This is a genomic window from Chachezhania antarctica (assembly GCF_003646465.1).
GTDB classification, from domain to species: Bacteria; Pseudomonadota; Alphaproteobacteria; order Rhodobacterales; family Rhodobacteraceae; genus Chachezhania; species Chachezhania antarctica.
In genome coordinates this window covers 56,043-113,713 of sequence record NZ_QZEX01000002.1, presented here as the reverse complement: position 1 = coordinate 113,713, position 57,671 = coordinate 56,043, and the positions used below count along the sequence as shown (strand labels likewise).

Annotated in this window: 50 protein-coding genes and 1 tRNA gene (2 of these 51 cut by a window edge); 23 read left to right on the top strand and 28 right to left on the bottom strand. The window is 64.8% G+C overall.

Going from position 1 to position 57,671, the window contains the following annotated elements:
- Positions 1-34 carry the final stretch of a cell division protein ZapA gene (locus tag D4754_RS04350; protein WP_121061709.1) on the top strand. It extends 371 nt beyond the left edge of the window, so 34 of the gene's 405 nt are visible here — the last part of the coding sequence; the start codon falls outside the window, past its left edge; its stop codon occupies positions 32-34.
- A gap of 48 nt (positions 35-82) precedes the next feature.
- On the opposite strand, the gene grxD is transcribed toward D4754_RS04350, so the two are convergent.
- From grxD to D4754_RS04320, 7 genes are all read right to left on the bottom strand, one after another.
- The gene (gene grxD, locus D4754_RS04345) at positions 83-445 is read right to left on the bottom strand and encodes a Grx4 family monothiol glutaredoxin (RefSeq protein WP_121061708.1); all 363 of its coding nucleotides are present in this window, start codon (positions 443-445) and stop codon (positions 83-85) included.
- 96 nt (positions 446-541) lie between these two features.
- A complete protein-coding gene (locus tag D4754_RS04340) occupies positions 542-775 on the bottom strand; it encodes a hypothetical protein (RefSeq protein ID WP_121061707.1) in 234 nt (77 codons plus the stop codon).
- A 144-nt stretch (positions 776-919) separates the two neighbouring features.
- Complete coding sequence (locus tag D4754_RS23835) at positions 920-1,093, bottom strand: hypothetical protein (protein WP_163025773.1); 174 nt, start codon at positions 1,091-1,093, stop codon at positions 920-922.
- The gene (locus D4754_RS04335) at positions 1,090-1,332 is read right to left on the bottom strand and encodes a BolA/IbaG family iron-sulfur metabolism protein (protein ID WP_121061706.1); all 243 of its coding nucleotides are present in this window, start codon (positions 1,330-1,332) and stop codon (positions 1,090-1,092) included. Before D4754_RS04335 ends, D4754_RS23835 begins: the two co-directional genes overlap by 4 nt.
- A 196-nt stretch (positions 1,333-1,528) precedes the next feature.
- Positions 1,529-3,700, bottom strand: a complete 2,172-nt coding sequence (gene purL, locus D4754_RS04330; RefSeq protein WP_121061705.1) for a phosphoribosylformylglycinamidine synthase subunit PurL — start codon at positions 3,698-3,700, stop codon at positions 1,529-1,531.
- Positions 3,701-4,050: 350 nt separating this feature from the next.
- Complete coding sequence (locus D4754_RS04325; RefSeq protein WP_240453750.1) at positions 4,051-6,270, bottom strand: mechanosensitive ion channel family protein; 2,220 nt, start codon at positions 6,268-6,270, stop codon at positions 4,051-4,053.
- 604 nt (positions 6,271-6,874) lie between these two features.
- On the bottom strand, positions 6,875-7,780 hold the full coding sequence (locus D4754_RS04320; RefSeq protein WP_121062216.1) for a LysR family transcriptional regulator: 906 nt from the start codon (positions 7,778-7,780) through the stop codon (positions 6,875-6,877).
- 193 nt (positions 7,781-7,973) lie between these two features.
- Here D4754_RS04320 and D4754_RS04315 point away from each other — a divergent pair, with 193 nt between their 5' ends.
- The 12 genes from D4754_RS04315 (at position 7,974) to D4754_RS04260 (ending at position 21,754) form a co-directional block, all read left to right on the top strand.
- Positions 7,974-11,393 (top strand): indolepyruvate ferredoxin oxidoreductase family protein, encoded by a 3,420-nt coding sequence (locus D4754_RS04315; RefSeq protein WP_121061703.1) that lies wholly within the window; start codon positions 7,974-7,976, stop codon positions 11,391-11,393.
- A gap of 179 nt (positions 11,394-11,572) precedes the next feature.
- Entirely contained in the window at positions 11,573-11,779 is a 207-nt protein-coding gene (locus D4754_RS04310) for a cold-shock protein (protein WP_121061702.1), read from the top strand.
- 234 nt (positions 11,780-12,013) lie between these two features.
- Entirely contained in the window at positions 12,014-12,913 is a 900-nt protein-coding gene (locus tag D4754_RS04305) for a lysophospholipid acyltransferase family protein (RefSeq protein ID WP_121061701.1), read from the top strand.
- A 434-nt stretch (positions 12,914-13,347) separates the two neighbouring features.
- Complete coding sequence (locus D4754_RS04300; RefSeq protein ID WP_121062215.1) at positions 13,348-14,157, top strand: glutamate racemase; 810 nt, start codon at positions 13,348-13,350, stop codon at positions 14,155-14,157.
- A 67-nt stretch (positions 14,158-14,224) separates the two neighbouring features.
- Entirely contained in the window at positions 14,225-15,253 is a 1,029-nt protein-coding gene (gene argC / locus D4754_RS04295; protein ID WP_121061700.1) for an N-acetyl-gamma-glutamyl-phosphate reductase, read from the top strand.
- A gap of 15 nt (positions 15,254-15,268) precedes the next feature.
- Positions 15,269-15,712: a cytochrome c maturation protein CcmE gene (ccmE, locus tag D4754_RS04290; RefSeq protein ID WP_121061699.1), complete on the top strand. Its 444-nt coding sequence runs from the start codon at positions 15,269-15,271 to the stop codon at positions 15,710-15,712.
- A gap of 137 nt (positions 15,713-15,849) precedes the next feature.
- On the top strand, positions 15,850-17,166 hold the full coding sequence (locus D4754_RS04285; RefSeq protein ID WP_121061698.1) for a calcium-binding protein: 1,317 nt from the start codon (positions 15,850-15,852) through the stop codon (positions 17,164-17,166).
- Positions 17,167-17,256: 90 nt separating this feature from the next.
- The gene (locus tag D4754_RS04280) at positions 17,257-17,868 is read left to right on the top strand and encodes a holin-associated N-acetylmuramidase (protein ID WP_121061697.1); all 612 of its coding nucleotides are present in this window, start codon (positions 17,257-17,259) and stop codon (positions 17,866-17,868) included.
- Positions 17,859-18,449, top strand: coding sequence for a holin family protein (locus D4754_RS04275; RefSeq protein ID WP_121061696.1), 591 nt, complete (start codon positions 17,859-17,861; stop codon positions 18,447-18,449). Before D4754_RS04280 ends, D4754_RS04275 begins: the two co-directional genes overlap by 10 nt.
- A 57-nt stretch (positions 18,450-18,506) precedes the next feature.
- The gene (locus tag D4754_RS04270; protein WP_121061695.1) at positions 18,507-20,483 is read left to right on the top strand and encodes a heme lyase CcmF/NrfE family subunit; all 1,977 of its coding nucleotides are present in this window, start codon (positions 18,507-18,509) and stop codon (positions 20,481-20,483) included.
- A complete protein-coding gene (locus D4754_RS04265; RefSeq protein ID WP_121061694.1) occupies positions 20,480-20,932 on the top strand; it encodes a cytochrome c-type biogenesis protein in 453 nt (150 codons plus the stop codon). Before D4754_RS04270 ends, D4754_RS04265 begins: the two co-directional genes overlap by 4 nt.
- A gap of 45 nt (positions 20,933-20,977) precedes the next feature.
- Positions 20,978-21,754 carry an enoyl-CoA hydratase-related protein gene (locus D4754_RS04260; protein WP_121062214.1) on the top strand — a complete coding sequence of 259 codons (777 nt, stop codon included), beginning with the start codon at positions 20,978-20,980 and terminating at the stop codon, positions 21,752-21,754.
- A 9-nt stretch (positions 21,755-21,763) separates the two neighbouring features.
- Here the strand turns inward: D4754_RS04260 and D4754_RS04255 are convergent, their stop codons facing one another.
- The 4 genes from D4754_RS04255 to gltX all read right to left on the bottom strand — a co-directional run bounded on the left by D4754_RS04255 (position 21,764) and on the right by gltX (position 27,633).
- A complete protein-coding gene (locus D4754_RS04255; RefSeq protein WP_121061693.1) occupies positions 21,764-22,957 on the bottom strand; it encodes a calcium-binding protein in 1,194 nt (397 codons plus the stop codon).
- 194 nt (positions 22,958-23,151) lie between these two features.
- Positions 23,152-24,339 (bottom strand): calcium-binding protein, encoded by a 1,188-nt coding sequence (locus tag D4754_RS04250; protein ID WP_163025772.1) that lies wholly within the window; start codon positions 24,337-24,339, stop codon positions 23,152-23,154.
- A 327-nt stretch (positions 24,340-24,666) separates the two neighbouring features.
- A complete protein-coding gene (gene gltA / locus D4754_RS04245) occupies positions 24,667-25,974 on the bottom strand; it encodes a citrate synthase (RefSeq protein WP_121061691.1) in 1,308 nt (435 codons plus the stop codon).
- Positions 25,975-26,178: 204 nt separating this feature from the next.
- On the bottom strand, positions 26,179-27,633 hold the full coding sequence (gltX, locus tag D4754_RS04240) for a glutamate--tRNA ligase (RefSeq protein WP_121061690.1): 1,455 nt from the start codon (positions 27,631-27,633) through the stop codon (positions 26,179-26,181).
- 110 nt (positions 27,634-27,743) lie between these two features.
- Between gltX and D4754_RS04235 the strand changes: the two genes are divergently transcribed.
- Positions 27,744-29,813 carry a ComEC/Rec2 family competence protein gene (locus D4754_RS04235; protein ID WP_121061689.1) on the top strand — a complete coding sequence of 690 codons (2,070 nt, stop codon included), beginning with the start codon at positions 27,744-27,746 and terminating at the stop codon, positions 29,811-29,813.
- A gap of 5 nt (positions 29,814-29,818) precedes the next feature.
- On the opposite strand, the gene lexA is transcribed toward D4754_RS04235, so the two are convergent.
- The 6 genes from lexA to trpD all read right to left on the bottom strand — a co-directional run bounded on the left by lexA (position 29,819) and on the right by trpD (position 34,967).
- A complete protein-coding gene (gene lexA / locus D4754_RS04230; RefSeq protein WP_121062213.1) occupies positions 29,819-30,556 on the bottom strand; it encodes a transcriptional repressor LexA in 738 nt (245 codons plus the stop codon).
- Positions 30,557-30,819: 263 nt separating this feature from the next.
- Positions 30,820-31,995 carry a molybdopterin molybdotransferase MoeA gene (locus D4754_RS04225; RefSeq protein WP_121061688.1) on the bottom strand — a complete coding sequence of 392 codons (1,176 nt, stop codon included), beginning with the start codon at positions 31,993-31,995 and terminating at the stop codon, positions 30,820-30,822.
- The gene (gene moaC, locus D4754_RS04220; RefSeq protein ID WP_121061687.1) at positions 31,992-32,471 is read right to left on the bottom strand and encodes a cyclic pyranopterin monophosphate synthase MoaC; all 480 of its coding nucleotides are present in this window, start codon (positions 32,469-32,471) and stop codon (positions 31,992-31,994) included. The genes D4754_RS04225 and moaC overlap by 4 nt, the downstream gene beginning before the upstream one ends.
- Positions 32,471-33,283 (bottom strand): indole-3-glycerol phosphate synthase TrpC, encoded by an 813-nt coding sequence (gene trpC, locus D4754_RS04215; protein ID WP_121061686.1) that lies wholly within the window; start codon positions 33,281-33,283, stop codon positions 32,471-32,473. The genes moaC and trpC overlap by 1 nt, the downstream gene beginning before the upstream one ends.
- The gene (locus D4754_RS04210; protein ID WP_121061685.1) at positions 33,280-33,945 is read right to left on the bottom strand and encodes a uracil-DNA glycosylase; all 666 of its coding nucleotides are present in this window, start codon (positions 33,943-33,945) and stop codon (positions 33,280-33,282) included. The genes trpC and D4754_RS04210 overlap by 4 nt, the downstream gene beginning before the upstream one ends.
- Entirely contained in the window at positions 33,945-34,967 is a 1,023-nt protein-coding gene (gene trpD / locus D4754_RS04205; protein WP_121061684.1) for an anthranilate phosphoribosyltransferase, read from the bottom strand. Before trpD ends, D4754_RS04210 begins: the two co-directional genes overlap by 1 nt.
- A gap of 298 nt (positions 34,968-35,265) precedes the next feature.
- On the opposite strand from trpD, the gene D4754_RS04200 reads away from it, so the two are divergent.
- Both D4754_RS04200 and D4754_RS04195 read left to right on the top strand, forming a co-directional pair.
- Positions 35,266-36,501: a divergent polysaccharide deacetylase family protein gene (locus D4754_RS04200; protein ID WP_163025771.1), complete on the top strand. Its 1,236-nt coding sequence runs from the start codon at positions 35,266-35,268 to the stop codon at positions 36,499-36,501.
- A 5-nt stretch (positions 36,502-36,506) separates the two neighbouring features.
- The gene (locus D4754_RS04195) at positions 36,507-37,115 is read left to right on the top strand and encodes a DJ-1/PfpI family protein (RefSeq protein WP_121061682.1); all 609 of its coding nucleotides are present in this window, start codon (positions 36,507-36,509) and stop codon (positions 37,113-37,115) included.
- A 119-nt stretch (positions 37,116-37,234) separates the two neighbouring features.
- Here D4754_RS04195 and D4754_RS04190 read toward each other — a convergent pair whose 3' ends face one another.
- The 5 genes from D4754_RS04190 to gpt all read right to left on the bottom strand — a co-directional run bounded on the left by D4754_RS04190 (position 37,235) and on the right by gpt (position 42,443).
- Positions 37,235-39,079 carry a peptidyl-prolyl cis-trans isomerase gene (locus D4754_RS04190; RefSeq protein ID WP_121061681.1) on the bottom strand — a complete coding sequence of 615 codons (1,845 nt, stop codon included), beginning with the start codon at positions 39,077-39,079 and terminating at the stop codon, positions 37,235-37,237.
- Between the two features lie 69 nt (positions 39,080-39,148).
- Complete coding sequence (locus D4754_RS04185) at positions 39,149-40,321, bottom strand: aminotransferase (RefSeq protein WP_121061680.1); 1,173 nt, start codon at positions 40,319-40,321, stop codon at positions 39,149-39,151.
- Positions 40,318-40,929 (bottom strand): Pr6Pr family membrane protein, encoded by a 612-nt coding sequence (locus D4754_RS04180; RefSeq protein ID WP_121061679.1) that lies wholly within the window; start codon positions 40,927-40,929, stop codon positions 40,318-40,320. Before D4754_RS04180 ends, D4754_RS04185 begins: the two co-directional genes overlap by 4 nt.
- Before the next feature lie 72 nt (positions 40,930-41,001).
- A complete protein-coding gene (locus D4754_RS04175) occupies positions 41,002-41,610 on the bottom strand; it encodes a Pr6Pr family membrane protein (RefSeq protein WP_121061678.1) in 609 nt (202 codons plus the stop codon).
- Between the two features lie 329 nt (positions 41,611-41,939).
- Positions 41,940-42,443, bottom strand: a complete 504-nt coding sequence (gpt, locus tag D4754_RS04170; protein WP_121061677.1) for a xanthine phosphoribosyltransferase — start codon at positions 42,441-42,443, stop codon at positions 41,940-41,942.
- 179 nt (positions 42,444-42,622) lie between these two features.
- On the opposite strand from gpt, the gene D4754_RS04165 reads away from it, so the two are divergent.
- Positions 42,623-43,237 carry a TetR/AcrR family transcriptional regulator gene (locus tag D4754_RS04165; RefSeq protein ID WP_121062212.1) on the top strand — a complete coding sequence of 205 codons (615 nt, stop codon included), beginning with the start codon at positions 42,623-42,625 and terminating at the stop codon, positions 43,235-43,237.
- The gene (locus D4754_RS04160; RefSeq protein ID WP_121061676.1) at positions 43,234-44,214 is read left to right on the top strand and encodes a zinc-binding dehydrogenase; all 981 of its coding nucleotides are present in this window, start codon (positions 43,234-43,236) and stop codon (positions 44,212-44,214) included. The genes D4754_RS04165 and D4754_RS04160 overlap by 4 nt, the downstream gene beginning before the upstream one ends.
- A 45-nt stretch (positions 44,215-44,259) precedes the next feature.
- Here D4754_RS04160 and fabI read toward each other — a convergent pair whose 3' ends face one another.
- Positions 44,260-45,066: an enoyl-ACP reductase FabI gene (fabI, locus tag D4754_RS04155; RefSeq protein WP_121061675.1), complete on the bottom strand. Its 807-nt coding sequence runs from the start codon at positions 45,064-45,066 to the stop codon at positions 44,260-44,262.
- A gap of 212 nt (positions 45,067-45,278) precedes the next feature.
- On the opposite strand from fabI, the gene pdxH reads away from it, so the two are divergent.
- The 5 genes from pdxH to D4754_RS04130 all read left to right on the top strand — a co-directional run bounded on the left by pdxH (position 45,279) and on the right by D4754_RS04130 (position 51,609).
- Positions 45,279-45,884 (top strand): pyridoxamine 5'-phosphate oxidase, encoded by a 606-nt coding sequence (gene pdxH / locus D4754_RS04150; protein ID WP_121061674.1) that lies wholly within the window; start codon positions 45,279-45,281, stop codon positions 45,882-45,884.
- Between the two features lie 122 nt (positions 45,885-46,006).
- Complete coding sequence (locus tag D4754_RS04145; protein WP_121061673.1) at positions 46,007-46,546, top strand: cold-shock protein; 540 nt, start codon at positions 46,007-46,009, stop codon at positions 46,544-46,546.
- A 94-nt stretch (positions 46,547-46,640) separates the two neighbouring features.
- Entirely contained in the window at positions 46,641-47,105 is a 465-nt protein-coding gene (locus D4754_RS04140; RefSeq protein ID WP_121061672.1) for a DUF192 domain-containing protein, read from the top strand.
- Between the two features lie 138 nt (positions 47,106-47,243).
- A tRNA-Pro gene (locus tag D4754_RS04135) sits at positions 47,244-47,320 on the top strand.
- A 620-nt stretch (positions 47,321-47,940) separates the two neighbouring features.
- The gene (locus tag D4754_RS04130) at positions 47,941-51,609 is read left to right on the top strand and encodes a vitamin B12-dependent ribonucleotide reductase (RefSeq protein WP_121061671.1); all 3,669 of its coding nucleotides are present in this window, start codon (positions 47,941-47,943) and stop codon (positions 51,607-51,609) included.
- Positions 51,610-52,172: 563 nt separating this feature from the next.
- On the opposite strand, the gene typA is transcribed toward D4754_RS04130, so the two are convergent.
- From typA to D4754_RS04105, 5 genes are all read right to left on the bottom strand, one after another.
- Positions 52,173-53,993, bottom strand: coding sequence for a translational GTPase TypA (typA, locus tag D4754_RS04125; protein ID WP_121061670.1), 1,821 nt, complete (start codon positions 53,991-53,993; stop codon positions 52,173-52,175).
- Between the two features lie 78 nt (positions 53,994-54,071).
- Entirely contained in the window at positions 54,072-54,401 is a 330-nt protein-coding gene (locus tag D4754_RS04120) for an SMR family transporter (RefSeq protein WP_121061669.1), read from the bottom strand.
- Between the two features lie 72 nt (positions 54,402-54,473).
- Positions 54,474-55,979: an endo alpha-1,4 polygalactosaminidase gene (locus D4754_RS04115; RefSeq protein WP_121061668.1), complete on the bottom strand. Its 1,506-nt coding sequence runs from the start codon at positions 55,977-55,979 to the stop codon at positions 54,474-54,476.
- 46 nt (positions 55,980-56,025) lie between these two features.
- The gene (locus D4754_RS04110) at positions 56,026-57,240 is read right to left on the bottom strand and encodes an NADP-dependent isocitrate dehydrogenase (protein WP_121061667.1); all 1,215 of its coding nucleotides are present in this window, start codon (positions 57,238-57,240) and stop codon (positions 56,026-56,028) included.
- 216 nt (positions 57,241-57,456) lie between these two features.
- Positions 57,457-57,671: the final stretch of an alpha/beta hydrolase gene (locus D4754_RS04105; protein ID WP_121061666.1), read on the bottom strand. It continues 439 nt past the right edge of the window; the window shows 215 of its 654 coding nt (coding positions 440-654); its start codon lies beyond the right edge, outside the window — the gene reads right to left on this strand; it ends in the stop codon at positions 57,457-57,459.

The following is a 57,671-nucleotide window of genomic DNA, read 5'->3' as shown; positions in this document are numbered from 1 at the left end:
CCTGGAAGCGCGGATCGAAGCCGAAAAGTCCTGATCCGGACAGCAATGTCGGAAGGCGCCGGTCAGCGCCTTCCCGCAAGCATCACGCGTTGGCTTCGCGGATCTTTTCGGCGGCGTCCTTGTCGTAGGACACGCCGCTTTCCTCAAACAATGTGTCGAGCTCGCCCGACAGCGTCATCTCGGTGATGATGTCGCAGCCGCCCACGAATTCACCCTTAACGTAAAGCTGGGGGATCGTCGGCCAGTCGGAGAAGTCCTTGATGCCCTGACGGATCTCTTCGTCGGCGAGCACGTTCACGTCGGCGAATTCGACGCCCATGTAGTTCAGAACACCTGCAACGCGTGAAGAAAAGCCGCACTGGGGCATGGATTTGGTGCCCTTCATGAAAAGCACCACGTCGTTGGATTTGACGGTCTCGTCGATCCGGGTCTTGGTGTCGGTCATTTTTGTTGCATCCTCGGTACTGGGTTGCGCTTGCGGCGTGTCGGGAATTTCACCCGAACACATAAGACGCCTTCAGCCCCGGGGCAACCATGCGGCCTATTCGGATCGTGCCGCAACAGCCACGGGCGGAAGATCATAGCCGGGCGCGGAGGCATCGATCGGAAACCGGGCGCGGTTGTTCCCGGCCGGGCCGAAAAGATACCAGCGGCGCAGTTCCAGCCACGCGGCGCGCAGGAAGATCGCGGCGAAGGGCAGGAGAAGCAGGATCACGATGTAATGCGATTCCCCTCCGGTCATCGACTGGAAGGCGAGGGCGGGGCCATCTGTCATGGCGGCAAACCTTTTTTCTGGGGGTGTACCGATAACTTAGGTGGCGCCGACGTTGTCACAAGACCCTTCTGGTTGTGACGCAGCGTTCTGAAAATTGTTTTCCGGATCCCGGTCCCGGTCAGGGCGCGGCCCGGGCATCCGCCGTCATGCGCGTTCGGAGACGTCTTCCGGACGGATCGGCGCGGAGGGATCGTTCCGGTCGTATTCCGGCCCGAAGGGGGCGCGGGACGACCGGGCGCGACGGAAGTAGCCTTCGGCAACCGCGCCGAACACGGCCAGCAGCAGGACGACACCGATGATATGGATCGCCTGGGTCATTCAGGGACCCGCGTGGTCAGCGCCAGCGCGTGAAGCTCGCCATGGGATCCGTCCATCTTGCCCTGCAGGGCCTTCATCACCGCGCGCTGCTGCTGCACGCGGTTCTGGCCGCGAAAGCTTTCGTCGACGACTTCGGCGGCGTAATGATTCCCGTCGCCTGCCATATCGGTGATGGTGATTTTCGCCTGCGGAAAGCTGGCGCGGATCAGGTTTTCTATTTCATGGGCTTGCATGGCCATGATGTCTGCTCCGTTTTGTTCCACCGAGAGATATGATGCCAGCCCGGCCCGTGCAAGCCAAGGGCGGTCTGCCATTTTCGGGGAGTGCCCGTGAGGCACCGCCGGCGCGCCGCGGTCGGCCCGCCCGCCCAGCCCCCGTCGGATCCCGCTGGCGCGGGATCCTCCTTGCCGATCGCGGCGCGCCGGCTGGGTCGGATCAGCGGTGCGCCAGGCTGACGGCCTCGGCAAAGGCGGTGCGATAGGTCGCGGACAGCTCGGCCAGCGGCGCCTCGCTGCTGCCGAAACGCACGGTGTCGCCGCCGAACCGGCCCACCGAGTGGATCGGCACGCCGGCCCGCGAAGCGTTGATCATCAGCGCCTCGGCCGCGTCGAAATCGGTTGTGACGAGGTAGCGCGCCTGGTCTTCGCCGAAAAGGAACGCGGTGTCGGCGCTGTCGAGCTGCACGCCGATGCCGGCCGCCTGCGCCATTTCGAACGCGGCCAGCGCCAGCCCGCCATCGGACAGGTCGGTACACGCCACGATGAAGGCCGCGTTGTCGCGGATGAAATCGCCGTTGCGCTTCTCGGCCTCCAGATCGACATGGGGCGCGTCGCCGTCTTCGCGGTTGAAGACCTCGGCCAGAAGGGCCGACTGGCCCAGATGGCCTTCGGTGTCGCCGATCAGGAGCGCCATGTTGCCTTCGCGGGGCGTGAAGCCGATGACCTCGTCCGCGTTGGGGATCAGGCCCACCGCGCCGATGGTCGGCGTGGGCAGGATCGGCACCCCGTCGGTTTCGTTGTAAAGCGACACGTTGCCCGACACGATCGGCATGTTCAGCGCCGTGCAGGCGGCCGTGATGCCCTTGATGGCGCCCACGAACTGGCCCATGATCTCGGGCTTTTCCGGATTGCCGAAGTTCATGTTGTCGGTCGTGGCGAGCGGCAGGGCGCCGACGGAGCAAAGGTTCCGCCATGCTTCGGCCACCGCCTGTGCGCCGCCCATTTCCGGGTTGGCGCGGACATAGCGGGGGGTCACGTCCGACGTGAAGGCCAGCGCCTTGGTCGTGCCGTGCACTCGCACGACGCCCGAGCCCTGGCCGGGCGTGCGGACCGAATCCGCCATCACCGTGCTGTCGTATTGTTCGTAGACCCAGGCCTTCGACGCATAGTTCGGCGTCGCGATCAGCGCCTTCAGCCCGTCGATCCCGTCGATGCCCGGCACGTCGGCCAGCGGCTCGGCCTGGGGTGTTTCGACCCACGGACGGTCGTATTCGGGCGCCGTGCCCGACAGCGCCTTGAGCGGCAGATCGGCCTTCACGTCGCCGCCATGCATGACAAGGAACCGGTCCTCGGCAATGGTTTCGCCCACGATCGCGAAGTCCAGGTCCCACTTGTCGAAGACGGCCTTGGCCTCGGCCTCCTTCTCGGGCCTCAGCACCATCAGCATACGCTCCTGGCTTTCCGAGAGCATCATTTCGTAGGCCGTCATCGCCTCTTCGCGGACGGGCACCAGATCAAGATCCAGCCGGATGCCCAGATCGCCCTTGTCGCCCATCTCGACCGCGGAACAGGTCAGGCCCGCGGCCCCCATGTCCTGGATCGAGATCACGGCGCCAGTGCGCATCAGCTCCTGGCAGGCCTCCATCAGGCGTTTTTCAGTGAAGGGGTCGCCGACCTGAACGGTGGGGCGCTTTTCCTCGATCGTCTCGTCGAATTCGGCCGATGCCATCGTCGCACCGCCGACACCGTCGCGGCCCGTCTTGGCGCCAAGGTAGACGACCGGCATGCCCACTCCGGACGCGGCGGAATAGAAGATCTTGTCGGCATCCGCCAACCCGGCAGCGAAGGCGTTCACAAGGCAGTTGCCGTCATAGGCCGCGTGGAACCGGACCTCGCCCCCGATGGTGGGCACGCCGAAGGAGTTGCCGTAGCCGCCCACGCCCGCCACGACGCCCGCCACCAGAGACGGCGTTTTCGGATGATCCGGCCGCCCGAAGGAAAGAGAGTTCATCGCCGCAATGGGCCTCGCGCCCATGGTGAACACGTCGCGCAGGATGCCGCCCACGCCCGTCGCCGCACCCTGGTAGGGCTCGATATACGAAGGGTGGTTGTGGCTTTCCATCTTGAAGACGACGGCCTGACCGTCGCCGATATCGACCACGCCCGCATTTTCACCGGGTCCGCAAATCACCTGCTTGCCCGTGGTGGGCAGGGTGCGCAGCCATTTCTTGGACGACTTGTAGGAACAATGTTCGTTCCACATCGCCGAGAAGATACCCAGTTCGGTGAACGAGGGCGGACGGCCGATGATGTCGAGGATCCGTTGATATTCGTCGGGCTTCAGCCCATGGCTTGCGATCAGATCGTCGGTGATGGCCGGTTCCTGCATGAATGTCCCCCAAGACAAGTGCGGCTCTCTTTACGACAGGGCCGCAACCGGGGGAAGGGGGCGGGGACGTGTTCCCGGGCGGCCGTGCCGAGAAGTCCGCAGTTCTGCGCCGGTTAGGATGGTGCGTGGGGACCACGCACCCTACGGATACAGCAAGCGGTGCATTTTCAATAAACAGGGACGGCCGCAAACCGCATCGGGTCGGACCGGGCGTAGGGTGCGTGGTTTCCACGCACCGTTCCAGGTGGCCGCCCAAATACAAACACGCCCCGACGGGAAAACCGGTCGGGGCGTGCGTGTGTCTTGCAGCTGGCCCGGCCCCCGCGCGGGGCGCCGGCCACAGCCAAGCGTTACTTGTCCTCGGACGCCTGGCGCGCGGATTCGGCGGCTGCGGCCTGGATGATCGTTTCCTTGTCGGTGTCGGCCTCGTAGCCTTCCGGCAGGGCGACATGGACCTGACGGCGGGCGAACTCGATCCCGTTCTCCTCGAACGCCTTGATGACCTTGTTGTACACTTCCTTGCGGATCGTGAACTGGGTCCCCGGTTTCGCGGTGAACTTGCCGCGGATGATCATGCCGACATCGTCGAAGTCGAAGACGCCCTGGCTCTTGAACGTGTCGATAAGCCCTTCGGACGCGACGGGATCTTCCTGAAGCTCCTTGCCGATCTGCTTGAAGAGCTTCTTGATCTTGTTGGGATCGGTGCCGAAGGGAACGGTGAACTTCAGCTTCATGATCACCCAGTCGCGGCTCATGTTGGACACTTCGGAAATGTCGCCGAAGGGCAGCGTCTGGAGGATACCCCGGTGGTGGCGCAGCTGCATGGACCGGATAGAGATCTTTTCGACCGTGCCCATGGTGGAGCCCACGACGATGTATTCGCCGATCCGGAACGCGTCGTCGATCAGGAAGAAGATGCCGCCGACGATGTCGGAGACCAGTTTCTGCGCCCCGAAACCGATGGCCAGACCAAGGATACCGGCACCGGCCAGAAGCGGCGTGATGTCGATGCCCAGGTTGCCGATGGCCAGAAGCGCGAACAGCACGATGATGCCGGCCTGCGCGATAACGCGCATCAGCGGCAGCACCGTGGCCAGACGCGAGGTGCCCTGACCGCCGCCTTCGCCGCCCGCGCCAGCGTGTGCATCCGGGTTCTCGCCGCCTTCTTCCAGCGTCACGGAATCGGTCTGCTCACGTGCCAGCAGACGGTTGATGTAAAGCGACACCGCCTCGTACACGATGAAGCCCACGGCCGCCGTCAGCAGGAAGTTGACGAAATGCGCGACAGGCCCGACACCGCCCGAGAACGAGATCAGCTGCATATCCCACGTGCCGGTGATGATCATCAGCACGAGGATGACCATGATCGTGCGACCGATGCGGATATAGGCCAGCTTGGACGCGCGGTAGGCCTTTTGGGCCACGATACCATGGCCCGTCATCGGCGGTACCATGTGTTGGACGACACCGCGGATCACGGTATCCAGTGCCGGCAGGATCACCAGCCAGAACAGCGTGACATAGGTCGCGCCGGCGGCCAGCAGGTCAAGCGCGCCGAAGCCGAAGGCCAGCGTGGTCACGACCCAGATGAAGATGTCGACGCCGATGATCCAGTAGGGATAGGCGATGGCCATCTTCTCGTCGAAGGCGGTCCGGTCGGGATCGGTGCCGCGGATGATGTCGCTCAGACCTTCGCGGGCGGTCCAGGCGATGAAGACAAGGTAAAGCTGAACGGCGAGGTTCATCCAGTAGCTCAGCGAAATGCCGTCGCCGCCGTGGGCGCCGAATGCCGCGTTCACGGCCGGGATGAACAGCGTCAGCCCCATGAGCCCCATCAGGATGGTCAGGTTGCGCTGCAGGAACTTGGCCCAGCGGTCCGAGCAGTTGACGAGCCGCAGCTCGGGAAATTTCGGGGCGAACACGAAACGGGTCAGCGTGGCGCTCAGGCGCGGGACCATGATCATGTACAGAAGGAACGGATGCGCGATTTCAAGGCCGACCTTGCTGTGCAGGTAGACAGAAACGGTCCGGGCCACGACGAAGAACACGATCAGCCCGAAGAGCTGCCGGAAAAGACGGCGGGCCAGGTACAGGATCGAATCCCGAAGCGTATCGCCGGCGGGCGGGGCGACATTGCCCTGCCATCTCTCCATGAGCTTGCGGGCGCCAAGCTCGGCCGCGAAGCCGATGGCCAGCGAGATCGCGGTCATCCCAAGCATCGTCCAGATGCCCACGGGGCCAAGCTGGGCGTGCATCTGCGCCAGCACACCGCGTTCCATCGCAATCAGCGTGCCGAAGCCCGTCAGCGCGGCCACGATCGGTGTGATGAAGGCCTGAACGACAAGATTGACCTTCTGGAAGAAGGTCAGGGGCGGTGCCGTTTCGGCGTCGGCGGCCGCGACGGCATCGAGCCGTTCCAGCAGCATGGACCGGACTTCGTCGTCCGACATCCGGGCAACCATCGCATCGACGGCTTCCTTGCTGAGCGGTGTGTCGGCGGCCGGTGCAGCGACATCGGAGCCGGCGCCACCCGGCGCGAGCGAGGCCGCGCCCAACTGCGCATGGCTCATGGTGGTGGAGGCGAGGACGGCAAAAACAATGCCAAAACATAAAATCAGCGCGCGCAACATGGTGAGTGGCTCCCGGTTGCTGGATGTGAACAAGGGTCATCCGTTTCCCGGATGATGAAAATATCGTTACCCGGCCACATCTGCGCACGCCAGCCGGAACATCCCCGAGCCCCGGAACAGTTGGCGACTGCATTTTCCGGGCCACAGGATACGGGAAGGCGTTCGGCCAAAAAAAAGGCCGAGCACTAAGCTCGGCCGAAGTCCAACAGGGAGGTATGAAGAAGGGCGGGGATCCCGACCACCTTCGAGAGCCGATTTATGCGGCAAGACCCCCCATTTCAAGCGTAATTCGCGGGCAGTTTGGCAATCCAGATATGCGCCTCGCGCATGGCTCGCTTCGGGTATCGCCGTGGTCGCTCGGCATGCGCGTTTCGGCGGGCAGGAATTGCATCGGGAACGATGACCATTTGCCGGTGATGCGTTGCGGTGCGTGGGGACCACGCACCCTACTGGGCGTCGGAATCTGATCACCGTCGGGGGAACCTTGGCCTTTGGGCGCGTGGTTCCCGCGCGCCGACCCCCGCGACCTGTCGAGTGTTACGGCTCAGATCTGGCCCATCTGGCGCAGCTGCTTGCGGTGCTGGATGATCTCGTCCTGCACGAACTCACGGAAGGCGGCGATGCGCTGGGACTGGCGCAGCTCCTCGGGGTAGGCGAGGTAGACGGGCACCTCGGCCGACTCGATCTGCGGGAAAACGCGGACAAGGTGGGGGAAGTCCTCGATCAGGTAATCGGGCAGCACGCCGATCCCCAGATCGTTCAGCACCGCCTGCAGCACGCCGAAATAATTGTTCACCGTCAGCAGCGAATGCGGATTGTAGGTCAGCACGTGCTGGATCATCGCGGCGCCCGCGCTCACCTGCGGGGTGGCGGGATTCTGGCAGATCAGGCGGTGATGTTCGATATCGTCGAGCTCTTCCGGCGTGCCGTGCTTTTCAAGGTACGAAGGCGAGGCATAGACCCGCATCTGCACCACCATCAGGCGCTTGCGGACAAGGTCGGCCTGGCTGGGCTCCTTCATGCGGATGGCCACGTCGGCCTCGCGCATGGGCAGGTCCATCACGCGTTCCTCCAGCATGAGGTCGACCTTCATGTCCGGGTACAGCTCGTAGAACTTCCCCAGACGCGGGGCGAGCCACAGCGTGCCGAAGCCCGTCGTCGTCGTCACCCGCAATTCGCCGAAGACTTCATCCGCGCTGTCACGGATTCGCGCCCATGCGGTATCGAGCCTGCGGGACATGGATTTCGTGGCGTCGAACAGCAGCTCGCCCTGCTCCGTCAGGATCAGCCCGCGGGCATGCCGGTGGAAGAGCGTGGCGTTCAAACCCTCCTCCAGCGCGCGGATCTGGCGACTGACCGCCGATTGCGACAGGTTGAGACGCTCACCCGCATGGGTCAGGCTGCCCGCATCCGCGACCGCGTGGAAAATTCTGAGCTTGTCCCAATCCATCTTTGCACTTTCGATCTGCGGCGGTCGTCTTACATAATAGGTGTGATAGTTCACCGGCAAGCAACAGTTGAGCGGAACTTGTAACAACCGCGTCCGTTTATCGCGCCTCGACAGGTCAACTTCTTTGACCTATCGTGCCATGCTAAGCGGACAGGAAGACATCCGACACTGTACCGACATGGGGAGGTGACCGATGAGTACTCAAAAGATTTCGCTGAACGACCGGTTCGATATCGAGAAAAGCCCGGTGCTGCTGAATGGCACCCAGGCGCTGGTCCGGCTGATGATTACTCAGAAAGCCCGCGACCGCGCAGCCGGGCACAACACTGCAGGGCTTGTCACGGGCTACCGCGGATCGCCGCTGGGCGCCGTTGACATGCAGATGACGCGGGCTGCCAAGCAACTGGCGGAAAGCGACGTCACGTTTCAGTATGGCTTGAACGAAGATCTCGCCGCGACGGCCCTTTGGGGCTCGCAGCAGGCGGAACTGCGCGGTGAGGGCCGTTTCGATGGGGTCTTCGGGCTGTGGTACGGGAAGGGGCCGGGCATCGACCGGTCGGGCGATGCGTTCAAGCACGCCAACATGGCCGGCACCTCGCCCTTGGGCGGCGTTCTGGCCGCGATGGGCGATGACCATACCGGCGAAAGCTCCACCGTGCTGCACCAGTCGGAATGGGCGCTACTGGATGCCTACATGCCGATCGTCAGCCCCGCCGGCGTTCAGGAAATTCTTGATTACGGCCTCTATGGTATTGGCCTGTCGCGATATTCCGGTCTGTGGGTCGGGCTGAAGACGATGAAGGACACGATCGAATCCACCGCCGTGGTGGATGGCGATCCGTTCCGGATGAAGCTGCAGACACCAGAGATGGAGATGCCCGAGGGCGGCCTGAACATTCGGCTGGTCGATTCTCCCGTCGATCAGGAAGCGCGCATGATCGACTACAAGCGCTTCGCGGCCGAGGCGTATTCCCGCGCCAACGGCATGGACAAGCGCATGTGGGGCAAGCCCGGGGCCAAGATCGGCTTCGTGGCGGCGGGCAAGAACTGGCTCGACCTGCTGCACGCCATGAGCCTGCTGAACATCGACGAGAACGAGGCGGAGCGCCTTGGCATCACGCTCTACAAGATCGGGCAGACCTTCCCGCTGGACATGCAGAGCTTCCACGACTGGGCCGAAGGGCTCGACCTGATCGTGGTGGTGGAAGAAAAGCGCAAGCTGATCGAGGTGCAGATCAAGGAAGCGATCTTTGACGACCGTCGCGGCCGCCGCGTGTACGGCTGGTACAAGGGCGGGGCCGGCGGGATGCACCGGGAAGAGCTGTTCCCGACACGCTATGCGCTGGATCCGATCTGGATTGCCGAAAAACTGGGCGGTATCCTGAAGGAAGAAGGCCGCGACACCGAAGGCCTGCGCGCGGGGCTGGCCTCGCTGGAAGACGCGCGCCGGGCCGACAATGCCGAGGAGATCGCGACACGGCTGCCCTATTTCTGTTCGGGTTGTCCGCACAACACGTCGACAAAGCTGCCCGAAGGCAGCCGCGCCTATGCCGGGATCGGCTGTCACTACATGGCGCAGTGGATGGACCGCGAGACGCTGGGCTATACCCATATGGGCGCCGAAGGGGCGAACTGGATCGGCGAGGCGCCGTTTTCGAAAACCCCACACGTGTTCCAGAACCTGGGCGACGGGACGTACAACCACTCGGGCATCCAGGCGATCCGCGCGGCCTTGGCGGCGGGGACGAACATCACCTACAAGATCCTGTTCAACGATGCCGTCGCCATGACGGGCGGGCAGGGCAACGAAGGCGGGCTGACCGCCGACCGGATCGCCGCTGAAGTGACCGCGGCGGGCGTCAAGCATCTGACCGTGGTCTATGACGAGAAGGAAGATGTCGATTTCGATGCCTTCCCCGAAGATATCAAGATCCGCGAACGCGCCGACCTGATGGACGTGCAAAAGTCGATGACCAAGGTCGAAGGCGTGTCGGTGATCCTCTATATCCAGACCTGTGCCGCCGAAAAGCGGCGGCGTCGGAAACGGGGGACGTTCCCCGATCCCGATCAGCGGGTCTTCATCAACACCGATATCTGCGAAGGCTGCGGCGATTGCGGCGTGCAGTCGAACTGCGTGTCGGTCGTGCCGGTGGAAACCGAACTGGGCCGCAAGCGGGCGATCGACCAGTCCTCGTGCAACAAGGACTTTTCGTGCCTCAAGGGCTTCTGCCCGTCTTTCGTGACTGTGCATGGCGCCACGCCGAAGAAGGCCGCAACGGCCGAGATCGACCTGCCGGACCTGCCCCAGCCCACGCTGCCGGGGATAAACGGCACCTTCAACGTCATCATCACCGGTGTCGGCGGGACCGGCGTCGTGACCATCGGTGCCGTTCTGGCGCAGGCCGCGCAGCTGGATGGCAAGGGGGCCGCGATGATGGAGATGGCAGGCCTCGCCCAGAAGGGCGGCGCGGTGCATATCCATTGCCGTCTGGCGGAAAAACCGGATGATATCAGCGCGGTACGCGTCGCGACGGGCGAAGCGGACGCGCTGATCGGCGGCGATCTGGTGGTGTCTGCCGGGGCCAAGACCCTTGGCCTGACGCGCACGGGCCGCACCGGCGCGGTGATCAACAGCCACGAGATCATCACCGGCGATTTCACCCGCGACACCGAATTCGCGCTGCCGACCGACCGTCTGACCGTGCAGCTGGAAGCCCGCCTGCGGGAAAACCTGCAATTGTTCGATGCCTCGGAACTGGCCGGGGCGACGATGGGGGATTCCATCTATTCGAACATGATGCTGTTCGGCGCGGCCTGGCAGCAGGGTCTGATCCCGATCAGCCACGAAGCGATCCTGAACGCCATCGAACTGAACGGCGCCGCCGTCGACCGCAATAAGCGCGCGTTCGAGATCGGCCGCTGGGCCATGGTTCACCCGGACGAAGCCAAATCGTTGTCGAAGCCCAACGTGGTGCAGTTGCCCGCGTCGCTGGAAGACAAGATTTCGTTGCGCGAACAGAAGCTTATCACCTATCAGGGCAAGGGGCTGGCCAAGCGCTACCGCAAGCTGGTCGACAGTGTCGAACACCCGGAGCTGAAGGAAGCCGTCGCCAAGGGCTATCACAAGCTGCTGGCCTACAAGGACGAATACGAGGTCGCCCGCATGTTGCTGGAAAGCCGCGACAAGGCGGCCGAGCAGTTCGAGGGCGATTTCTCGATGGAATTCCACCTCGCACCCCCGACCTTGCCCGGCAGTGACTCAGACGGGCGGCCCAAGAAGCGGAAGTTCTCGGAAAAGCTGATGCCGATGTTCCGGGTCTTGGCGTCGATGAAGAAGCTGCGCGGTACGCCGCTCGACCCGTTCGGCTACGCGTCCGAGCGCAAGATGGAACGCGCGCTGATCAAGCAGTACGAAGCCGACATGGCCGACATCCTGCCCAAGGTCACCGACGCGAACCGCGAGATTGCCGTGGCGTTGGCCGCGCTCCCGCTCGACATCCGCGGCTACGGCCCGATCAAGGTCGCGAACGAGGCCAAGGCCGCGAAAAGACGGGAAGAATTGCTTGCGGCCTTCCGCTCCGGCGGGTCCGATCTGGCGAAGGCGGCCGAGTAATCTTTTCGTGTGGAAGGGGAGTGCCCCTTAGAATTCATTTGCCAACAGGGGACCGTCCGTGTCATACGGGCGGTGCAAACTGACTTTCGAGACCTGTTCCTATCCGGCCAGCCTATCGACGTTTCAGCTGCCGGGTCGCCGCATACTGTGGGCGACACATAACTAAGGAATTGTCTCAGATGGCAAATGGCACCGTGAAGTGGTTCAACCCCACCAAAGGCTTCGGCTTCATTGAACCCGAGCAAGGTTCGCGCGACGTTTTCGTTCACATCTCGGCCGTGGAACGCGCTGGTCTGACCACGCTGAAGGACGGCCAGGCCGTGACCTTCGACCTGGAAAAAGGCCGCGATGGCCGCGAGTCGGCGTCGAACCTGGCGCTGGCGTAAGCCTTGGGGTTCCAGGCGGTATTAACTGCCTGGTAACCACAGTGATTTAGCCTGACAGGTCTTAGGGCCTGCCTCGGGCGACGGAACCGGCAGACCAGCGTCTGCCGGTTTTTTCGTGTCCGGATGCCGATCTTTTGCGCGCGCGCCGTCGCGCAGTGTCATATTCCCGTCATCGTCACTTTGCAAAAGGGCGGGCCGGCTTTAAGTAGCGACCGTAGCTGATTTAGGTTTTCCATGACATCGCAACGCCATATCGCACGCGACATCTCGTACGCCCATTCGGCGGAAACCAAGGGCGGTCGGGCCATGATCCGGCTGATGGAAAACACCACGGGTCGCATTCGCCTGATCAAGCGCGCCGACGGGTACGAAACCGAAGTGGCCGGCGGCCGGACGTTCTGGCAGGTCATGGTCGAACGCTATGGTCTGACTTTGGAGACGCTGGGCGGCACGCTGGACAAGATCCCGCGCGAAGGCCCGCTGATCCTGATTGCGAACCACCCTTACGGCATCCTCGACGGGCTGATGATGGGCCATATCCTGTCCGCCACCCGTGGCGATTTCCGCATTCTGGCCCACCGGATCTTTCGCAAGGCCGACGATCTGAACCGGATCATCCTGCCGATTTCCTTCGACGAAACGAAAGACGCGGTGAAGGGCAATATCGAGACCCGGAAGGTGGCACTGGATTACCTGGCCCAGGGCGGGGCCATCGGCATCTTCCCGGGCGGAACGGTGTCGACGGCCGCGCGCCCGTTCTCGCGGCCGCTGGATCCCGGCTGGCGGGGGTTCACCGCGCGGATGGTGGCGAAATCGAACGCGACGGTGGTGCCGATCTTCTTCGAAGGCCATACCTCGCGCCTGTTCCAGGTGGCCAGTCACCTGCACAACACGCTGCGCATGGGGCTCCTGATCAAGGAATTCCGGAGCCGCGTGGACACGCCTGTCCGCGTGGTGATCGGCGATCCGATCGGGCGGGATGTGCTGGACCCGCTGGCGCGGGATTCCAAGGCGATGATGGATTTCCTGCGGACGGCCACCTACAACCTGTCGCCGAAACCGACAAAGGCGGGCGAGATCGGGTTCGAGTTCGAAACCCGCTACAAGAAACCGGGCGAGCCGCGGGTCTATTGATGAAATCACGCCGGATCTGCCCGTAGGGTGCGTGGTCCCCACGCATCTTGGCAGGCCCGGTGCCGGGTTCCGGTGCGTGCAGAGCACACACCCTACAAGTATGAAGACAACCCTATGTAATCATGATCCGTCCGGAGCGCGCAGCGGTCCGGTTCGCGCCCGACCCGCTCCCAGGGCGGGCGCGAATGAATGAATGAAGCGTTATGAGAGGCTTGGAAGTCGTTCGCATACCCGTCCGCGGTCTATGCGTCACAGCCCACCCTCGGGCCGGGCGCGAGCCTTTCGTTGGGGCAAACCATTGTTGTTGTTCTTGGCGGAACCCGCCGACCGTCAGCCTCTCCCCATGTTTCGGTTGAAGTTTCGGCCCGGACGTGGTGAACCGTTCTCAACCCGAATTTCCCTTGCGACAGGCCCCACAGCACATGGGCACGAAAATGGCAGTTGGCGTATTCGATAGCGGTCTTGGCGGTCTGACGGTGCTTGCCGCGGCCCAGGCCCGCCTTCCGGAGGTGGATTTCGTCTATTACGGCGATACCGCGCATGCGCCTTACGGCGTGCGCGAACCGGCGGATATCGAACAGCTGACCCGCGCGGGCGTGAGCGCGCTGTGGGACAGCGGCTGCGATCTGGTCGTGCTGGCCTGCAATACCGCGTCTGCCGTTGCCCTGCGCAAAATTCAGGAAGCCGGCGTGCCGCAGGGCAAGCGCGTGCTGGGCGTCTTCGTCCCGATGATCGAGGCGCTGACCGAGCGCAACTGGGGCGACAATTCCCCGCCTCGCGAGGTGGACGTCAAGCATGTGGCGCTGTTTGCCACGCCCGCCACAGTCTCCAGCCGCGCGTTCCAGCGGGAGCTGGCCTTCCGCGCCATTGGCGTGGATGTCGAAGCGCAGGCCTGCGGCGGGCTTGTCGACGCGATGGAAGAGGGTGACATGATCCTGGCCGAGGCGCTCGTCCGGTCCCATGTCGATGCGCTGAAGCGGAAGATGCCGAACCCCCAGGCCGCGATCCTTGGGTGCACCCATTATCCGCTGCTGGAAGACGTGTTCCGCGACGCGCTGGGGCCCGAGGTCAAGGTGCTGAGCCAGCCGCAGATCGTGGCGGCAAGCCTGGCCGATTACCTCGAACGGCACCCCGATCTGGTGGGCGCCGGCGCGCCCAGCTACCTGACGACGGGCGATCCGCGACGTGTCAGCGACCGCGCGACGCAGTTCTTGCGACGACACATCGCCTTTGAAGCTGCCTGATAAAACCCTATCTCACTGACATCCGCACGGGCGCCCCTGCGTTCGTGCACCGATCCGAAGGTCCGACATGACCCATAAAATCGCCATCCTTGGTGCGTCCGGCTATACCGGCGCCGAGCTTGTCCGGCTGATCGCCGGCCATCCGAACATCGAAATCGCGGCCCTGTCCGCCGACCGCAAGGCCGGGCTGGAGATGGCCGAGGTGTTCCCCTTCCTGCGCCACATGGATCTGCCGACGCTCTGCACCATCGACGAGATCGATTTCTCGCAGATCGACCTGTGCTTCTGCGCGCTGCCGCACAAGACCTCGCAGGAGGTCATCTCGGCCCTGCCGCGGGATCTGAAGATCGTGGACCTGTCCGCCGATTTCCGGCTGCGCAACCCGGACGCCTACAAGACATGGTATGGCAACGGTCATTCCGCGCCCGAGATCCAGAAGGAGGCCGTCTACGGGCTGACCGAATTCTACCGGGACGATATCCGGAACGCCCGGCTGGTCGCAGGCACGGGGTGTAACGCGGCCACGGGGCAGTTCGCGCTCAGGCCGCTGATCACCACAGGGGTGATTGAACTGGACGAAATCATCCTCGACCTGAAATGCGCCGTCTCCGGTGCCGGGCGGAGCCTGAAGGAAAACCTGCTTCATGCCGAGCTGAGCGAGGGCTACAACGCCTATGCGCTGGGGTCCACGCACCGGCATCTGGGCGAATTCGATCAGGAATTCAGTGCCTTGGCGGGGCGGCCGGTGAAGATCCAGTTCACGCCGCACCTTCTGCCCGTCAACCGCGGGATCCTGGCCACGACCTACGTCAAGGGCGATGCCGAGGATATCTACGAGACGCTGCTGACGGCCTACCGGGACGAACCCTTTATCGTGGTCCTGCCCTTCGGACAGGCGCCCAGTACCCATGACGTGCGCGGATCGAACTACTGCCATATCGGCGTCGCGTCCGACCGGCAGCCGGGGCGCGCGACGATCTTTGCCGCGCTCGACAACTTGTGCAAAGGTTCCAGCGGGCAGGCGTTGCAGAACGCCAACCTGATGCTGGGCGAGGACGAGACGACGGCGCTGACCGCGCCCGCGCTTTTCCCGTAACCTTCCGAGGAGCGGATGAAAAACCTGAAGAAGCAACGCCGTATCCAGGTCATCGCCATCACCGCGGTGACCCTGGTGCTGGCCAGCGTCCTGATCGGGTACGCCTTCCGTGACGGAATCAACCTTTTCCGGTCGCCTTCGCAACTGATGGCCGAACCGCCGGGGCCGGCGGAGATCTTCCGAATTGGCGGACTGGTCGAGGAAGGCTCGCTGATCCGCGGGCAGGGCCAGCAGGTGCGCTTTGCCGTGACCGATGGCGGGGCGTCGGTGCCCGTGGTCTATTCCGGCGTGCTGCCGGACCTCTTCGACGAAAACCAGGGCATGATCGGCACCGGCACCTACGCGAACGGCGTGTTCGAGGCGACCGAGATCCTGGCCAAGCACGACGAAAGCTACATGCCGAAAGAGGTGGTGGATGCCTTGAAGGAACAGGGCGTCTATCAGCCCTCGGACGGCTGAGGGCACAGGTTTCTGGTGCGCACGGCAGAGTGCATTCAACCGAGGATTGATCCCTAACGTATTGAAACCATTGATCCGTCGGGCGGCTGCCGTTACTGGTGGCGAACGGCTTTGACTTTACGGAAAGACATACACACATGGTCAGGATCAAGATCACCGGGCGCGCACCCTATGACGTGGGCTGGGGGAACCGCATCCCCTTCGGCGGCGATTTTGTCGAAGACATTCTGCGGGGCGGCGACATGGTCGAACAGAGCCCGGACAGGCTGGTCCTTCTCGATGACAAGTTCGGGCTTTCTGCGGTCCTGAAGGGGCGTTTCACCTACGGCCCGAACGGCGATACGGATGATTTCACGGTGAAGGCGGCCGTCTTCAAGTACCAGGGACAGACCTTCCAGAAGTGGAACGGGCTGAACTGGACCGACGAAACCATGGGGCGCGCGGTCGAAGCCGTGGACAACGGCAGGGCCAACGCGATCCAGAAGGTCCTGATGCAGGACGATTACACCTTCGTGAAGCCGGGACGGGCCGACAGCGGGCCCTTCGTGATCGGCACCGAGAACGCCGATACGATCAAGGTGAAGGGCAATCTGGCCGAACACGGCAACACAGTGTTTTCGCTGGGCGGTAACGACGTGATCAACATGTCGAAGGCGTTCGGCGGCGGCGCCTTGGAAAGCGGGCGCGGGAGCGACAAGGTGATCGGGAGCAAGGGCGCCGACCACATCCGCACCTCGGGCGGGAAGGACATCGTCCTGGGTGGCAAGGGCGCCGACAATATCGACGGCAACGGCGGACGCGACAAGATCCTGGGGCAGGGCGGCAATGACATCTACCTGACCGGCGGACGCGGCAACGACATCGTCCTTGGCGGCGGTGGTGACGATGAAATCAATGACACGAAGGGCAAGAATAACAAGCTCTTCGGCAACAGTGGCGACGATTACATCATCGGGCGCGGCACGCTGAAAGGTGGCCGCGGTGATGACAGGCTGCAGGGCGCGGGCGAGAACAACAAGTTCTTCGGCGGCGGCGGCGATGACGATATTTCGGGCATGGGTCGTCTGAACGGCGGCGCGGGCAACGACAAGATGAGCGGCAGCGGCTTTTTCCGCGGCGGTGAAGGCAATGACGTGATGATATCGCAGGGCGGCGATGTCGATACGTTCGATTTCCGCCTGAAGGGTGACGACAGCTTCGGCAATGACAGGATCGCGGACGTCGACACTTACACGATGCCGTTCCTGTACGACGCGCCGAACCCGCTGCTGTTCGACGAAGGCACCGACATTTCCCTGCGCTATGCCAGCAACCGCGAGGTCGTGATCCTGCGAGCGAAGCAAGATGGCGAAACGGTGGGCACCGTTAAGTTCGGCGGCAATTTCTCGAGTGTCTCGTCTTTTGATGCGCAAACGGCGATGCAAAGCATCGAGGACGCGTTGGTCTTCGGCTGACGCGGGCCGGGCACCGTACGCACCGCTCAGCGGGCGTTAAGCAATTGGCAGCATCTTTCGCCCCGTTCGTGGCAGGCGGGAGGTGCACCCATGCAGACGGTTCGCGAGATTGCAGAAGACATCGTGGCGCGCGAAGGCGGCTACGTGAACGATCCCGACGATCCGGGCGGTGCCACCAAGTACGGGGTGACCATCGGCACGCTCAGGCGGCTGGGGCTGGACCTGACGGGCGACGGTCTTGTCGACACCGCCGACGTCCAGCGCCTGACGCGTGCCCATGCGGTGGACATCTTCGTCCGCCATTACTTCGAGGCGCCCCGCATCGGTGAATTGCCGGTGGTGCTGCAACCCAGCGTCTTCGACATGTACGTGAATGCCGGCGCCAACGCGGTGAAGATCCTGCAGAGGCTGCTGAAGGCGATGGGCTATGCCGCGGCCGTCGACGGCGTGATCGGGCCGCAGACACTGGGGGCGGCGCGCGATGCGGCGGTGCCCAGCCCGGAGCTTCTGCGCGATGCCTATGGCGTGGCGCGGCGCAATTACTACTTCCGCCTGGCCGATCAGCGGCCCTCCAGCCGCAAATACGCCCGCACCCGGGCCGGGGCCAAGGGTGGCTGGATCAAGCGGGCCGAGGAATTCGTCTCGCCGCAATATCGCCTGACGGCAGATGCCTTTGCGGAAAGGGTTGCAGAATGGGGATGATCGACGGTCTTTTCGGCTTCCTGTTCGGCGGCGGGCGCAATGCCGTCCGCGAAACGGTGGAAGTTTTCCGCGAAAACGCCGAAGCGGGCGCAGAGCGCAGCGCCAACTTGCAGACCCAGGCGACGGCGCAGCTGGGGCAGGAATTCATGATCCCGCGGCAGGGCCTGTTCGACCGGCTGATCGACGGCGTGAACCGTCTGCCGCGCCCGGCGCTGGCGCTGGGAACGTTGGCGCTGTTCGTGTCGGCCATGGTCGATCCGGTCTGGTTCGCCGCGCGGATGCAGGGCGTGGCGCTGGTGCCCGAACCGCTGTGGTGGCTGCTGGGGGTCATCGTGTCGTTCTATTTCGGCGCCCGCCACCAGCTGAAGAAACAGAGCTTCGAGCGGGAGATCGCCCGAACCGCCGCGCTTGCGCCCGAAGCTTTCCGCCAGGTCGGCGTGCTGGAGGCGCTTCGCGGCCGCGACGATCCCGAACGCCCGGGCGCCGCCGATACCGGCAGCGATGCGACCGTGACCACCGCCGCAACGGTCCCGGAAGGGAACCCGGCGCTGGAGGACTGGCGTACGCTCCGCAAGGCGTGATCGCCCCGCGCGGGAATGCCGCTTGGAGCGGGGCGGCGTGATCCCTATACAGGGACCATGATAACAGAGCTTGGCCATTTCGCCCTGATCCTCGCCTTCGTCGTGGCCGTCGTGCAGATGGTCGTCCCCATGGTCGGGGCGGCACAGCGCTGGCCCGGGTGGATGGCTGTCGCCGAACCTGCCGCGATGATCCAGTTCATCCTGACGCTGTTTTCCTTCGGCGCGCTGATGTGGGCCTTCGTCGTGTCGGATTTCTCGCTGCAGCTGGTGGTGATGAACAGCCATTCGCTGAAGCCGCTGATCTACAAGATCTCGGGCACGTGGGGGAATCACGAGGGCTCGATGCTCCTCTGGGTGCTGATCGTGACGCTGTTCGGTGCGATGGCGGCCGCCTTCGGGGGGAACCTGCCGCCCACGCTGAAAGCGCGCGTGTTGGCGGTGCAATCGTCCATCGCGGTCGCATTCTTCGCCTTCATCCTGTGGACGTCAAACCCGTTTACCCGGCTGGCAGTACCGCCCTTCGACGGACAGGACCTGAACCCGCTGCTGCAGGACCCGGGCCTCGCCTTCCATCCGCCGTTTCTCTACCTGGGCTATGTGGGCCTTTCGATGGCCTATTCCTTCGCCGTGGCCGCCCTGATCGAAGGCCGCGTCGATGCTGCCTGGGCGCGCTGGGTGCGGCCATGGACGCTGGCGGCCTGGGTCTTCCTGACCATCGGCATCGCGCTTGGATCCTGGTGGGCGTATTACGAGCTCGGCTGGGGCGGGTTCTGGTTCTGGGATCCGGTGGAAAACGCCTCCTTCATGCCATGGCTTCTGGCCGGAGCGCTGCTGCATTCCGCGATCGTCGTGGAAAAGCGCGAGGCGCTGAAAAGCTGGACGATCCTCTTGGCGATCCTTGCCTTCGGCTTCTCCCTGATCGGGACGTTCATCGTGCGCTCGGGCGTGCTGACATCCGTCCACGCCTTCGCGAACGATCCCGAGCGCGGCGTCTTCATCCTGATGATCCTCGCCTTCTTCACCGGCGGCGCGCTGACGCTTTACGCGGCCCGCGCACGGCTGCTCGAGGCGAAGGGCGTCTTCGGCATCGTCAGCCGCGAGAGCGCCCTGGTGGTCAACAACGTCCTGCTGGCGGTCAGCGCCATGGTCGTCTTCGTGGGCACCATGTGGCCACTGGTGGCGGAGATGGCGTTCGACCGGAAGCTTTCGGTCGGCCCGCCGTTCTTCAACATGGCCTTCACGCCGTTCATGGTGCTTCTGGGCCTTGCCCTGCCCATCGGCGCGTTGCTGCCGTGGAAGCGCGGCAAGCTGGGCCGCGCGGTCCACAGCCTGCGCTTCGTGGCGGTTCTGGCGGTGGCGCTTGGCGCGCTGGCCTGGGCGATGCAAACGGGGCGCAGCGCGCTGGGGCCGGTGGGGCTGGCGCTGGGATCCTGGGTTGTCTTCGGCGCGCTGGTGGACCTGTGGTCGCGCACCGGGCGCGGCGAGACGGGATCGCGCATCGCGCGCCTTGCGCGCCTGCCGGGGGCCGACTGGGGCAAGACGGTGGCCCATGCGGGCCTTGGCGTCACGATCTTCGCCGTCGCGGGCCTGACGGCCTGGCAGCAGGAAGATATCCGTGTCGCGCAGGTGGGCGAACCCTTCGACGTCGGCGGATACCGCCTGACGCTGGAGGACGTCAACCGCGTGCAGGGGCCGAACTACATGTCGACCATGGGCACCGTGCGGCTTCAGAAGGCCGGGCGCACCCTCGCCATGCTGAACCCGGAAAAACGCATGTACCCGGTCGCCAACATGCCCACGACCGAAGCTGCCATCGACTATCGCTTCCTGCGCGACGTGTACGTCGTGATCGGTGACCCGCAGGAGGGCGGCGGCTGGGTCATGCGGACCTATATCAAGCCCTTCGTCAACTGGATCTGGGGCGGGTCGCTTCTGATGGCGCTTGGCGGCCTTCTGTCGCTGACGGACCGCCGGTTCCGCGTCGCCGCCGGGGCCCGGCGGTCGGTGAACGCAACCGGGCTGCCCGCGGAATGAGGTGGCTTCTGCTGATCCTCGCCCTGCTGGCGGGTCCGGCCCTTGCCGTGCAGCCGGACGAAGTGCTGGACGATCCGGTGCTGGAAGACCGCGCGCGCGAGATCTCCAAGGGGCTCCGCTGCCTTGTCTGCCGCAACGAGAGCATTGACGAAAGCAACGCCTCGCTGGCACGAGACCTGAGGCTGTTGGTGCGTGAACGCCTTGTGGCCGGCGACAGTGACACGCAGGTCGTGGATTACGTTGTCGACCGTTACGGCGAATACGTGCTGCTGCAACCGACGGTCCGGGGTGCCAACTGGCTTCTGTGGGCCGCCGGTCCCGCGATGCTGATCCTTGCGCTGATCCTGGCGTGGATGTTCCTGCGCGGCCGCGACAGCGCCGCCGGGGCGGAATCACAGGGGTTGAGCGACGAGGAACAGGCGCGGCTCGACAAGATCCTGAAGGGCTGATCCAGGCCCTGACCAATGATCCCAAGCCTGGGCGCGGAGTGTGCGATGCAATACGAGACCCTGACCTACGACCTGACCGACGGGCTGGCCGTCATCACCCTGAACCGCCCCGACAAGATGAACGCGCTGACGCGGCAGATGCGGGCCGAAGTGGCGCATGCAGCGAAGGCGGCGGGCGACGATGCCCGCGCGCTGGTGCTGACGGGCGCGGGCCGGGCGTTCTGTTCGGGTCAGGATCTGGGCGATGGCGGCTCGGCGGCCAACCCGGATCTGGAGCGGACGCTGCGGGACGAATACGCGCCCATGCTGATGGCGATCACCGAATGTCCGGTGCCGACCATCGCCGCGGTGAACGGACCCGCGGCCGGGGCAGGGGCCAACCTTGCGCTGGCGGCCGATGTCGTGATCGCGAAGGAAAGCGCCTATTTCCTGCAGGCCTTCACCCGGATCGGCCTGATCCCGGATGCCGGCGGCACATGGTTCATGCCGCGCCAGGTGGGCATGGCCAAGGCCATGGGCGCGTCGCTGTTCGCGGAAAAGATCCCGGCGCGTCAGGCCGAGGCCTGGGGCCTGATCTGGGAAGCCGTGGCCGACGACGCGTTCGAAGCGCATTGGAAGGCCCGTGCCGAATACCTGGCCAAGGGACCGACAAAGGCGTTCCAGGGCGTCAAGACGGCGCTGCGCGGCACCTATGGCAAGACGCTGGAAGAACAGCTGGAGATCGAGGCGAGCCTGCAGGGCGAATGCGGCCATTCCCGCGATTTCCAGGAAGGCGTCGTGGCGTTTCTCGAAAAACGGCCTGCCTCCTTCGAAGGCCGCTAAGGCCTTATCCTAGACCCAGCCGCCGACGTCGCTGCCGCGTTCGTGCAGGCCGATATCGCTGACCGCCAACGTCTTGTTGGCGGTGATCACGGCCACGGCCTCTCCATCCGCCGAAAGCGTCTGCGTGCCGTCGGGGTTGGTGGCCAGTGTCATGGTCGGCGCCTGCTGACCGGGTTCGTAGACGTAGACCAGCTCGTCCTCGTCGACATCCAGGTCGAGGATCGAGGCGGTCTGCTCTCCGGCATGTTCCAGCAGGTAGAACAGGTCCTCGCCTTCGCCGCCCGACGCAGTGTCGGAATCGCCGAAGAAAATCGTGTCGTCGCCTTCGCCGCCGTCCAGCATGTCGGCGTTGCCGTCGGTCAGGAAGATCTGTTCCGCGTCGTCGGGCAGGGCGAATGCGCCGCCCGATGCCATCGCATCGCGAAGCGCGACCATCTCGTGATGGGTCAGCGACCGGCTCAGGAAATCGCCGTCGAACAGCACATCGTTGCCGTCGCCGCCACGCACGTCGTCCGAGCCGTAGTTGCCGATGACAAAGTCGTCGCCATCGCCACCGCGCACGGTGTCGAAGCCCACTCCGCCGCGCACCCAGTCTCCGCCCTTGCCGCCGCCCAGATTGTCATTGTTGCTGGCGCCTTCGACCACGTCGTTGCCGGCGCCGCCGTTCATCGTGTCGTCGTTCAGTTCGCCGCGCAGCAGGTCGCTGCCGTCGCCGCCGAAGATCGTGTCGTCGTCTTCGGCCCCGCGCAGGATATCGTTGCCGTCGCCGCCGAGGATCTCGTCCTTCCCATCGCCGCCGTCGACATCGTCATTGCCGGTGCCGCCTTCGATCCTGTCCATCCCTTCGCCGCCAAACAGCGTGTCGTCGCCGTGCTGGCCGAAGATGTTGTCATCTCCGGAAAAGCCCACGATCCAGTCGGCGTCCAGACCGCCTTCCAGGCGGTCGTCGCCGCTACCGCCATAGACGTCGTCTTCGCCCGGTCCGCCGTACAGCGTGTCGTCATCGCTCAGGCCGTAGATCTTGTCATTGCCGCCCAGCCCGTCGATCGTGTCGGGGTCCAGCGTGCCATAAAGCGTATCGTCGCCTTCTGTCGGCTCGTTGGACTCCGTTTCATCGTCGATCCGGTCCCGGACGTCGTCTATCATTTCCGAGATTCCGTAGATGCCCACGGCCCCTACGGCCAGCAACAGCAACATCATCATGGCCTGTCTCCCTCAACCGTGCGGGTTCCCGGTGACGGTGCGCAAGCGCATCGCCGAGGGACATCCAGCCCTGTAGTGCTAGCGAACGAGGGTTGCGCCCGTCAATCGCATACAATCGGTACAAGGGCGGGGGGAAGGCTTTTGATCGGCCGGGTGGCCGCCCGATCACAATGTCATCCGTCCGGGCCGCGCGATCACGCGCTGGCAAGGCTTCCGCGTTCGTGAAGCAGGATATCGGTGACGGCCAGCGGGATGTCGGCCGTGATGACCGCGATCTCCTCGCCGTCTGCCGACAGCGTCTGCGTTCCATTGCCATTGTCGGTCAGCGCCATTTCGGGCGTCGCCTGGCCGGGCTCGTGCACGTAGACCAGCTTGTCGGCCTCGGTCTCCATGTCCATGATCGCAGCGGGGGCCGAGCCGGGATGCTCCAGCAGGTAGAGCCTATCGTTACCCTCGCCGCCATAGACGGTGTCGGCATCGCCGAAGAGGATGTGATCGTCGCCGTCGCCACCGTGGATCGTGTCGGCCTGACCGTCGGTCAGGTAGACCTCCGTCACGTCGTCGGGCAGGGGCAGGTCGTCGTCTCCGGCCAGCAGCGCCTCGTGCAGAAGCGCGCGTTCCGGCGGGGTCAGCGCGCGGCTCAGGTAATCCCCGTCAAAGATGATGTCGTCGCCGGAACCGCCCGATATCGTGTCACTGCCGATATTGCCCAGGACGATGTCGTCGCCGGCGCCGCCATCGACAACGTCGCGCCCGATGCCGCCGCGGACCCAGTCGTCGCCGGCGCCGCCGAAGATGTTGTCGTTGTCGCTTTCACCTTCCAGCATGTCATGCCCGGCGCCGCCATGGATCGAGTCGTCGCCAAGCTCTCCGCGGATGACGTCGTTGCCGGCGCCGCCACGGAGCGTGTCATTGCCAGAGTCGCCCATCACCGTGTCATCGCCAGGCCCGCCGATGACGAGGTCTTCGCCGGCGCCGGCATCGATCCAGTCATTGCCCGCGCCGCCAAGCGCGGTGTCCTCGCCATCGCCTGCGTAGAAGAAATCGTCGCCGTCTTCGCCCAGAAGCGTGTCATTGCCGGCATTGCCGCGCAGCCCGTCATTTCCCGGTCCGCCTTCAACCCGATCGTTGCCGTCGTTTCCGAACAGATCGTCGTCCCCGGCGCCGCCTCTGACGGTGTCGTCTCCGGACAGCGCATAGATCCTGTCGTCCCCGTCCTGGGCCTCGATCAAATCTGCTTCGGACGTTCCGAACAGCAGATCGTCACCCCCGGACGGCTCCTTGCCCATGTATTCGTCGATGAGTTCCTGAACGTCGTCTGTGAAACTCGTTGCGCCGATTATTCCCACGGCGCCGATGGCGGCCAAGAGTAGCAGTTCCACTGTATTCCCCCCGTATTGCGGTGCGTTGGAAACAGGATCTCCGGGACGAGCCCTTCCCACGAAGGATCGCCTGTGGCGCGGAGCACTCGGCACGTATCAAAATCAACAGTATAATTCAGGGAAACTCGAAAGATCCCTGATAATACGACGCAATCAATGCGTCGGTCCCAAGAATAGGATCCGTTCGATTTGGTTCATTGTCAACAACGAAGTACTACACAAGCGAACTTTCTTATTTCCACTCTTCTCAAAATTGTGCGCGGCAAGAAAAAAGGGCCCCGCACCTTGGCGCGGGACCCTGAACCTTGACCGAAATCGCCGAACGGATCAGCGCTTTTCGATATCCACGTAGTCGCGGGCCGTATGGCCAAGGTACAACTGGCGCGGGCGTCCGATGCGGTTCTGCGGATCGGCGATCATCTCTTTCCACTGCGACACCCAGCCCACGGTCCGCGACACGGCGAAGATCGGGGTGAACATCGAGGTGGGGAAACCCATCGCCTCGAGGATGATGCCGGAATAGAAGTCGACGTTCGGGAACAGCTTGCGGTCGGTGAAGTAGCTGTCGGCCAGTGCGGCCTTTTCCAGTTCCTTTGCCACCTGAAGCGTCGGATTGTTATCGATCCCCAGCAGGTCAAGCACTTCGTCGGCCGATTGCTTCATCACCGTCGCGCGCGGGTCGAAGTTCTTGTAGACGCGGTGACCGAAGCCCATCAGGCGGAACGGATCGTCCTTGTCTTTTGCACGGGCGATGTATTCCGGGATGTTGTCCACCGAGCCGATCTGCTTCAGTGTTTCCAGCGCCGCCTGGTTGGCGCCACCATGGGCAGGGCCCCAAAGGCACGCGATACCGGCCGCGATGCAGGCGAACGGGTTCGCGCCCGACGACGACGCCAGACGCACGGTCGAGGTCGACGCGTTCTGTTCGTGATCGGCATGCAGCGTGAAGATCCGGTCCATCGCGCGGGCGAGGATCGGGTTGACCTCGTATTCCTCGGCCGGGACGGAAAAGCACATCCGCAGGAAGTTCGACGCGTAGTCGATATCGTTGCGCGGATACACGAAGGGCTGGCCCACGTGGTACTTGTAGGCCCAGGCCGCGATCGTCGGCATCTTCGCGATCAGGCGCACCGTCGCGACCTCGCGCTGCCAGGGATCCTGGATATCGGTGGAATCGTGGTAGAACGCCGACATCGCGCCCACGACACCGACCATGATCGCCATCGGATGCGCGTCACGGCGGAAGCCGCGGAAGAAGTTCACCATCTGCTCGTGCAGCATGGTGTGGTGCGTCACGCGGGATTCGAAATCTTCCAGTTCCGCGGCCGACGGCAGTTCCCCGTAGAGCAGCAGGTAGCACACTTCCAGGAAGTGCGAATTTTCCGCCAGCTGGTCGATCGGATAGCCGCGGTGCAGCAGTTCGCCCTTTTCACCATCGATAAAGGTGATCGTGGAATCGCAGCTTGCCGTGGAGGTATAGCCCGGATCGTAGGTGAATACGCCGGCCTCACCATAAAGCTTGCGGATGTCGAGCACATCCGGCCCGGCCGTGGGCGTGTGGATCGGCAGCTGGTAGCTGTCGTCACCAATGGTGAGCGTCGCGGATTTCTTGGTTTCGCCGGTAAAATCAGTCATCACTGTACCTCCTCTGAGATGCCCCGCCGGCAGGACCCCGGGGACACGACCCAGGACTGGTTTTCCGGAGGGAGGCCGGCCGTTTTGGCCGATAAGCTGTTTCGAACGCGCGTCATTCGAATTGCCAGACGTGGTAGCGGCAAGTCGTGACTCGTTTATGAAAATCGGATCCCCTAGTTGTTTATCGCTCCAACCGCCGGTCTGTCATGCAGCATCGTCACCCGAAGGGAACGCCTCGGCGGCGTCTTTGATCCGGGCCAGCGTTTCATCGCGGCCCAGCACAATCATCATGTCGAATACGGAAGGCGTCACCGTACGCCCTGCCAGCGCAGCCCGGAGCGGGCCGGCCAGTTTCCCGAATTTCGTTTCGCGATCTTCGGCAAAGGTGTTGAGCGTGGCTTCAAGTTCATCGCGAGACCAATTAGCATTTCGCAGTTGCGGCGTCAATTCCGCGAGCATCGAACGGTTGTCGGAATCCAGCGCCTTCAAGGCCTTATCGTCCGGAGCCAATGGTCTTTCGACCAATGCAAAATGTGCCTTTTCAATAAGATCCGGGAAAGTCTTCGCGCGTTCCTTCACGAAGGGAAGCGCCTGAACGAACGCTGCGTTCTGATCGTCGGTCAGGGCCGGTTGGCCGGAAGCGCCCAGGTAGGCGGCACATTCTTTCTGCAGGGCAGCATCGGGCGTGATCGCCATGTGCTGGCCGGACAGGTTTTCAAGCTTCTTCAGGTCGAAGCGCGCGGGGCTTTTGCCGATGCCGTCCAGATCGAACCATTCCAGCGCCTGAGCGTCGGTGAAGAATTCATCGTCGCCATGGCTCCAGCCCAGCCGGGCCAGGTAATTGCGCATCCCGGCGGCGGGATAGCCCATCGCCTGGTATTCCTGAGCGCCGAGCGCTCCATGGCGTTTCGACAGCTTCTTGCCGTCGGGGCCGTGGATCAGCGGGATATGCGCCCAGACGGGCACGTCCCAGCCCATGGCCTGGTAGATCGTCATCTGCCGGGCGGCATTGTTCAGGTGGTCGTCGCCCCGGATCACGTGGGTCACGCCCATGTCGTGGTCATCGACCACCACCGCCAGCATGTAGACGGGCGTTCCGTCCGACCGAAGCAGGACCATGTCGTCCAGCTGGTCGTTGCGGATCGTCACGTCGCCCTGCACTTCGTCCGCGATCACGGTCGTGCCGTCCAGCGGCGCCTTGATCCGCACGACGAAAGGCGCATCGGGGTGCGTGTCGGGCGCTGCATCGCGCCAGGGCGACCGGAAGAGCGTCGATTTGCCTTCGGCCTTCGCCGCCTCGCGGAAGGCCGCGATCTCCTCCTGGGTGGAAAAGCACTTGTACGCCTTGCCCTCGGCCAGCAGCTGCAACGCCACCTCGGCATGGCGCTCTGCGCCTTCGAACTGGCTTACGACCTCGCCATCATGGTCCAGCCCCAGCCAGGCCATGCCTTGCAGGATCGCCGCCGTGGCTTCCGGCGTCGAACGGGCGCGGTCGGTGTCTTCGATCCGTAACAGGAATTTCCCGCCGCGGCCGCGGGCATAAAGCCAGTTGAACAGCGCCGTCCGCGCGCCCCCGATATGGAGGAACCCGGTCGGCGAGGGGGCAAAGCGGGTGACGACCTGGGGGGACGTACCGGTGGCGGGCACCGTCTCGGACATGCAGCTTAACCTTCTGGTAACCAGTTGAAAGCGATACCCGGAAGCGGGGGTCACGGGGGCCCGGGCACGCGTCCGGGTCTGTCTACCGGCCCCGCAGAGCCGAGGCAAGCATGGGCGCCATACGCGGGATCGACGCGATCATACAGGGTCAGCGCGGCGGGTTGTTCTGCTGGGTCCCTGTTTTCATGGGCACAGGCATCGGCGTGTATTTCCTGTTGCGGGCAGAGCCTTCGGGCCTGGCCTACGGTGTCGTGGCGTCAGCCGGAGCGATGGCAGCAATTGTTGCGGTGCGTGCACAGCACACACCCTACGGCGGCGGCTGGTCGGCGGTCTTCTGGGCGCTGGCGCTGGTTGCGTTCGGCTTCTGTCTTGCGGGCTACCGCGCGCATTCGGTGGCGGCCCCGGTGTTGAAATACCGCTATTACGGCCCCGTGGAGGGCAGGGTGGTCGCGATCGACCGCTCGTCCTCGGACGCGGTGCGGATCACGCTGGACGCGGTACGCCTTGCGCGCATCCCGCCCGACCGGCAGCCGCCCCGCGTTCGGGTGTCGCTGCACGGGCCGCCGGCGGATTTGCAACCGGGCCAGCGCGTCATGACCACCGCCTTTCTGAGCCCGCCCGGCGGCCCGGTGGAGCCGGGCGGCTATGACTTCCGCCGGCAGGCCTGGTTCGACCGTCTGGGCGCGGTGGGCTATACCCGCGTCGCCGTCCTGACCGTGGCTCCGGCCGAGGTAACCCGTGGCGGTCTGTGGATCTATGCCCTGCGGATGCGGCTGTCGACGGCCGTCCAGCAGGCGCTTGGCGGCGATGTCGGCGGTGTCGCGGCGGCCATCACGACCGGAGACCGCAGCGGCATCGACCGGCCCACCATCGACGCGCTGCGCGCCTCGAACCTTGCGCATCTGCTGGCGATCTCGGGCCTGCACATGGGGCTTCTGGCAGGCTTCGTTCTGGGCGCGTTGCGGCTGGGCCTCTCCGCGATCCCGTGGGTCGCGCTGCGATGGCCCACGCGCAAGATCGCGGCGGCGGGAGCGCTTATCGCGGGGGCGGTCTATCTCGCGCTTTCCGGCGGCAGCGTCGCGACGGAGCGCGCCTTCGTCATGGTCGCCGTCATGCTGGTGGCCGTGCTCTTCGATCGCCGCGCCATATCGCTGCGCGCCGTGGCGCTGGCCGCCGTCGTGGTGATGGTGCTGCGCCCGGAAAGCCTGCTGGGCCCCGGTTTCCAGATGTCCTTCGCCGCGACGACGGCCCTTGTCGCCGTGTTCGGCACGCTTAGGGATCGCGGCATCACGCTGGCCGGCCACCCGCTGAAGGCGGCGCTGGCGCTGGTCACGTCCTCGGCCGTCGCGGGCGCGGCCACGGCCCCTGTCGCTGCCGCCCATTTCAACGCCATCGCGGTCTACGGGCTTGCCGCAAACCTCCTGTCCGTCCCCGTCATGGGCACGCTCGTCATGCCCGCCGCGGTGCTGGCGGCTGTGCTGACACCCGTGGGTCTCGGCTGGCTGGGGCTGGAACTCATGGGCCTGGGCCTCCGCTGGATCCTGTTCGTGGCGCACACGGTGGCCGATCTCGACGGCGCGCGCCGCTATGTGATGAGCCCGCCATGGCAGGTCCTGCCGCTGATCGCTGCGGGCATGCTGTTCCTGTTCCTCTGGAAAGGCCGGGCGCGTCTTGCCGGACTGGCCCCTGTCGCGCTGGCCTTCGTCCTGTGGGCGGGGACCGAACGCCCGTCCGTCCTTGTCGCCGATACCGGCGGGCTGGTGGGCGCGATGACACCGCAGGGACGCGCGTTGTCCCGTGAACGCGGATCGGGCTTCGTGGCGCGTGTCTGGCTGGAAAACGATGGCGATGGCGCCGACCAATGGCAGGCGGCGCAGCGCTGGCCGGGTACGGGCGGACGCGTGCAAAAGCTGCAGGCGGGCGGGAAGGAGATCCTGCACGTCATCGGCAAGCGCGGGGCGGCCGAGGTGACGGGCTGCGTGGCAGGCCAGATCCTGATCGCATCGGTACCGCTGGACGTGACCGGCCCGTGCGAGATCTACGACACGCGGCGCCTGACGCGCACCGGCAGCCTGTCCATCGGGCCGGATGGCGTCGTCTCGGCCATGGACCGGGTCGGCGACCGTCTGTGGACGCCGAAACCCCGGAATGCTGCCCGCCGCCTGGCGTCAGGCGACTGACGTGCTCAATAGGTGCGGATCAGCCCCACAAGCCGGCCCTGCACCTTCACCTTGTCCTCGGCATAGATCCGGGTCGGGTAGGCGGGGTTGGCCGCTTCCAGCGCAATGGCACCGCCTTCGCGGCGGAAGCGCTTCAGCGTGGCCTCGTTATCCTCGACCAGCGCCACGACGATATCGCCGTTATCCGCGGTCGGGCTTTCGCGGATCACGACGACATCGCCGTCGTTGATCCCGGCATCGATCATCGAATCCCCGCGGACCTCCAGCGCGTAATGCTCGCCCGAGCCTGCCAGCATCTGGTCCGGCACCGCCATGTGGCGCGACATCTGGTTGATCGCCTCGATCGGCACGCCGGCCGCGATCCGGCCCATCACGGGGACCGTCGTCGCCTCGACCGACAGCGGAGACACGTCGCCATCCCCCGACCGCTTGAAGTTGTCACCCCTGTAAGGCGCATCCCCGGACGCGTCGCCGTCGATGACCTTGGGTTCGAAATTCCGCGACGGCGGGCCCAGCTTGGCGGCCAGCGCATCGGGCAGCTTCACCACTTCCAGCGCGCGGGCACGGTGCGGCATGCGGCGGATGAAGCCGCGTTCTTCCAGCGCCGTGATCAGCCGGTGGATCCCCGACTTCGACCGCAGGTCCAGCGCTTCCTTCATTTCGTCGAAACTGGGCGGAACCCCGTCGCGCTGCATGCGGACATGGATGAATTCCAGCAAATCCAATTGCTTCTTGGTCAGCACGGGCGGCATCCTCCAACTGTTCTGTCAAGGTTTGTTCTACAGCTGTTCCCGTTTTGTGTCAACAATTCGAGAGAACCGCCGGCGACATGGACGGACCGCCACGTCCGGCCGAAGGCCCGGCGCCGCAGCGCCGTGGCCCGGTCGGGTCCGCAAGGACCCGAAAGTTCGAACAGGACAAGACCCGGTCACGCCACAGGCGGCCGCGGGCCCGGCGCCTCAGCGCCGCGCCCGGTCGGGGTCGCGAGACCCCGAAACCAGACAGGTCAGAACGGCAGGTAAAGCGCCTCGTCCCCGGCCTTGCGCGCGGGATCGTGGGGCGGCCGCATCAGAAGCGCGTTCGCCTCGGCCAGCAGCGTCAGCACGGCGCTGTCCTGGTTTTCGAAGGCCGTGATCACGCCGTCCTGCACCACGGCGCGCATGTAATGCTCGCGGGGGCCGTTCGGGCCCACGCTTTCGCCCAGACGTGCAGGCCGAAGGTCCGGCGCCGCAGCGCCGCGCCCGGTGAAGAGATGGATCATCGGCTCAAGGAATAGTTTTCCGCAGACCATGGCCGACACCGGATTGCCCGGCAGGCCGACCATCGCGGCGTTTCCCAGCCGCCCGGCCATCAGCGGCTTTCCGGGGCGCATCGCGATCTTGTAGAACGCGCGCTCCAGCCCCATGCCCGCCGCGACCTTGCCCACGAGGTCATGATCGCCGACCGAGGCCCCGCCGATGGTCACCACCAGGTCCGCACTCTCCAGCGCCAGGTCCAGCACCGTCTGCAGCGATGCCTCGCTGTCCCGCGCGATGGGAAGGACGCGCACATCCGCGCCTTCGGCCGTCAGCATCGCGTCCAGCCCATAGGTGTTCGACGCCACGATCTGGTCCGGGCCGGGATCGGCGCCGGGAAAGACAAGCTCGTCCCCCGTCGAGATCAGCGCCACCACCGGGCGCCGGAAGACCTCCACCCGGTCCACGTTCATGGCCGCCAGCAGCGCGATATCCTGCGCCCGCAAAAGGCGCGGGGCGGCGACCGTTTCGCCGACCGCGAAATCGCCGCCCTGTGCCCGTATGTTGTCCTTGCCGTCCCAGTCGGCCGAGATGGTGATCAGGTTGCCATCGCGGCGGACGTCTTCCTGTATCACGACCGTTCCGGCGCCTTGGGGCACCGGGGCGCCGGTGAAGATCCGCACCGCTTCGCCCGCGCCCACTCGGCCTTCGAACCGGTGGCCCGCCGCGGCCTCGCCGATGACACGGAACATCGCGTCCTTCTCGACCTCGGCCGATTGTACCGCGTAGCCGTCCATCGATGAGGCATCGAACGGGGGCTGGTCGCGCTTGGCCACCGCCTCCCGCGCCAGAACCCGGCCCGCGGCCTGCCGCAGGGGCACCGTTTCGGCCTCCAGCGGCGACGCCAGGCCGAACAGCAGCGCGCGGGCGTCCTCGACGGTGATCACGGTGCCTCGAAGCGGCCGGATTTGCCGCCGTCCTTCAGGGTCACGTGGATGCCGCCGATCTCCATGCCGCGATCCACGGCCTTGGTCATGTCATAGACCGTCAGCGCGGCGGTCGAGACCGCCGTCAGCGCCTCCATCTCCACCCCGGTCTTGCCGGAGGTCTTGACCGTCGCCGTTATCCGCACGCCGGGCAGGGCGTCGTCTGGCTCCAGTTCCACCGTTACCTTGGTGACAGGCAGGGGATGGCACAGCGGGATCAGGTCCGCCGTGCGCTTGGCGCCCATGATGCCCGCGAGCCGGGCCACGCCCAGCACGTCGCCTTTCCTGGCCGATCCGTCCTTGATCAGCGCCAGAGTCTCTGGTTGCATCTTCACCCAGCCGGCGGCGACAGCGATCCGGTCGGTATCCGCCTTGGCCGAGACATCGACCATGTGCGCCTGCCCGGACCCGTCGAAATGGGTCAGACCGCCGCTCATCAGAAGCCGCCGGGCATCAGGGGGTTCGCCAGCAGGTCGCGTGTGGCCGCGGTCACATCGTCCTGACGCATCAGCGTCTCACCGATCAGGAAGGTCCGCACGCCGTACATCGCCATGTCCGACAGGTCCTTCGGCCCGGTCAGCCCGCTTTCCGAGATGATCGTGCGTTCCGGCGGCACGAATTTGGACAGGCTACGTGTCACATCCAGCGATGTCTCGAACGTGTGCAGATCGCGGTTGTTGATGCCCATCAGGTGGCTCTTCAGCAGCGACGCGCGATCAAGTTCCTCCTGGTTGTGGACCTCGATCAGCACGTCCATCGACCAGTGCTCCGCCGCTGCTTCCAGCTCGATCGCAAGGTCATCGGACACGGCCGCCATGATGATCAGGATGCAATCCGCCCCCAGCGCGCGGGCCTCGGCCACTTGGTAGGTGTCGAACATGAAATCCTTGCGCAGGACAGGCAGGCTGCAAGCGTCGCGCGCCTCCGTCAGGAAGGCGTTCGCGCCCTGGAAACTGGGGGTGTCGGTCAGCACCGACAGGCAGGTCGCGCCGCCGTCCTCGTAGGCCTTGGCAAGCGTCGCGGGATCGAAATCCTCGCGGATCAGGCCCTTCGACGGGCTGGCTTTCTTGATCTCGGCGATCAGGCCGTAACCTTCGCGCGATGCCTTGATCAGCGTCTCGGCAAAGCGGCGGACGGGCGGGGCGGCGCGGGCCTCGTCCTGGACCGCCTCGATCGGCTTTTGCGCCTTGGCGGCCTCGATTTCTTCAAGCTTGTAGGCCCGGATCCGGTCCAGGATGGTCTCGGTCATGGCGAAGTCCAGTTCAAAGGCGTCTGCCCCCTAGCCATAAGCCACGCATTAACCTTCGAAAAGGGGCGCGAGCCGAAAAACCCGCGCCGTGCGGACAGGGGCGAGGGATGCGCCGTCTCGATGATCAGGTGATCGTCGCCCGTGATATGGGGCCGGAACGCCTGCGCATGGCGGCCCCACAGAAGGAAGGCGCGGGGCCGGTCGGATAGGGCGTTCAGCACATCCGCGGTCAGGCCCGTCCAGCCGAATTTGGCATGGGCGCCGGCATGATGGGCCGGAACGGTCAGCGCCGTGTTCAGCAGCAGGACACCTTGACGCGCCCAGAACCGCAGGTCGCCGTTCGGCGGAACCGCGCCGAATTCGTCCTGCAATTCCTTGTAGATATTGCGCAGCGAGGCGGGCAGGGGCCGCACGTCCGGGGCCACGGAAAAGGCCAGCCCGTGGGCGTTGCCCGGTGTCGGATAGGGATCCTGCCCAAGGATGACGACGCGCACGTCGTCCGGGGCCGCGGCGTCCAGCGCGGCGTAGATCTGATGTTTCGGCGGCAGGATATCCGACCAGTCGCCGATGCGGTTCAGGATCGCGGCGTCGCGGCCATCCCTGAAGAACGGCAGATGCGCCCACGCGGCGGGCGGGGTCAGGTCGCCTTTCGGCCCGGCCATCAGGCCTTGCCGGCCTGCGTCACCCGCGCCAGCGCCTCGACCTTGGCCAGTGCCGCGCCGCTGTCGATGCTTTCCGCGGCCATCTTCACGCCGTCCTTCAGGCCATTCACGCGCCCGGCGATTACCAGAGCGGCGGCGGAGTTCAACAGCACCGCATCGCGGTAGGCCGACGGCGCGCCGTCCAGCAGGGCGCGAAAGGCGCGGCCGTTGTCTTCGGGGTTGCCGCCAAGGATGTCTTCGAACGGATGCACGGGCAGGCCCGCGTCTTCGGGATGCACCTCACGTTCGCTCACCGCGCCGTTGTCCAGCGCGGACACCCAGGTGACCCCGGTGATCGTCATCTCGTCTGTCCCATCCGAGCCATGGACCAGCCATGCCGCCTCCGACCCCAGCGCCAGCAGGGTATCGGCCATGGGCCGGATCAGATCGCGGGAGAACGCGCCGGTCAGCTGCCGTTTCACGCCGGCCGGGTTGGTCAGGGGCCCGAGGATGTTGAAGATCGTCCGCGTGCCCAGCTCCTGCCGCGTGGGCATGACATGGGCGATGGCGGGATGATGGACGGGGGCCATCATGAAGCCGATGCCGACCTCGTTCAGGGCCTGTTCCACGACCTTCGGGCCGACCATCACCTCGATTCCCATCTGCCCCAGCGCATCCGCCGCGCCGGACTTGGACGACAGGTTGCGGTTGCCGTGCTTGGCCACCGGCACGCCCGCACCCGCCACCACGAAGGCCGTCGCGGTCGAGATGTTCAGCGTGCCCTTGCCGTCGCCCCCGGTGCCCACGATGTCCATCGCGCCCGGCGGTGCCGTGACGGCGTTGCATTTCGACCGCATCACGCTGGCGGCGGCGGCGTATTCGTCGACCGTTTCGCCCCGTGTGCGCAGCGCCATCAGAAAGCCGCCGATCTGGCTCGGCGTGGCCTCGCCATCGAACAGGGACTGGAAGGCGGTTTCCGCTTCGGCACGGGTCAGGGAGCGGTCCGCGGCGGTGCCGATCAGGGGTTTCAGACCGTCGCTCATGGCCGTGTCTCCGGTTTGGTGGCTTTCGGGTTGGCGGGGGAATTGTCGTTCCGGATCAAAAGCATCGCGTCTTTCGTCGAATGGGGCTGGCGGCTGCCGCCCGGCTGGCATTAGACTGGTCGCGACACCATGGTCAGGACTGGACGGCAGCGTCAAGGCCATCCGGACCGGCTGTAACGGGAAGCGGCCCGGAAGAACGCCGCCGCCGCGCGGCAGGACCGCGCCCGCGCCCGCAGGGCCGGGTGTTCGCGCAGGCGGCAGGGTCATGGCGGGCTTACGATACGGGGCAGGCAGGCGAATGGGCGATTTCTGGAAAGGCATGCTGATCGGCGGCGCGGGCTCGGCCATTGTTCTGGCGGTCGTGTCCGTGGCGGTAGATCCGCCGGTCCGGCCGGTGGAAGCGGACGACACGGGTGGCGTGGTGGCCGAGCCGGCCGCTTCTGAGACGGTGGAAACACCGGCGCCCGCGGTAGCGGAACCGGTCCCCGAGCCCGCACCAGATGTGCCCGCCGCGGCCTCCGATCCGACCCCGTCCGCGGACACGCCGGAGGAGGTCTTGCCCGAGCCTGAGCCCGCGGCAGAGCCGGCCCTGGAGCCCGAACAGCCCGCTGCGGCGCCGGCCCCGGCAACAACGCCGGCTGACACCGATGACGCACCGGACACGGCAGAGGAGCCGGAGGTCGCCCCGGCGCCGGCCACGCCAACGCCGCAGATCGCCAGCGATCCCCCGGCAGAGCCAAAGATCGCCGACGAACCCGAGGTCGCACGGCCCGACGCGTCCTCCGACGGCGATGCGCCGGAGCCCATCGAACCGGTGCGCCCGGAACAGGGCGCAAAGGACGCTCCGGCCGCCGACGCGGCGCGCGTTCAGCCCCTGACGCAATACGCCGAACCGCTCGACAATCCCGACGGCAAGCCGTTGATGTCCATCGTCCTGATCGACGATGGCACGGCCGAGGAGGCCGCGGATCTGCCGTATCCCGTGACCTTCGCGGTCGACCCGACGCTGCCGGACGCGGCCGAACGCATGGCGCGGCACCGGGCCAACGGGTTCGAGGTCGTGGCCCTGATGGACCTGCCCGAGGGCACGAGCCCCGATGACGTTGACGCGACCCTGGCCTCCGGCCTCGCAGCGCTGCCCGAGGCGGTGGCCCTGCTGGAGGCGCCGGATGGCACGGTGCAGGCGGACCGCGCGCTGTCCGACCGGGTGACGCAGTCCGTCGCGGCCTCCGGCCATGGGCTGATCCTGCAACCCAGCGGGCGCGACACGGTGCAGAAGCTGGCGGCGCAGGAGGGCGTCGCCTCGGCCGTGGTGTTCCGCGATCTGGACGGCGACGGGCAGACGCCCGAGGTGATGAGCCGGTTCCTGGATCAGGCCGCCCTGCGCGCGGGCCAGCGGCAGGACGTGATCGTCGTGGCGCGGATGCGGCCGGACACCGTGTCGGCGCTGGTCCAATGGGGCCTTCAGGACCGCGCGGCGCGGGTGGTGATGGCCCCGGTGTCGCATCTGCTGTCGCCGCAGTCGGAGGACTAGCGGACATGCGCAGGGTTGGAGCGCTTTTGTTTCCCGGCTTTGAATTGCTGGACCTGTTTGGCCCGCTGGAAATGCTTGGCGTGCTGAAGGACGACTTTCAGCTGAAACTTGTGGCCGAACGCCCGGGACCTGTTGCAAGCAGCCAGGGCGTCGCGGCCAATGCCGACACGACCATCGGGCAGGGTGCCGGTTTCGATATCATTCTGGTGCCCGGCGGCGCGGGGACGCGGCGCGAAGTCGACAACAATGCGATCCTCGACTGGATTGCCCGGTCCTCGGAAACAGCGGAATATTCCCTGAGCGTCTGCACCGGAAGCGCCTTGTTCGCGCGGGCCGGCATTCTGGACGGCCACCGCGCCACCACGAACAAGGCCGCGTTTGCGTGGGTCGCGGAACAGGGTCCGCGGGTCGAGTGGGTCAGGCAGGCGCGCTGGGTCGAAAGCGCGACGTTCCTGACGTCCTCCGGTGTCTCGGCGGGCATGGACATGACGCTGGGCGTGATCGCGCTGATGCACGGACGCGAAACGGCCGAGAAAGTCGCAACCTGGACCGAATACACCTGGCACAGCGACAAAGATGACGATCCGTTTGCCCGGGTTCATGGACTTGTCTGAAACCGTGGTTTGAGGACCCCGCAGCCGATCCCACCTGCACTTGTCGTTCCGCCCGGGGCTACCCCGGGCCGCGACCGCCCAGGCCCGGGCGCGTCGATTTCGGTGGGTCCGAAGGATCGTCAGCGGAAGCTCGTATGCACCGCGTTCACCGCGTTGCGGTCGATCTCCGGTCGGGCACGGGATTGCGCGTCTGACGCGAAGGTCACGAACAGGCTTTCGGCCAGCGACTGGTTGAACTGCTCCTGCAACGCGGTGCGGATCTGTTCGACCTGGCCCGAGTCTTCCGGCGGCAGGATTTCGTTCAGGCGGACGATGTAGACGGCCCCGGGGGCGGTGATGGTGCGGATCTCGCCAACTTCCATCTTGAAGACGTCGGTCATGAACGTCTCGGGCGTGCCTTCAAGGAACGACGTGCGGGTCAGGCCCGTGGCTTCTTCCGGCGTCAGGCCGGCGGCCGCGAAATCGCCGCGGAGGCCCATTTCTTCGATCGCCTCGCTGGCCAGATCGAGCAGCGCTTCGCGGGTCTCGGCCTGGTAGACTGCCTCGGCCACTTCCTCTCGGGCACTATCGAAGGGTTCGGGCCGCGCGGGCAGCACCTCGTCCAGGCGCATCGCGAAAATCCCGCCATCTTCCAGCGGCAGGGCTTCCGGATAATCGTCCTTGGTGATCTGCGCCGCGGCGTTCCGGAACGCCTCATAGGCGGCCGCACCTTCGGTGCTCTCGTTCGACCAGTCGATCTGGTCCAGCTCCATGTTCTGTTCGGCCGACAGTTCCTCCAGCGTCACGCCGCCGGCGAGCAGGTCGTTGACCTCGTCCAGCCGGCCTTCGATCACGCGTTGGGCACGGTCGAGCGCCAGTTCGGCGCGAAGCTCGTCCTCGACATCTTCCAGCGGGGTTTCACGGGCCTCCAGCCTGCCGTTCACACGGAAAAGCGCAGGCCCCAGCGGGGAGGCCAGCGGGCCCACCACGGTGCCGATATCGGCGGCGAAGATATCCTCGGCCGCGCCCTCCAGATCCTCGCGCGTGACATCGCCCATGTCGACGTCTTCCAGATCCAGCCCGCGCTGGGTCACCAGCTGCGGGAAGGTGGCGCCACCGACCTCGATCTGCGCCATCGCGTCATTCGCGGCGGCCTCGTCCGCGAAGACCAGCCGTTCGACCAGCCGGCGTTCGGGTTGGCGGAATTCCTCGGCGCGGTCTTCATAAAGCGATTGTAGCGCGGCGTCGTCGATCTCCATCTCCTGCACCAGCATCTCCGGCGTCAGGATGGCGAAGGTGATCCGCTTCGTCTCGGGCAGCTGGAATTCGTCGCCATGTTCGTCGAAATAGGCCTGAAGCGCGGCCTCGTCCGGTTCGGCGACGGGTGTTTCCAGCGCATCCGGTTCCAGCCGCACGAACGAGAAGCTGCGGCGCGAGGCGATGAAATCGACGATGGTGTCGGTCATGGCCGCAGGCATTTCCGTCCCTGCCACTACGGCATCCTGCAGGATGGTGCGCGCGGTCTCGATGCGGATATCCTCTTCGAATTCGGGCTCGCTCACGCCGATGCGGTCCAGCATGAAATCATAGGACTGGCGGTCGAACTTGCCATCGACGCCCTGGAACGACGGGATCGACACGATCTCGTCGCGCAGGTTCTCGTCGCCGATGGAAATGCCCAGCTGCGTCACCTCGTTGTCGATGGCGGCCAGCCCGATCAGGCGGGCAAGCACTTCCTGGTCCAGCCCCGCGGCCTGCATCTCGGCCAGCGTCATGCTTTGGCCGGTCTGCTGCTGTACGGCCTGCATTTCCTGCTGCAGCCCGCGGGCGTACTGGTCGACGGAAACGGTCTGGTCGCCCACGATGGCAACGGTGCGGATGGTGCCGGTGAAACTGGTCGCCCCGAAACCGGCGAGGCCCACGAACAGCAGCGCCAGAAGCAGCCAGACGAAGGTTTTGGACAGGGTGTTCTTGCGCTCGGCCATGATGGTCTGGGCTTTCTCCTCGGGGTCGGTTCGGGTGTCTTTACGACGCGGGCAAGGGGCAGAGCAAGGTCAGAAGCGGTGCGCCCCCAGCCGTGTGAAGAGCCGTGCAATACCGTCCCGGTCGAGATTGGCGAAGGCCACGCGCAGGTGGCGGGGCGCGTCGGCGTCGCCTTCGGGGGCGAACATGGTGCCGGGCAGGGCCAGCACCCCGGCCTCGCGCACCAGCCGTTTCGCGACATCGGGCGCGGGCAGGGGCGAAGGATGCTCGACATAGGCGAAGTAGGCGCCGACCCCTTTCAACCGCCAGCCTTGCGCTTCGAGCTGGGGGAACCCGGTTTCGATGGCGGCGCGGCGGGCCATGATCTCGTCGCGTTGTTCGGCCAGCCATTGTTGCAGATTCTGGATCCCCCAGAGTGCGGCGTGCTGGCCGATCTGGCTGGCGCAGATCGTGACGGTGTCGAGGAACTTCTCGGCCTCGGCGACGAAGGGCGTGCCGGAGACCAGCGCGCCGATGCGGTGGCCAGACAGTCGGTAGGCCTTTGAAAAGGAATAGAGATGGATCAGCGTGTCCGGCCAGTCCGGATCGGAAATCAGATCGTGCGGCCGGGCCGGGCGGCTGTCGAAATCGCGGTAGGTTTCATCGAGGATCAGCTTGATGCCCCGGGATTGCGCCAGCGCATAGAAGGCGTGGACCAGCCCGGCCGGATATTCGGCGCCGGCCGGGTTGTTGGGCGTAACAAGGACGATGGCGCGGGTGCGGTCGGTGATGCGACTGGCGGCATCGTCGACGTCGGGCAGCAGGGTCTCTCCGGTCGGCAGCGGTACGCCCGTGACGCCCGCCATCGACAGCCACATGGCGTGGTTGAAGTACCAAGGGGTGGGCAGCAGGATCTCGTCCCCTTCGCCGGTCAGCGCGGCGATGGCGGCGCAGAAGGCCTGGTTGCAACCGGAGGTGATGGCGACCTGTTCGCTCGATACCGTGCCGGCATAGTGCCCGGCGATCTGACCGGCCAGCGCGTCGCGCAGCGCGGGCAGGCCCAGCACCGGGCCGTAGAGATGGGCCGACGGCACGTCGCGCACCACGCGGGCGATCTCCTCGCGCAGCGCCTCGGGCGGGGCTTCCGCGGGGGCGGCCTGGCTCACGTCGATCAGGGGACGGTCGGGTGGGAAGGTGGCATCCTTCAGCCAGCCGCGGGCGGCCATGATGGGCGGGTCGAACGTGGCGGCGGTACGGGTGATCATGCGGGTGTCCTGAGGTTTTTCCGGGCGAGCCACCTGTCAGCGATCCAGAAGACTGTCGCAAGCAGCGCAAATACGGCGCAATTCAACACCACGGCAACGAGCAGCTGCGCAACCCCGATCTTGTCGGGATTGAGGAACCAGTAGGGGTACCAGCCGGTGAACGCCCCCCGGACCATGGCGTAGACGAGGTAAAGCCCGGGAAGGATCACCGCCTTGGGGATGCAGATGGCGGTCAGCGTCCCATGCCGCGACGCGATCCATGCCAGCAGGAACAGGACCGGGGCCAGATCGTGGCACATGTGATCGGCGATGAGCGATGCGCCCGAAAGCTCCACCATGCCTCGCAAGGCAACGGAATAGACGATCCCCACCGCGACGATCGCCGTGACCACGGCATGCCGCATCGTGGGGCCGGCCAGACGGCTGGCGGGGGCCAGCGCCATTGCCCCGGCAACAAGGAAAACGGCCGTGTTGGTGATGATGGTGAAGAACCCGTAAAGCGACCAGATCGCCTCGACCGGTGATCCGTCTGCGAGGATGTAGCGCAGGATCAACGCCGCGCCGGAATTGGCCGCGGCCAATGCCGCAAGGATCCGTGCGATGTTCATGTCTGTCCCCGTCCCGGTGTCGCGCCGGGGCAGGTTGACCGAAATGCCCGTGGGCGCAAGCCCTTGGCGGGGTCAGCGATTGCCCGCGCCGGCCAGCAGCCGGTCGGCGCCCTTGACCGCGGCCGATATGGCGCCGAAGACGGCAAAAAGCACGACGACCGTCAGCGCGAACTGCCATACTCCGACCGTGGTCGGGTCGAGGAACCAGTACGGATACCAGTCGGTCACGGCGCCGCGTATCATAGCGTAGATCAGGTAGAAAATCGGAAAGATCAGCGCGGTCAGTATGTTGCGGGGCAGAAGTTCCCCGTGATCGAAGCTGAGCCATGCCAGCAGGAATAACAGCGGCGCCACGTCGTGGAACATGTGATTGACCAGTGCGGCGGCGCCCGTCATGTCGGCCAGGCTGCGCAGCGCCACGGAATAGATCAGCCCCACGCCAAGGATCGACACCAGCGTTGCATGCCGCATCGGTGCGCTGGCCATCCGGCTGTGGGGCGCGAAGGCCATGGCGGCGCCCACGACCGCGATGGCCGTGTTGGCGAAGATCGTGAAATAGCCGAACAGGCCCCAGAGCGTGAGCAGGGGCGGGAATTCTCCGGTGGAAATGAAGAAGCGCCAGATCAGCGCGGTGGTTGAATTCAGGAATGCCAATAGGGCGAATGCGCGGCCGACCTGCATGAAAGATGTCCCTCGCTCTCTGGCGGGGAAACATGCCGCCGCCGTTCCGGTCACGCAGACATAACGCCGGTTTTCCGAAAACGATCCCGGCGGGCAGGAAGATTTTACCGACCTCTCGAGAGAAGGTTAAAGACCGACCCTGGGTGGGCGCTTGCAACGGGTTTGCCGGAGTGCGGCGCCGTCATCCCGCGACCCAGCGGTCGGTGCGGGACATCACCAAAGTGCCCTCGTAGTGCCGACAGGCACGCCTGCGGCGTGACGGGAGGGTCGGGCGCGGCCCGGGGTGCCCCGGGCCAGACGACGAGTGAATGTCAGACTGGGCCGCGCTGTCAGGGCGTGGCGCGGTAGGGTTCGACGTATTGCAGCGCCATGTCCCACGGGAAGAAGATCCACGTGTCCTGGCTGACCTCGGTGATGAAGGTATCGACCTGCGGCCGGCCCTTGGGCTTGGCGTAGACGGTGGCGAAATGCGCGTTGGGGTATCTCCTGCGCACCACTTCCAGCGTCTTGCCGCTGTCGACAAGGTCATCGACGATCAGGATGCCGGTGCCGTCGCCCATGAGCTCCGCATCCGGCGATTTCAGCACCTTCGCTTCGGCCTGAGTCTGGTTGTCGTAAGACTTGATCGAGATCGTGTCGACGGTGCGGATATCCAGCTCGCGCGCCACGATCATCGCGGGGGCCATGCCGCCGCGCGTGATGGCGACAACGGCGCGCCAGCCGCCTTCCGAGGGCCCGTGCCCGTCGAGCCGCCAGGCCAGCGCCCGCGAGTCACGGTGGATCTGATCCCAGCTGACATGGAATCCCTTTTCGTGCGGCAGGCGGTCGTTCATGGCATGCACCCGGCTATCTGGTCTGGATTGCCGGGTCTGATACAAGCAGAGCGCGTGCGAGGGAAGATGGAATCCGATCCTTCGACCATACGTCGGGTTCCGCAACGGAAGGGAAGGTATTAGCCAAACTTCCCGCCGATCCACTAGACGACCGGTCTAATAGTGCCTAGATGCGGATCATGACCGACGCGAAGAAACCCGAATCCACCCGTCAGACCATCCTGACCACCGGCCGCCGGCTGGTGGCCACCGGTGGCTTCGGCGCGATGGGGCTTTCGGCGCTTCTGAAGGAAAGCGGCGTCCCAAAGGGATCGTTCTACCATTACTTCGCGTCGAAGGACGCGTTCGGGCAGGCGATGCTGCAGGACTATGTGGATGAGTATCTCGTCCGGACCGATGCGCTGCGAAAGCGCGACGCGACCGGCGCGGAGAAGCTCATGGCCTTCTGCACCGCCTGGCTGGACCACGATCGCGAGGCGGGGCTCGTCAGCACCTGCCTCGTCGTCAAGCTGGGGGCCGAGGTGGCCGACATGTCGGACAGCATGCGGCAGGTGCTGGAAGAGGGCCTGCCCAAGCTGACCGGGACGCTGGCGCTGATGATCCGCGAAGGGATGCGCGACGGCTCCATCCATCCGCAGGACGATCCCGATGCCGCGGCAGTGACGCTTTATGCCCAGCTTCTGGGGGCTGCGATCCTGACGAAACTGTCCCGCGACCAGGCCCCTCTGGAAACCGTCATCACCGAAATCGAAACGCGCATGATCACGGGCGCGACACAAGGAAGTCAGACATGAAAGCTGCAGTACACGACACGTTCGGAGAGCCGAAGGACGTTCTGGAAACCCGTGATGTTGTCACGCCCGAACCGGGTGCAGGCGAGGTCCGGGTGAAGACGCTCCTGTCGCCGATCCACAACCACGACCTTTGGACGATCCACGGAAGCTACGGTTACAAGCCGCCGCTGCCCGGCGCCATCGGCGGATCCGAAGCCGCCGGCGTTGTCGATGCGGTGGGCGAGGGCGTCGACGCGGCCATGGTGGGCCAGCGCGTGACCATCGCGGGCGTGCATGGATCGTGGGCCGAATATTTCATCGCGCCCGCCGGCGGGGTGATGCCGCTGCCCGATCAGATTTCCGACGAACTGGGCGCGCAGCTGATCGCGATGCCGTTTTCGGCGATCTCGCTTCTGCACCTGCTGAAGGCCGACAAGGGCGACTGGATCATCCAGACTGCCTCGAACGGCGCCGTGGGGCGGATCATGAAGGTGCTGGCCAAGGCCCGCGGCATCCATCTTCTGAACCTCGTCCGTCGCGAGGAGGCTGCGGAAGAACTGCGCGCGGACGGCGTGGAAAACGTGCTGTCGACCTCGGACGACGGTTGGAAAGATGCCGCCCGGACGATGATCGGCGACGGGCGCGCGATTTCGGCCATTGATTCCGTGGGTGGAGAGATCTCGGCCGACCTCGTCGATCTGCTGGCTGCCGACGGTGAACTCTATGTCTTCGGCACAGCCACCGGCGCGCCGATGCCGCTGTCGTCGGGCGCGCTGATCATGAAGGAGATCACGGTCAAGGGCTTCTGGGGCGCGCGCGTCAGCGCGGGCATGGACCCGGAGCTGCGCAAGACGCTGATCACCGAACTGGTGACACTGGCCATGAAGGGCGAGCTGAAGCTGGAAACCGGCGGGATCTTCGGTCTGGATCAGATCGGCGAGGCCGTGACGGCCGCCCGCACGCCGGGACGGGCCGGAAAGGTCATGATCCGGCCGTAAAGCGTTGGTCCGGTCCTTTCAGGGGAAAGGGCCGGACACTGACGATCAGGTTTTGGTGATGTCCGGCGCGTCGACGGCCTTCATGCCCACGACGTGATAGCCCGCGTCGACATGCAGAACCTCGCCCGTGACGCCGCTGCCCAGGTCCGACAGCAGGTACATCGCCGACCCGCCGACATCGTCGGTGGTCACGTTGCGCCGCAGGGGAGAGTTGTATTCGTTCCACTTCATGATGTAGCGGAAATCCCCGATGCCGCTGGCGGCCAGCGTCTTGATCGGCCCGGCGGAAATCGCGTTCACGCGGATGCCGTCCTTGCCCAGATCCTCGGCCAGGTAGCGCACGGAGGCTTCCAGCGCCGCCTTGGCCACGCCCATCACGTTGTAATGCGGCATGACCTTTTCGGCGCCGTAGTAGGTCAGCGTCAGGCAGGACCCGCCTTCGTTCATCATCTTCTCGGCCCGCTGCACGACGGCCGTGAAGGAATAGACCGAGATGTCCATCGACATGGCGAAGTTCTGGCGTGAGGTATCTACATAGCGCCCGCGCAGCTCGCTCTTGTCGGAAAAGCCGATGGCGTGGACGATGAAATCCAGCGTGCCCCAGCGGTCTTTCAGTTCGGCGAAGAGCGTGTCGATCGATGCTTCGTCGCCCACGTCGCAGGGCAGCACGATGTCGCTGCCCAGTTGTGCGGCCAGCGGATCGACACGTTTCTTCAGCGCTTCGCCCTGGTAGGAAAACGCCAATTCGGCGCCAGCGTTGGCGCAGGCCTTCGCGATGCCCCATGCGATGGATTTGTCATTGGCAAGACCCATGATCAGGCCTCGTTTCCCGGCCATCAACTGATGCGACATCTCTTTTTTCCACAACTTTTAGTGCCTTGTCGGTGTGCTTTAGGCGATTGCCCGGCCCGCATCAAGTGGCGCAGGCGTGGGCGGGGCTTGGCCTATGACGTGGCGGTAACGGTCGCGGCATTGACTCGCGGTCGCTCTTGATGGCGCTTTCGTCAATGATAGATCGGCAGTTCCGAACACAACCGCCCCGGGACACGGCAGGAGATGGACGATTGAGTGAACGTGACGGCAAGTTTGCAGGGGAGGATCCCTTTGCCATCGCTCGGTCCTGGCTGGCCGAGGCCGAGGCGGCCGAGATCAACGACCCCAATGCCATCGCGCTGGCCACCGTCGACGCCGACGGGTTGCCCAATGTCCGCATGGTTCTGCTGAAGGAGATCGAGGACGCGGCCTTCGTCTTCTACACCAATTACGAGAGCAAGAAGGCGCAGGAACTGGACGCGGCAGGCAAGGCCGCCTTTGTCGTGCACTGGAAGTCGCTTCGCCGCCAGATCCGCGTTCGCGGCACCATCGCCCGCGAGGACGGACCCAAGGCCGACGAATACTATGCCTCGCGCTCGCTGAAAAGCAGGCTGGGCGCGTGGGCGTCGAAACAGTCGCAGCCCCTATCCAGCCGCGGGCACCTGATGGCCGAGGTTGCGAAAATGACAACGCGACACGGAACAAACCCGCCTCGTCCGGCGTTTTGGGGTGGATACCGGCTGACTCCGCTCGAAATCGAGTTCTGGGCGGATGGAGAGTTCCGCCTCCACGACCGATTCGTCTGGAGGCGTCAAGAGGTTAACAAAAGGTGGACGGTGGAGAGGTTAAACCCATGATTTCCAAATAATCCACATGACAGTTTTTTGAATTCAAGAAACTAAATGTGCTTGCGTTTTGCGCTATATTTAGACCAAATCAGACGTAACGTTTTTGTAAATGTATCGATCCGGAGGGCACGTTGGCCGACGATCTCAACAGTTTGCTGCAGGTCAAAGGGCAGGTTAAGTGGTTCGACCCCAACAAGGGGTTCGGGTTCGTTGTCGCCGACACCGGCGGCCCCGACATTCTTCTTCATGTCAATGTCCTGCGCAATTTCGGGCAGAGTTCGGTGGCCGATGGTTCCCTGATCGAGGTCGTGACCCACCGCACCGACCGCGGTATCCAGGCTGTCGAAGTGATCTCGATCGAGCCGCCGGAGCGTGATGACGCGGCCCCCGTTCTGACCGATTTCGCGGGGCTTGAACCCGAAGCGATCCAGACCACCCCCTTGCAACCTGCGCGCGTTAAATGGTTCGACAAGGGCAAGGGATTTGGCTTCGCCAATATCTTCGGGCAGCCCGAGGACATCTTCCTGCATATCGAAGTGCTGCGACAATCCGGGCTTGCGGATCTGCAACCGGGCGAGGCCTTGGCGCTTCGCGTCATCGACGGGCGAAGGGGTCGCATGGCTGCGGAAGTGCTTGCATGGGAAAGTGCCGTGGTGTCGGAAGACACCTGACTTTTCCTGCCGCAAGACACCTTCTCCAGCCCGCGAGGTCGATGTGACTGCCGAACCTCACCGAAAGCTGCCGTTTCATCGGCCCGGGTCCCTCATGGCCCGGGTGTTTGCCGTTCTGCTGTGCCTGTCGGCCGCGCCGGCACTGGCCGAAACCGCGTGCAGCCCCGACAGTGTCCAGCTGCGCGGCGACTGGGGCGAAACGGCCTTCGACGTCGATGTCGTCGACACCCCCGCAACGCGCGCCCGTGGTCTGATGTATGTCGAACACATGCCGCGCGGGCAGGGGATGCTGTTCGTGTTCGAACGGCCGCAGCGCACCAGTTTCTGGATGAAGAACACGCTGATCCCTCTCGACATGCTGTTCGTCGATGAAACCGGGCTGGTCCGCCGTGTGCACGAAAACGCGGTGCCGGGCGATTTGTCCGGCATTCCCGGCGGTGACGACATCCTTGTGGTACTGGAAATCAACGGCGGGCTCAGCGACGATTACGGAATCGAGACCGGCACGATCCTGCGTCATCCCGCGTTCGACCAGGACAAAGCCCGCTGGCCCTGCTGACCGACGCGCATCGCCCTGAAAGGGCCGTTCGGAAGGCTATGTGAAGCGCCGACCCCGGCGGCAGGGCAGACGCGGGCGAGGTTTCCGTCCGACAGGGCTTTTCAATCCCGCAGCCCGACGCTAGAGACACCCATGGTCCGGGGCGTGGCGCAGTCTGGTAGCGCACCTGTTTTGGGTACAGGGGGTCGTGAGTTCGAATCTCGCCGCCCCGACCATTTCCTTCGCTGTGATGCGAAGCTCTGCCCGTAGGCATCGGTCATGGGGTTCGGCCCTCTGGCCGGGCCAATCCCGATGAGACGCCCGGGCTACTTTTTCCCACCAAACCCCTTATGATCACGCGCGATGCAGATCCGCGCGGGCCATAGGCACGCCGAATCCGGGGGAAGTGTTCCCCGGGCAGTCGCAAGCTCACCCAAAGGCTGCAATTCGTATCGCGTCGTGGGTGTGGTGCTGGCACTACATCTAGTCGCCCCATCTTGGGGACGACTAATGGTAGAATCGGGCGGGCGGCGGATCTGGCGGTGAGTCAACCCGGGCCGCTCTACAAAAACTTCAAAAACCTTGTAGACGAATCGCGATGCTATACGTCAAGTAGTACGGGCAGACCGGCTGGGCACTAAATCTGGTAGATATAACCAGAGCAGGCAAAGGTCAGCCAAGGCAGATCTACAAGATCTCGTTTTTCAGTACGATTTCCCGGCGGCCCGTTGCGGACGTCACGGGGCGGCGGCGGCTTGCCTGCTGTCATTGAACGGCACCGGTTTCCAGGCGGGTGAACCGGATATCCAGAGACAAAGCGCGGGCGAACGCGCGACCAGAACGCGGATCAAAAATCATGAAGATCGAAAGAAAATTCACGAAGGCCGGGCAGGACGCTTACGCCGACATCGAGTTCGTCGAGGCGACCTCGGAAATCCGCAACCCGGACGGAACCATCGTCTTCCGTCTTGAAAACATTGAAGTTCCCGCGGGCTGGAGCCAGGTCGCATCCGACGTGATCGCCCAGAAGTACTTCCGCAAGGCGGGCGTCCCGGTCGACCTGAAGCCCGTCCGCGAAAAGGGCGTGCCGTCGTTCCTGTGGCGGTCTGTTCCCGCCAGCGACGACACCGAGAAGAGGGGCGAGATCTCGTCCAAGCAGGTCTTCGACCGTCTGGCCGGCGCCTGGGCCTACTGGGGCTGGAAGGGTGGCTATTTCACCACCGAAGAGGACGCGCAGGCCTATTTCGACGAAATGCGCTACATGCTGGCCCGCCAGATGGCCGCGCCCAACAGCCCGCAATGGTTCAACACCGGCCTGCACTGGGCCTATGGCATCGACGGCCCCAGCCAGGGCCACCACTATGTCGATTTCAAGACCGGCAAGCTGACCAAGTCGGCCAGCGCCTACGAACATCCCCAGCCGCATGCGTGCTTCATCCAGTCCGTGTCCGACGACCTGGTGAACGACGGCGGCATCATGGACCTGTGGGTGCGTGAAGCGCGGCTCTTCAAGTACGGCTCGGGCACCGGCACCAACTTCTCGCACCTGCGGGGCGAGGGCGAGCCGCTGTCCGGCGGCGGCAAGTCTTCGGGCTTGATGGGCTTTTTGAAGATCGGCGACCGGGCGGCTGGCGCGATCAAATCGGGCGGGACCACGCGGCGTGCGGCCAAGATGGTGATCGTCGACGCCGATCACCCCGATATCGAACAATTCATCGAATGGAAGGTGCTGGAAGAGCAGAAGGTTGCGGCCCTCGTCGCCGGCTCCAAGATGCACGAGGCTCGGCTGAACGAACTCTTCGCCGCCATCCGCGCGTGGGACGGAGCCGAACAGGATGCCTATGATCCTGCCGTCAACGAAAGCCTGAAGAAGGCGATCCGCGAGGCAAAGAAGAACGCCATTCCGGAGACCTACATCAAGCGCGTGCTGGATTATGCGCGGCAGGGTCACACCTCGATCGAATTCCCGACCTTCGATACCGACTGGGACAGCGATGCCTACAGCTCGGTCTCGGGCCAGAACTCGAACAACTCGATCCGCGTCACCAATGCCTTCCTGAGGGCCGTCGAGAAGGACGCCGACTGGGAGCTGATCAACCGCGTCGACGGCAAGGTCGCCCGCGTGGTGAAGGCGCGCGATCTGTGGGAAAAGGTCGGCCACGCCGCCTGGGCCTGCGCCGATCCGGGCATCCAGTTCCACGACACCGTCAACGACTGGCACACCTGCCGGGGCGATGGCGAGATCCGCGGCTCGAACCCGTGCTCGGAATACATGTTCCTGGACGACACGGCCTGCAACCTCGCCTCGATGAACCTCTTGTCCTTCCTGAAGGACGGGGAATTCCAGGCCGAAGCCTACATGCACGCCACCCGCCTGTGGACGCTGACGCTGGAGATCAGCGTTACCATGGCGCAGTTCCCGTCGAAGGAAATCGCGCAGCTGTCCTACGACTACCGGACGCTGGGCCTTGGCTACGCCAATATCGGCGGCCTGCTGATGACGCTGGGCCACGGCTACGACTCCGATGAAGGCCGGGCGCTGTGCGGCGCGCTGACCGCGATCATGACGGGCGTCGCCTACGCAACCTCGGCCGAGATGGCGTCGGAACTGGGCGCTTTCCCGGCCTACGACCGGAATGCCGACACGATGCTGCGCGTGATCCGCAACCACCGCACGGCGGCCCACGGAAAATCGGCGGGTTACGAGGATCTGGCGGTGAAGCCTGTCCCGCTCGACCACGCCAACTGCCCCGACATGCGCCTGTCGGGCCTCGCGAAATCCGCCTGGGACGAAGCGCTCCGGCTGGGCGAGGCGCACGGTTACCGCAACGCCCAATCCACCGTGATCGCGCCCACAGGCACGATTGGTCTGGTGATGGATTGCGACACGACCGGGATCGAGCCCGACTTCGCGCTGGTGAAGTTCAAGAAGCTCGCCGGCGGCGGCTACTTCAAGATCATCAACCGCTCGGTTCCCGCCGCACTTGAAGGGCAGGGCTACAGCTCGGCCCAGATCGAGGACATCATTCGCTACGCGGTGGGCCACGGTTCCCTGTCCGACGCCCCGGGCGTGAATCTGGCGGCGCTGGAATCGAAAGGTTTCGACGAGGCCGCACTGGCCAAGGTCGAAGGCGCGCTGGAGCAGGCATTCGACATCCGCTTCGTCTTCAACCAGTGGACGCTGGGCGCCGATTTCTGCACCGACGTGCTGAAGGTCCCCGCCGCCAAGCTGAGCGACCCGACCTTCGATATGCTGCGCCACCTGGGCTTCACCAAAGCCGACGTGGACGCTGCCAACGACCATGTCTGCGGGACGATGACGCTGGAAGGCGCGCCCTACCTGAAGGAAGACCACTACAGCATCTTCGATTGCGCCAACCCCTGCGGCAAGAAGGGCAAGCGCTTCCTGTCGGTGTCCAGCCACATCCGCATGATGGCGGCGGCACAGTCCTTCATCTCGGGCGCGATTTCCAAGACGATCAACATGGCGAACGACGCCACGATCCAGGACTGCCAGAAGGCGTACGAGCTGTCCTGGTCGCTGGGTGTGAAGGCCAACGCGCTTTACCGCGACGGCTCGAAACTGTCCCAGCCGCTGGCCTCCGCGCTGGTCGAGGACGATGACGAGGCGGCCGAGGTGATGGAAACCGGCTCGCCCGCCGCCAAGGCCCATGTCCTGGCCGAAAAGGTGATCGAGAAGGTCGTCATCAAGGAAGTCATCCGCCGCCATCGCGAAAAGATGCCCCAGCGGCGCAAGGGCTATACCCAGAAGGCGGTCGTGGGCGGCCACAAGGTGTACCTGCGCACCGGCGAATATGAGGACGGCAACCTTGGCGAGATCTTCATCGACATGCACAAGGAAGGCGCCGGCTTCCGGGCGATGATGAACAACTTCGCCATCGCGGTGTCGGTCGGTCTTCAGTACGGCGTGCCGCTGGAGGAATTCGTGGATGCCTTCACGTTCACCAAGTTCGAACCGGCCGGCATGGTGCAGGGCAACGACTCGATCAAGAACGCGACCTCGATCCTGGATTACGTGTTCCGGGAACTGGCGGTGTCGTACCTGGATCGCACAGACCTTGCCCATGTGAAGCCCGAGGGCGCCAGCTTCGACGATATCGGCCGGGGAGAGGAAGAGGGCGTGTCCAACATCTCGGAAATGTCCGAGACGGCGGCGAACCGGTCTCTCGAGGTGCTCAAGCAGATCTCGTCCACGGGCTACCTGCGCAATCGTCTGCCGCAGGAACTGGTCGTGTTCCAGGGCGGCCAGCGGATGAGCGCGGTTGCGGTCAACGATCCGGAAACGGCGCTGCACACGCTGGTGCCGGAAGCCGTGTCGGGCATGCAGACCACCGTGTCGGTCGAGGCTGTCACCGCCGGCACGACGGCACCGGAAGCGCGCATCAAGGCCAAGATGCAGGGCTACGAGGGCGATCCCTGCGGCGAATGCGGCAACTACACGCTGGTCCGCAACGGGACCTGCATGAAGTGCAACACCTGCGGCGGGACGTCCGGGTGTAGCTGAACGAACGACGGCGCCGGCAATGGCGCCGAGGGGCGGGGGCGGTGCAAGTTGCTGTCTCCGTCCCGACGAAGATCGGGATCGGGGCGTTTCGGCGCCAAAGTATCTTGATTTGGGGCCGGGCGGATCTGCGCAGTTTTCTGCAATAACCGCTCTGTCCCTCTCGGCGAATGGCGGTGCCGTTCGCCGGAGCTGGGGTGGGGCGGAAGTCTGGTCCCCCCACTTCTACCCGGGGCGGGTGCGCTCGCCCCGCGTTTGCCGGACCGCAGGCATAAAACAAAATCGGGCGGTCAAAGAATGAGTCCGGCTGACGAAACTCAAAGGGGGCCCCAGGGCCCCCTTCTTTCGTCCGGTCTCGTGTGTCCGGTTCGCAAGGGGGCTCTGCCCCCGCCGCCCTTCGGGCGACTCCCCCGAGATATTTTGAAGACCGAAGAAGAGCACGCGTGGCGCTCTTCGCGATACGATCCGGAAAGATCGGCACGCGCGACTTCTTTGGTCCGTAAATACCTTGGGGGAGGCCGCTCCGCAGGAGCGGGCGGGGGCAGAGCCCCCACTTTCCTTTAAGGTCAGGCGCTGGCCTTGGCAGCGCGCTTGCGCTCGTGCGGGTCGAGGAAGCGCTTGCGGAGGCGGATCGCGTTCGGGGTGACTTCGACCAGTTCATCGTCGTCGATATAGGCGATCGCTTCTTCCAGGCTCAGCGTGATCGGCGTGGTCAGGCGCACGGCTTCGTCGGTGCCGGACGCGCGCACGTTGGTCAGTTTCTTGCCTTTCAACGGGTTCACTTCCAGGTCGTTTTCGCGGCTGTGCTCGCCAATGATCATGCCGGTATAGATTTCGGCCTGCGCCCCGATGAACATCTTGCCGCGGTCCTCAAGGTTCCACAGCGCGTAGGCCACGGACTGGCCGTTTTCCATAGAGATCAGGACGCCCGCGCGGCGGCCCGGGATCGGGCCTTTGTAAGGCGACCACTCGTGGAACACGCGGTTCAGAACGCCGGTGCCGCGCGTATCGGTCAGGAATTCGCCGTGATAACCGATCAACCCGCGCGAGGGCACATGCGCTACGATGCGCGTCTTGCCGGCGCCTGCCGGTTTCATTTCGGCCAGATCGCCGCGGCGTACGCCGGTGATCTTTTCAATCACGGTGCCGGAATATTCGTCATCGACGTCGATGGTGACTTCCTCGATCGGCTCAAGCCGCTGACCGTCTTCTTCGCGGAACAGCACCTGCGGGCGCGAGATCGACAGTTCGAACCCTTCGCGGCGCATGTTTTCGATCAGGACCCCCATCTGCAGTTCGCCGCGGCCCGCGACCTCGAAGGCCTCGCCGCCGGGCGTGTCGGTCACGCGGATGGCGACGTTGGATTCGGCTTCCTTCATCAGGCGCTCGCGGATCACACGCGATTGCACCTTCTTGCCATCACGGCCCGCCAGCGGCGAATCGTTGATGCCGAAGGTCACGGTGATGGTGGGCGGGTCGATCGGCTGCGCAGGAAGTGCGGTGTCGACCTGGGGCGCCACGATGCTGTCGGCCACGGTGGCCTTGCTCATGCCTGCGAGGCTGACGATGTCGCCCGCCTGCGCCTCGTCGATGGGCTGCTGGCCCAGGCCGCGGAAAGCGAGGATCTTGGAGGCGCGGAAGTTCTCGATCAGCTTGCCGTCGCGTGAAAGGGCTTTGACCGTGTCGCCCGCCTTCAGCGTGCCGCTTTCGACACGGCCCGTCAGCACGCGGCCCAGGAACGGGTCGGCGCCCAGCGTGGTGGCCAGCATGGTGAACGGTTCCTGCATCCGCGCCAGCTGCTTCGGCGCGGGCACATGTTCGACCACGAGGTCGAAGAGCGCCGACAGGTCCTTGCGGGGGCCGTCCAGTTCCATGTCGGCCCAGCCGTTGCGGCCCGAGGCATACATGGTCGGGAAATCCAGCTGGTCGTCATCGGCGCCGAGGCTGGCAAACAGGTCGAAGCATTCGTCCAACGCGCGGTCGGGTTCGGCATCGGGCTTGTCGACCTTGTTCAGCACCACGATGGGCCGCAGGCCAAGCGCCAGCGCCTTCGAGGTTACGAACTTCGTCTGCGGCATCGGGCCTTCGGCCGCGTCGACCAGCAGGACCACGCCATCGACCATCGACAGGATGCGTTCGACCTCACCACCGAAATCGGCGTGGCCGGGGGTGTCGACGATGTTGATACGCTTGCCGCGCCACTCGACCGATGTCGCCTTGGCCAGGATGGTGATCCCGCGCTCGCGCTCGAGGTCGTTGGAATCCATCGCCCGTTCGGCCACCGCCTGGTTTTCGCGGAAGGCGCCCGACTGTTTCAGGAGCTCGTCAACCAGCGTGGTCTTGCCGTGGTCGACGTGAGCGATGATAGCGATATTGCGAAGATCCATTATTCGGGCGTCCGGACATGTGTATGAGTTGGGGCGCCCATACCCTGCCGCAGTGCAGAAAGAAAGGGTCAAACCGCCTCAGGCATGCCCGCTGTTGGAGAAAAGGTTGATCACCATGATCCCGGCAACGATCAGAATCATGCCCAGAACCGCCGGCAAATCCAGCTTCTGACCGAACAGAGCCCATGCGATCCCGGCGATCAGAACGATCCCCGCGCCGGACCAGATCGCATAGGCCACGCCGACCGGGATCACCCGGAAGGCCAGCGCCATGGTGTAGAACGAAGCCGTGTAGGCCACGACCACGATGATTGCGGGCACCAGTTTCGTCATCTGGTTCGATGCCTGCAGCGCGGTGGTTCCGATCACTTCGCCAATGATCGCAAGGCCGAGGAAAACGTAATGCATCGCAGGTCTCTGTGAATAGGGGACGGGCAGATGCTCTGTGCCTGACCGGCGCGGCGTTGTCGATCCGTCGCGTCAGATGATGTGGCCCGGATCGAAGTCCGCCATCGCAATGCCTGCCAGCAGGATGCCACCCGAGGTGTCGAGATCGATGTAGAGACCGGCATCCGTGTCGCTCAGCGTGTAGCTGTCCCGGATGTCGATCCGGTCGCGCGCGGTGTCGAAATCGGTGACCTCGTCCTCGCCCGTCCGGCCGCGGAACCGGAACGTGTCGCGGCCCGCGCCGCCGGTCAGAAGATCGCCGCCGCGGCCGCCGATCAGAAGATCACGGCCGGCGCCGCCGAAAAGCTCGTCCGCGCCGCCGCCGCCCAAGAGCGTGTCGGCCCCGCGGCCACCCTTCAGAAGATCGGCCCCCTTGGCGCCTGCCAGCTGATCGCGGCCGGCCTGGCCGAAAAGCTCGTCCAGGCCGCGGCCGCCGTGCAAGGTGTCGCTTCCGCCGCCGCCATTCAGACGGTCGTGGCCCATGCCACCGCGGGCCGTGTCGTCGCCGCCACGGGTGCGGATCGTGTCATTGCCGGCCTTGCCAAGGACCAGGTCGGCACCTGTCGTACCGATCAGCGTGTCGGCGCCTGCCGTGCCGGTGACGCGGTTGGCGGTCTCCCGGTCACCCAGTGGCGGGAAGACCCCGTTGGTGATCGAGCCGGGCTGGTCCGTAATCTCGTCCAGGGCGCGGGTGCCTGCGACGTAGATCGGCGTGCCCGTGTCGCCCAGATCGCGGGCTTCCTGCTTCAGGTGGGACCGCGCATCGGCGCGATGGTCGTCCGGCACGTACTCCACCACGAAGGTTGCCTTCCCGGCCTTTTCGGCCCGGTCGAGAAGTCTCAGGTGATAGGCGTATTCGTCTTTTGGCCAGGCCTCGAAATCCTCGGGCGCGCCGTTTTCGTAGTAGAAGCGCAGATCTTCCTTGCCGATCCCGTCGATGGCATCGCGGTATGTGGCGTTGCGGATCAGTTCCAGCGCGTTCTGGCCGATGATGTAGAAGTCGCGGCCCGGGTCGGTCTCGTCAATGTAGGCCTGCGTCCGGGCTTCGAGTTCGGCCACGAAACCGGCCATGTCGGCGCGGAAATCGCGGTTGGCGTTCGGGCGCACGTCTTCCCAGTATTCATAGGCCGCCACGATATCGAGGTAGAGCCCGTCGAACCCGCCATCGACGATCTTCTGTGCATAGTCGAAGACGATCTGCTGCCAGTCGTCCTTCCAGTACTTCACCTTGATGTTGTCGGTCCATTCAGGGTTGGCCTCTCCCATCCAGTCGGGGCGGGCGCGGCTTTCCCATTGGGGATCCCAGTAGTAGCGGTAGGACTCGGCCTCTCCGATAGACAGGTACGACACGATCAGCTTGTCGTCGCCACCGCGCATCCGGTCCAGACCGGCGGGGGTATATGGGTCTTCCTCGCGGCGGTAGCTGGCCCATTCGGTGACGACAAGATCGGCGTTCGTGGCCGCAATCTCATCGGCGCGGGCCCCGGTCACATCGCCCAGGTGATAAAGCCAGGTCCGGGCGTCGGTGAGCTTGGTCATGGGCGTCCTGCTGCGGTGTCGATTGTCGGGAGGCCGCGGGCTTGGTTCAGCCCGCCAGCGCCTTGTTCAGGTTCTCGTCGATCTTTTCCAGGAAGCCCATCGTCGTCAGCCAGCCCTGATCGGGGCCGACGAGCAGTGCCAGATCCTTGGTCATGTGGCCCGATTCCACCGTCTGCACGATCACTTTCTCCAGTGTATCGGCGAAATTCATGAGCGGAGTGTTATCATCCAGCTTGGCGCGGTGCTTCAGCCCGCCCGTCCACGCGAAGATCGACGCGATGGAGTTGGTGGAGGTCTGTTCGCCCCGCTGATGCTGGCGGTAGTGGCGGGTGACGGTGCCATGCGCCGCCTCGGCCTCCACGATCTTGCCGTCGGGCGTCATAAGTTGCGAGGTCATGAGACCCAGCGAACCGAAGCCCTGCGCAACGGTATCGGACTGCACGTCGCCATCGTAGTTCTTGCAGGCCCAGACGAAGCCGCCCGACCATTTCATGGCCGAGGCCACCATGTCGTCGATCAGCCGGTGTTCGTACCAGATCTTCTTTTCCTTGAACTTCTCGGCGAACTCGGCCTCGTAAATCTCCTGGAACAGGTCCTTGAAGCGGCCGTCATAGGCTTTCATGATCGTGTTCTTGGTGGACAGGTAGACCGGCCAGCCGAGGTTCAGGCCGTAGTTCAGGGACGCGCGCGCGAAATCGGCGATGGAGTCGTCGAGGTTGTACATGCCCATCGCGACGCCGGCGCCGGGGGACTGGTAGACTTCCTTCTCGATCACGGTGCCGTCTTCGCCCACGAACTTCATCGTCAGAGTTCCGGGGCCGGGCATCAGGAAATCCGTGCATTTGTATTGGTCGCCAAAGGCATGGCGGCCGATGACGATGGGTTTCGTCCAGCCCGGCACAAGGCGCGGCACGTTCTTGCAGATAATCGGCGCGCGGAACACGACACCGCCCAGGATGTTGCGGATCGTGCCGTTGGGCGATTTCCACATCTTTTTCAGGCCGAATTCCTCGACCCGCGCTTCGTCCGGCGTGATCGTGGCGCATTTCACGCCGACGCCGATTTCCTTGATCTTGTAGGCCGCGTCGATGGTGACCTGGTCGTCGGTGCGGTCACGCTCCTCCATCCCCAAGTCGTAATACAGCAGATCGACATCCAGGTAGGGCAGGATCAGCTTCTGCTTGATGAAGTCCCAGATGATGCGGGTCATCTCGTCGCCGTCTAGCTCGACGACGGGGTTGTCTACCTTGATCTTGGTCACTGGAACGCCCTCTGAACGATGTGAGTCGGTTGGCGTCGGTCTAGCGCAAAAAGTGTTACGAAGAAATGGGTATGCAAACGTATACCGCTTGCGGGTGGCGGTCGCGGACAACGGGCTGGCGGTGTGAACCAATCCCGCAACAAGGCACACGCGCGATCCGAACGAAAAAGGCCGGGACATCGTCCCGGCCCGCACGTGCTGCGATGGCAGCCTGTTCTAGCGCGTGGTTTCCGTCAGGCGGCGTTTGACATAGGTCGACACGTTGCCGATCAGCGTGTCCATGTGCTCGTCCTGGAAGAAATGGTCGGCGCCCTCGATCTCCTGGTGGGTGATCGTGATGCCCTTCTGTTCGTGCAGCTTGTTGACCAGCGTCGTCGTGTCCGCGGGCGGGGCCACACGGTCGGCCAGGCCGTTGATGACAAGTCCCGAAG

Coding starts and splice junctions, on each gene's coding strand:
- grxD (WP_121061708.1), bottom strand. CDS start 445: ATGACCGACACCAAGACCCGGATCGACGAGACCGTCAAATCCAACGAC.
- D4754_RS04340 (WP_121061707.1), bottom strand. CDS start 775: ATGACAGATGGCCCCGCCCTCGCCTTCCAGTCGATGACCGGAGGGGAA.
- D4754_RS23835 (WP_163025773.1), bottom strand. CDS start 1,093: ATGACCCAGGCGATCCATATCATCGGTGTCGTCCTGCTGCTGGCCGTG.
- D4754_RS04335 (WP_121061706.1), bottom strand. CDS start 1,332: ATGGCCATGCAAGCCCATGAAATAGAAAACCTGATCCGCGCCAGCTTT.
- purL (WP_121061705.1), bottom strand. CDS start 3,700: ATGCAGGAACCGGCCATCACCGACGATCTGATCGCAAGCCATGGGCTG.
- D4754_RS04325 (WP_240453750.1), bottom strand. CDS start 6,270: ATGAGCCATGCGCAGTTGGGCGCGGCCTCGCTCGCGCCGGGTGGCGCC.
- D4754_RS04320 (WP_121062216.1), bottom strand. CDS start 7,780: ATGGATTGGGACAAGCTCAGAATTTTCCACGCGGTCGCGGATGCGGGC.
- D4754_RS04315 (WP_121061703.1), top strand. CDS start 7,974: ATGAGTACTCAAAAGATTTCGCTGAACGACCGGTTCGATATCGAGAAA.
- D4754_RS04310 (WP_121061702.1), top strand. CDS start 11,573: ATGGCAAATGGCACCGTGAAGTGGTTCAACCCCACCAAAGGCTTCGGC.
- D4754_RS04305 (WP_121061701.1), top strand. CDS start 12,014: ATGACATCGCAACGCCATATCGCACGCGACATCTCGTACGCCCATTCG.
- D4754_RS04300 (WP_121062215.1), top strand. CDS start 13,348: ATGGCAGTTGGCGTATTCGATAGCGGTCTTGGCGGTCTGACGGTGCTT.
- argC (WP_121061700.1), top strand. CDS start 14,225: ATGACCCATAAAATCGCCATCCTTGGTGCGTCCGGCTATACCGGCGCC.
- ccmE (WP_121061699.1), top strand. CDS start 15,269: ATGAAAAACCTGAAGAAGCAACGCCGTATCCAGGTCATCGCCATCACC.
- D4754_RS04285 (WP_121061698.1), top strand. CDS start 15,850: ATGGTCAGGATCAAGATCACCGGGCGCGCACCCTATGACGTGGGCTGG.
- D4754_RS04280 (WP_121061697.1), top strand. CDS start 17,257: ATGCAGACGGTTCGCGAGATTGCAGAAGACATCGTGGCGCGCGAAGGC.
- D4754_RS04275 (WP_121061696.1), top strand. CDS start 17,859: ATGGGGATGATCGACGGTCTTTTCGGCTTCCTGTTCGGCGGCGGGCGC.
- D4754_RS04270 (WP_121061695.1), top strand. CDS start 18,507: ATGATAACAGAGCTTGGCCATTTCGCCCTGATCCTCGCCTTCGTCGTG.
- D4754_RS04265 (WP_121061694.1), top strand. CDS start 20,480: ATGAGGTGGCTTCTGCTGATCCTCGCCCTGCTGGCGGGTCCGGCCCTT.
- D4754_RS04260 (WP_121062214.1), top strand. CDS start 20,978: ATGCAATACGAGACCCTGACCTACGACCTGACCGACGGGCTGGCCGTC.
- D4754_RS04255 (WP_121061693.1), bottom strand. CDS start 22,957: ATGATGATGTTGCTGTTGCTGGCCGTAGGGGCCGTGGGCATCTACGGA.
- gltA (WP_121061691.1), bottom strand. CDS start 25,974: ATGACTGATTTTACCGGCGAAACCAAGAAATCCGCGACGCTCACCATT.
- gltX (WP_121061690.1), bottom strand. CDS start 27,633: ATGTCCGAGACGGTGCCCGCCACCGGTACGTCCCCCCAGGTCGTCACC.
- D4754_RS04235 (WP_121061689.1), top strand. CDS start 27,744: ATGGGCGCCATACGCGGGATCGACGCGATCATACAGGGTCAGCGCGGC.
- moaC (WP_121061687.1), bottom strand. CDS start 32,471: ATGAGCGGCGGTCTGACCCATTTCGACGGGTCCGGGCAGGCGCACATG.
- trpC (WP_121061686.1), bottom strand. CDS start 33,283: ATGACCGAGACCATCCTGGACCGGATCCGGGCCTACAAGCTTGAAGAA.
- D4754_RS04210 (WP_121061685.1), bottom strand. CDS start 33,945: ATGGCCGGGCCGAAAGGCGACCTGACCCCGCCCGCCGCGTGGGCGCAT.
- trpD (WP_121061684.1), bottom strand. CDS start 34,967: ATGAGCGACGGTCTGAAACCCCTGATCGGCACCGCCGCGGACCGCTCC.
- D4754_RS04200 (WP_163025771.1), top strand. CDS start 35,266: ATGGGCGATTTCTGGAAAGGCATGCTGATCGGCGGCGCGGGCTCGGCC.
- D4754_RS04195 (WP_121061682.1), top strand. CDS start 36,507: ATGCGCAGGGTTGGAGCGCTTTTGTTTCCCGGCTTTGAATTGCTGGAC.
- D4754_RS04190 (WP_121061681.1), bottom strand. CDS start 39,079: ATGGCCGAGCGCAAGAACACCCTGTCCAAAACCTTCGTCTGGCTGCTT.
- D4754_RS04185 (WP_121061680.1), bottom strand. CDS start 40,321: ATGATCACCCGTACCGCCGCCACGTTCGACCCGCCCATCATGGCCGCC.
- D4754_RS04180 (WP_121061679.1), bottom strand. CDS start 40,929: ATGAACATCGCACGGATCCTTGCGGCATTGGCCGCGGCCAATTCCGGC.
- D4754_RS04175 (WP_121061678.1), bottom strand. CDS start 41,610: ATGCAGGTCGGCCGCGCATTCGCCCTATTGGCATTCCTGAATTCAACC.
- gpt (WP_121061677.1), bottom strand. CDS start 42,443: ATGAACGACCGCCTGCCGCACGAAAAGGGATTCCATGTCAGCTGGGAT.
- D4754_RS04165 (WP_121062212.1), top strand. CDS start 42,623: ATGACCGACGCGAAGAAACCCGAATCCACCCGTCAGACCATCCTGACC.
- D4754_RS04160 (WP_121061676.1), top strand. CDS start 43,234: ATGAAAGCTGCAGTACACGACACGTTCGGAGAGCCGAAGGACGTTCTG.
- fabI (WP_121061675.1), bottom strand. CDS start 45,066: ATGTCGCATCAGTTGATGGCCGGGAAACGAGGCCTGATCATGGGTCTT.
- D4754_RS04140 (WP_121061672.1), top strand. CDS start 46,641: ATGGCCCGGGTGTTTGCCGTTCTGCTGTGCCTGTCGGCCGCGCCGGCA.
- D4754_RS04130 (WP_121061671.1), top strand. CDS start 47,941: ATGAAGATCGAAAGAAAATTCACGAAGGCCGGGCAGGACGCTTACGCC.
- typA (WP_121061670.1), bottom strand. CDS start 53,993: ATGGATCTTCGCAATATCGCTATCATCGCTCACGTCGACCACGGCAAG.
- D4754_RS04120 (WP_121061669.1), bottom strand. CDS start 54,401: ATGCATTACGTTTTCCTCGGCCTTGCGATCATTGGCGAAGTGATCGGA.
- D4754_RS04115 (WP_121061668.1), bottom strand. CDS start 55,979: ATGACCAAGCTCACCGACGCCCGGACCTGGCTTTATCACCTGGGCGAT.